The organism is Massilia haematophila, assembly GCF_042647645.1.
Classification (GTDB): Bacteria; Pseudomonadota; Gammaproteobacteria; order Burkholderiales; family Burkholderiaceae_D; genus Telluria; species Telluria haematophila.
Map to the genome: position 1 here is coordinate 1,468,334 of NZ_JBHRVV010000001.1, position 54,875 is coordinate 1,523,208.

56 protein-coding genes (2 of these 56 running past the window's edge) are annotated in these 54,875 nt (G+C 68.6%); 37 read left to right on the top strand and 19 right to left on the bottom strand.

What is annotated here, in order from left to right:
• From ACFOPH_RS06570 to ACFOPH_RS06600, 7 genes are all read left to right on the top strand, one after another.
• Positions 1–246: the 3' end of a LysR family transcriptional regulator ArgP gene (locus tag ACFOPH_RS06570; protein ID WP_379734289.1), read on the top strand. The gene continues 648 nt to the left of window position 1, outside the view; the window shows 246 of its 894 coding nt (coding positions 649–894); the start codon falls outside the window, past its left edge; its stop codon occupies positions 244–246.
• A gap of 58 nt (positions 247–304) precedes the next feature.
• Positions 305–1,255 carry an alpha/beta hydrolase gene (locus ACFOPH_RS06575; protein ID WP_379734291.1) on the top strand — a complete coding sequence of 317 codons (951 nt, stop codon included), beginning with the start codon at positions 305–307 and terminating at the stop codon, positions 1,253–1,255.
• A gap of 82 nt (positions 1,256–1,337) precedes the next feature.
• Positions 1,338–2,141: a prolipoprotein diacylglyceryl transferase family protein gene (locus tag ACFOPH_RS06580; protein WP_379734293.1), complete on the top strand. Its 804-nt coding sequence runs from the start codon at positions 1,338–1,340 to the stop codon at positions 2,139–2,141.
• Positions 2,142–2,229: 88 nt separating this feature from the next.
• Entirely contained in the window at positions 2,230–2,562 is a 333-nt protein-coding gene (locus tag ACFOPH_RS06585) for an ArsR/SmtB family transcription factor (protein WP_312552522.1), read from the top strand.
• Positions 2,559–2,990, top strand: a complete 432-nt coding sequence (locus ACFOPH_RS06590) for a YeeE/YedE family protein (protein WP_312552511.1) — start codon at positions 2,559–2,561, stop codon at positions 2,988–2,990. The genes ACFOPH_RS06585 and ACFOPH_RS06590 overlap by 4 nt, the downstream gene beginning before the upstream one ends.
• A gap of 10 nt (positions 2,991–3,000) precedes the next feature.
• Complete coding sequence (locus ACFOPH_RS06595; RefSeq protein ID WP_379734295.1) at positions 3,001–3,435, top strand: DUF6691 family protein; 435 nt, start codon at positions 3,001–3,003, stop codon at positions 3,433–3,435.
• A 56-nt stretch (positions 3,436–3,491) separates the two neighbouring features.
• Positions 3,492–4,193, top strand: a complete 702-nt coding sequence (locus tag ACFOPH_RS06600; RefSeq protein WP_312552515.1) for an MBL fold metallo-hydrolase — start codon at positions 3,492–3,494, stop codon at positions 4,191–4,193.
• A gap of 8 nt (positions 4,194–4,201) precedes the next feature.
• Here ACFOPH_RS06600 and ACFOPH_RS06605 read toward each other — a convergent pair whose 3' ends face one another.
• Entirely contained in the window at positions 4,202–5,602 is a 1,401-nt protein-coding gene (locus tag ACFOPH_RS06605; RefSeq protein ID WP_379734297.1) for an aminotransferase-like domain-containing protein, read from the bottom strand.
• Between the two features lie 185 nt (positions 5,603–5,787).
• Here ACFOPH_RS06605 and ACFOPH_RS06610 point away from each other — a divergent pair, with 185 nt between their 5' ends.
• The 12 genes from ACFOPH_RS06610 (at position 5,788) to ACFOPH_RS06665 (ending at position 21,096) form a co-directional block, all read left to right on the top strand.
• Positions 5,788–6,036, top strand: a complete 249-nt coding sequence (locus tag ACFOPH_RS06610) for a hypothetical protein (RefSeq protein WP_312552517.1) — start codon at positions 5,788–5,790, stop codon at positions 6,034–6,036.
• Between the two features lie 92 nt (positions 6,037–6,128).
• Positions 6,129–7,472, top strand: a complete 1,344-nt coding sequence (locus ACFOPH_RS06615; RefSeq protein WP_312552518.1) for an amino acid permease — start codon at positions 6,129–6,131, stop codon at positions 7,470–7,472.
• A gap of 95 nt (positions 7,473–7,567) precedes the next feature.
• Positions 7,568–9,943 carry a putative bifunctional diguanylate cyclase/phosphodiesterase gene (locus ACFOPH_RS06620; protein ID WP_379734300.1) on the top strand — a complete coding sequence of 792 codons (2,376 nt, stop codon included), beginning with the start codon at positions 7,568–7,570 and terminating at the stop codon, positions 9,941–9,943.
• A gap of 135 nt (positions 9,944–10,078) precedes the next feature.
• Positions 10,079–10,627 (top strand): TetR/AcrR family transcriptional regulator, encoded by a 549-nt coding sequence (locus ACFOPH_RS06625; RefSeq protein ID WP_379734302.1) that lies wholly within the window; start codon positions 10,079–10,081, stop codon positions 10,625–10,627.
• Position 10,628: 1 nt separating this feature from the next.
• The gene (locus ACFOPH_RS06630; protein WP_379734304.1) at positions 10,629–12,302 is read left to right on the top strand and encodes an MFS transporter; all 1,674 of its coding nucleotides are present in this window, start codon (positions 10,629–10,631) and stop codon (positions 12,300–12,302) included.
• 26 nt (positions 12,303–12,328) lie between these two features.
• Entirely contained in the window at positions 12,329–13,576 is a 1,248-nt protein-coding gene (locus ACFOPH_RS06635) for an HlyD family secretion protein (RefSeq protein WP_379734306.1), read from the top strand.
• Positions 13,573–14,961 carry an efflux transporter outer membrane subunit gene (locus ACFOPH_RS06640; RefSeq protein WP_379734308.1) on the top strand — a complete coding sequence of 463 codons (1,389 nt, stop codon included), beginning with the start codon at positions 13,573–13,575 and terminating at the stop codon, positions 14,959–14,961. The genes ACFOPH_RS06635 and ACFOPH_RS06640 overlap by 4 nt, the downstream gene beginning before the upstream one ends.
• Before the next feature lie 281 nt (positions 14,962–15,242).
• Entirely contained in the window at positions 15,243–16,475 is a 1,233-nt protein-coding gene (locus tag ACFOPH_RS06645) for a 3-methyl-2-oxobutanoate dehydrogenase (2-methylpropanoyl-transferring) subunit alpha (protein ID WP_312552774.1), read from the top strand.
• A gap of 70 nt (positions 16,476–16,545) precedes the next feature.
• Positions 16,546–17,553 (top strand): alpha-ketoacid dehydrogenase subunit beta, encoded by a 1,008-nt coding sequence (locus tag ACFOPH_RS06650; RefSeq protein WP_379737872.1) that lies wholly within the window; start codon positions 16,546–16,548, stop codon positions 17,551–17,553.
• Entirely contained in the window at positions 17,553–18,938 is a 1,386-nt protein-coding gene (locus tag ACFOPH_RS06655) for a dihydrolipoamide acetyltransferase family protein (RefSeq protein WP_379734310.1), read from the top strand. The genes ACFOPH_RS06650 and ACFOPH_RS06655 overlap by 1 nt, the downstream gene beginning before the upstream one ends.
• Before the next feature lie 4 nt (positions 18,939–18,942).
• Positions 18,943–20,340 (top strand): dihydrolipoyl dehydrogenase, encoded by a 1,398-nt coding sequence (gene lpdA / locus ACFOPH_RS06660; protein ID WP_312552776.1) that lies wholly within the window; start codon positions 18,943–18,945, stop codon positions 20,338–20,340.
• 240 nt (positions 20,341–20,580) lie between these two features.
• The gene (locus tag ACFOPH_RS06665) at positions 20,581–21,096 is read left to right on the top strand and encodes an outer membrane beta-barrel protein (RefSeq protein ID WP_312552777.1); all 516 of its coding nucleotides are present in this window, start codon (positions 20,581–20,583) and stop codon (positions 21,094–21,096) included.
• An 80-nt stretch (positions 21,097–21,176) separates the two neighbouring features.
• Here ACFOPH_RS06665 and ACFOPH_RS06670 read toward each other — a convergent pair whose 3' ends face one another.
• The gene (locus ACFOPH_RS06670) at positions 21,177–22,151 is read right to left on the bottom strand and encodes an IS1595 family transposase (protein ID WP_379734312.1); all 975 of its coding nucleotides are present in this window, start codon (positions 22,149–22,151) and stop codon (positions 21,177–21,179) included.
• Between the two features lie 210 nt (positions 22,152–22,361).
• Between ACFOPH_RS06670 and ACFOPH_RS06675 the strand changes: the two genes are divergently transcribed.
• From ACFOPH_RS06675 to ACFOPH_RS06690, 4 genes are all read left to right on the top strand, one after another.
• Positions 22,362–22,853 carry a porin family protein gene (locus ACFOPH_RS06675; protein ID WP_379734314.1) on the top strand — a complete coding sequence of 164 codons (492 nt, stop codon included), beginning with the start codon at positions 22,362–22,364 and terminating at the stop codon, positions 22,851–22,853.
• 186 nt (positions 22,854–23,039) lie between these two features.
• Positions 23,040–23,609, top strand: a complete 570-nt coding sequence (gene kefF, locus ACFOPH_RS06680; protein WP_379734316.1) for a glutathione-regulated potassium-efflux system oxidoreductase KefF — start codon at positions 23,040–23,042, stop codon at positions 23,607–23,609.
• Positions 23,599–25,413, top strand: coding sequence for a glutathione-regulated potassium-efflux system protein KefC (gene kefC, locus ACFOPH_RS06685; protein WP_312552258.1), 1,815 nt, complete (start codon positions 23,599–23,601; stop codon positions 25,411–25,413). The genes kefF and kefC overlap by 11 nt, the downstream gene beginning before the upstream one ends.
• 105 nt (positions 25,414–25,518) lie before the next feature.
• On the top strand, positions 25,519–28,368 hold the full coding sequence (locus ACFOPH_RS06690; RefSeq protein WP_379734318.1) for a PAS domain-containing protein: 2,850 nt from the start codon (positions 25,519–25,521) through the stop codon (positions 28,366–28,368).
• 137 nt (positions 28,369–28,505) lie between these two features.
• Here ACFOPH_RS06690 and ACFOPH_RS06695 read toward each other — a convergent pair whose 3' ends face one another.
• A complete protein-coding gene (locus tag ACFOPH_RS06695) occupies positions 28,506–29,156 on the bottom strand; it encodes a TetR/AcrR family transcriptional regulator (RefSeq protein WP_312552255.1) in 651 nt (216 codons plus the stop codon).
• Positions 29,157–29,290: 134 nt separating this feature from the next.
• Here ACFOPH_RS06695 and ACFOPH_RS06700 point away from each other — a divergent pair, with 134 nt between their 5' ends.
• From ACFOPH_RS06700 to ACFOPH_RS06715, 4 genes are all read left to right on the top strand, one after another.
• The gene (locus ACFOPH_RS06700; RefSeq protein ID WP_379734320.1) at positions 29,291–30,781 is read left to right on the top strand and encodes a flavin-containing monooxygenase; all 1,491 of its coding nucleotides are present in this window, start codon (positions 29,291–29,293) and stop codon (positions 30,779–30,781) included.
• Positions 30,778–31,587 (top strand): SDR family NAD(P)-dependent oxidoreductase, encoded by an 810-nt coding sequence (locus tag ACFOPH_RS06705; RefSeq protein ID WP_379734322.1) that lies wholly within the window; start codon positions 30,778–30,780, stop codon positions 31,585–31,587. The genes ACFOPH_RS06700 and ACFOPH_RS06705 overlap by 4 nt, the downstream gene beginning before the upstream one ends.
• The gene (locus ACFOPH_RS06710; protein WP_379734324.1) at positions 31,584–32,555 is read left to right on the top strand and encodes an alpha/beta fold hydrolase; all 972 of its coding nucleotides are present in this window, start codon (positions 31,584–31,586) and stop codon (positions 32,553–32,555) included. The genes ACFOPH_RS06705 and ACFOPH_RS06710 overlap by 4 nt, the downstream gene beginning before the upstream one ends.
• A gap of 129 nt (positions 32,556–32,684) precedes the next feature.
• Positions 32,685–33,803, top strand: coding sequence for a metallophosphoesterase (locus ACFOPH_RS06715; RefSeq protein ID WP_379734326.1), 1,119 nt, complete (start codon positions 32,685–32,687; stop codon positions 33,801–33,803).
• On the opposite strand, the gene ACFOPH_RS06720 is transcribed toward ACFOPH_RS06715, so the two are convergent.
• From ACFOPH_RS06720 to ACFOPH_RS06730, 3 genes are all read right to left on the bottom strand, one after another.
• Positions 33,804–34,502 (bottom strand): aspartate/glutamate racemase family protein, encoded by a 699-nt coding sequence (locus ACFOPH_RS06720; RefSeq protein WP_379734328.1) that lies wholly within the window; start codon positions 34,500–34,502, stop codon positions 33,804–33,806. It abuts the gene before it with no gap.
• Positions 34,503–34,634: 132 nt separating this feature from the next.
• A complete protein-coding gene (locus ACFOPH_RS06725) occupies positions 34,635–35,030 on the bottom strand; it encodes a hypothetical protein (RefSeq protein WP_379734330.1) in 396 nt (131 codons plus the stop codon).
• A gap of 103 nt (positions 35,031–35,133) precedes the next feature.
• On the bottom strand, positions 35,134–36,531 hold the full coding sequence (locus ACFOPH_RS06730) for a chloride channel protein (protein WP_312550378.1): 1,398 nt from the start codon (positions 36,529–36,531) through the stop codon (positions 35,134–35,136).
• A gap of 310 nt (positions 36,532–36,841) precedes the next feature.
• Here ACFOPH_RS06730 and ACFOPH_RS06735 point away from each other — a divergent pair, with 310 nt between their 5' ends.
• On the top strand, positions 36,842–38,242 hold the full coding sequence (locus ACFOPH_RS06735) for a TIGR00341 family protein (protein ID WP_312550379.1): 1,401 nt from the start codon (positions 36,842–36,844) through the stop codon (positions 38,240–38,242).
• A 35-nt stretch (positions 38,243–38,277) separates the two neighbouring features.
• On the opposite strand, the gene ACFOPH_RS06740 is transcribed toward ACFOPH_RS06735, so the two are convergent.
• Positions 38,278–38,775, bottom strand: a complete 498-nt coding sequence (locus tag ACFOPH_RS06740; protein ID WP_312550380.1) for a hypothetical protein — start codon at positions 38,773–38,775, stop codon at positions 38,278–38,280.
• Positions 38,776–38,961: 186 nt separating this feature from the next.
• On the opposite strand from ACFOPH_RS06740, the gene xth reads away from it, so the two are divergent.
• Positions 38,962–39,750, top strand: coding sequence for an exodeoxyribonuclease III (gene xth / locus ACFOPH_RS06745; RefSeq protein ID WP_312550381.1), 789 nt, complete (start codon positions 38,962–38,964; stop codon positions 39,748–39,750).
• Between the two features lie 224 nt (positions 39,751–39,974).
• Here xth and ACFOPH_RS06750 read toward each other — a convergent pair whose 3' ends face one another.
• From ACFOPH_RS06750 to ACFOPH_RS06765, 4 genes are read right to left on the bottom strand one after another with little or no spacing between them, the layout of a single operon-like run.
• On the bottom strand, positions 39,975–40,703 hold the full coding sequence (locus ACFOPH_RS06750) for an amino acid ABC transporter ATP-binding protein (protein WP_312550382.1): 729 nt from the start codon (positions 40,701–40,703) through the stop codon (positions 39,975–39,977).
• Positions 40,704–40,728: 25 nt separating this feature from the next.
• Positions 40,729–41,421: an amino acid ABC transporter permease gene (locus ACFOPH_RS06755; RefSeq protein ID WP_312550383.1), complete on the bottom strand. Its 693-nt coding sequence runs from the start codon at positions 41,419–41,421 to the stop codon at positions 40,729–40,731.
• A 16-nt stretch (positions 41,422–41,437) separates the two neighbouring features.
• Positions 41,438–42,133 carry an amino acid ABC transporter permease gene (locus tag ACFOPH_RS06760; protein ID WP_312550384.1) on the bottom strand — a complete coding sequence of 232 codons (696 nt, stop codon included), beginning with the start codon at positions 42,131–42,133 and terminating at the stop codon, positions 41,438–41,440.
• Between the two features lie 10 nt (positions 42,134–42,143).
• Entirely contained in the window at positions 42,144–42,977 is an 834-nt protein-coding gene (locus ACFOPH_RS06765; protein ID WP_379734334.1) for an ABC transporter substrate-binding protein, read from the bottom strand.
• A 240-nt stretch (positions 42,978–43,217) separates the two neighbouring features.
• On the opposite strand from ACFOPH_RS06765, the gene ACFOPH_RS06770 reads away from it, so the two are divergent.
• Positions 43,218–43,607, top strand: a complete 390-nt coding sequence (locus ACFOPH_RS06770; protein ID WP_312550385.1) for a cupin domain-containing protein — start codon at positions 43,218–43,220, stop codon at positions 43,605–43,607.
• Positions 43,608–43,704: 97 nt separating this feature from the next.
• Here the strand turns inward: ACFOPH_RS06770 and ACFOPH_RS06775 are convergent, their stop codons facing one another.
• The 5 genes from ACFOPH_RS06775 to ACFOPH_RS06795 form a co-directional block, all read right to left on the bottom strand.
• Entirely contained in the window at positions 43,705–44,964 is a 1,260-nt protein-coding gene (locus tag ACFOPH_RS06775) for an RNA polymerase sigma factor (protein ID WP_379734336.1), read from the bottom strand.
• Entirely contained in the window at positions 44,964–45,374 is a 411-nt protein-coding gene (locus ACFOPH_RS06780; protein ID WP_312550386.1) for a VOC family protein, read from the bottom strand. Before ACFOPH_RS06780 ends, ACFOPH_RS06775 begins: the two co-directional genes overlap by 1 nt.
• Before the next feature lie 40 nt (positions 45,375–45,414).
• Positions 45,415–45,837, bottom strand: coding sequence for a YciI family protein (locus tag ACFOPH_RS06785; RefSeq protein WP_312550387.1), 423 nt, complete (start codon positions 45,835–45,837; stop codon positions 45,415–45,417).
• 115 nt (positions 45,838–45,952) lie between these two features.
• A complete protein-coding gene (locus ACFOPH_RS06790) occupies positions 45,953–46,309 on the bottom strand; it encodes a YciI family protein (protein WP_379734339.1) in 357 nt (118 codons plus the stop codon).
• Between the two features lie 128 nt (positions 46,310–46,437).
• Positions 46,438–47,316, bottom strand: a complete 879-nt coding sequence (locus tag ACFOPH_RS06795) for a PLP-dependent cysteine synthase family protein (protein WP_312550399.1) — start codon at positions 47,314–47,316, stop codon at positions 46,438–46,440.
• Between the two features lie 206 nt (positions 47,317–47,522).
• Between ACFOPH_RS06795 and ACFOPH_RS06800 the strand changes: the two genes are divergently transcribed.
• From ACFOPH_RS06800 to ACFOPH_RS06810, 3 genes are all read left to right on the top strand, one after another.
• On the top strand, positions 47,523–47,945 hold the full coding sequence (locus ACFOPH_RS06800; RefSeq protein ID WP_379734341.1) for a hypothetical protein: 423 nt from the start codon (positions 47,523–47,525) through the stop codon (positions 47,943–47,945).
• A 120-nt stretch (positions 47,946–48,065) separates the two neighbouring features.
• Positions 48,066–48,620, top strand: coding sequence for a M23 family metallopeptidase (locus ACFOPH_RS06805; RefSeq protein WP_379734343.1), 555 nt, complete (start codon positions 48,066–48,068; stop codon positions 48,618–48,620).
• Positions 48,621–48,703: 83 nt separating this feature from the next.
• Positions 48,704–49,246, top strand: a complete 543-nt coding sequence (locus ACFOPH_RS06810) for an ankyrin repeat domain-containing protein (RefSeq protein WP_312550391.1) — start codon at positions 48,704–48,706, stop codon at positions 49,244–49,246.
• A 125-nt stretch (positions 49,247–49,371) separates the two neighbouring features.
• On the opposite strand, the gene ACFOPH_RS06815 is transcribed toward ACFOPH_RS06810, so the two are convergent.
• Positions 49,372–50,550 (bottom strand): 4-hydroxybenzoate 3-monooxygenase, encoded by a 1,179-nt coding sequence (locus ACFOPH_RS06815; RefSeq protein ID WP_312550392.1) that lies wholly within the window; start codon positions 50,548–50,550, stop codon positions 49,372–49,374.
• 126 nt (positions 50,551–50,676) lie between these two features.
• Between ACFOPH_RS06815 and ACFOPH_RS06820 the strand changes: the two genes are divergently transcribed.
• The 4 genes from ACFOPH_RS06820 (at position 50,677) to map (ending at position 52,996) form a co-directional block, all read left to right on the top strand.
• Positions 50,677–51,612, top strand: a complete 936-nt coding sequence (locus ACFOPH_RS06820) for a helix-turn-helix domain-containing protein (protein ID WP_312550393.1) — start codon at positions 50,677–50,679, stop codon at positions 51,610–51,612.
• A gap of 12 nt (positions 51,613–51,624) precedes the next feature.
• Positions 51,625–51,927: a hypothetical protein gene (locus tag ACFOPH_RS06825; protein WP_312550394.1), complete on the top strand. Its 303-nt coding sequence runs from the start codon at positions 51,625–51,627 to the stop codon at positions 51,925–51,927.
• A gap of 86 nt (positions 51,928–52,013) precedes the next feature.
• Entirely contained in the window at positions 52,014–52,226 is a 213-nt protein-coding gene (locus ACFOPH_RS06830) for a ParD-like family protein (RefSeq protein WP_312550395.1), read from the top strand.
• A complete protein-coding gene (map, locus tag ACFOPH_RS06835) occupies positions 52,223–52,996 on the top strand; it encodes a type I methionyl aminopeptidase (protein WP_312550396.1) in 774 nt (257 codons plus the stop codon). The genes ACFOPH_RS06830 and map overlap by 4 nt, the downstream gene beginning before the upstream one ends.
• 53 nt (positions 52,997–53,049) lie before the next feature.
• On the opposite strand, the gene ACFOPH_RS06840 is transcribed toward map, so the two are convergent.
• The gene (locus tag ACFOPH_RS06840) at positions 53,050–54,486 is read right to left on the bottom strand and encodes a hypothetical protein (protein WP_379734347.1); all 1,437 of its coding nucleotides are present in this window, start codon (positions 54,484–54,486) and stop codon (positions 53,050–53,052) included.
• Between the two features lie 115 nt (positions 54,487–54,601).
• A protein-coding gene (locus ACFOPH_RS06845) for an IclR family transcriptional regulator domain-containing protein (RefSeq protein WP_312553157.1) crosses the window boundary here: on the bottom strand, positions 54,602–54,875 show its 3' end. 500 nt of this gene lie beyond the right edge of the window; only the last 274 of its 774 coding nucleotides appear in the window; its start codon lies beyond the right edge, outside the window; it ends in the stop codon at positions 54,602–54,604.

A 54,875-nucleotide genomic window follows, 5' to 3' on the forward strand; every position in this document is an offset into this window, starting at 1 on the left:
TTCCACTACGTGCCGGCCAGCGATCCCTACGTGCAGGCGATCCGCCTCGGCCTGGGCTACGGCATGCTGCCGCTGGAGCAATGTGCGGACCTGCTCGCCGCCGGCGCCCTGGTCGACCTGGCGCCCGACCTGCATGTCGACGTGCCGCTGTACTGGCATGCCTGGCGCATCCAGCCGGCGCGGCTGGAGCGCATGGGCGCGGCGCTGGTCGAGGCGGCCCGGGGGCAGCTGCTGCCGATCGCATGAACATGGACGGCTCGGCCGTGTAGAATGAGAAGCATTCTCATTTAAAACCAGAACACCCATGTCCGACTCCTTCCCGCCGATCCGTTTTTCCCGCCGCCGCCTGCTGGCCGCCGGCGCCGCCGGCTGCGTCCTGCCGCTCTCCTTCGCAAGCGCAGCCGCTCCTGCCGCTCCTGCCGCTCCTGCCGATCCTGCCGGCGCCTGGCAGGCCGCCACCCTGCCCCAGGGCCTGCAGCGCGACATCGCCTCGACCATCACCGGCCAGCGCTACCGCATCTACCTCAACGTCCCGGCCACGCCGCCGCCCGCCGCCGGCCACCCGGTGCTGTATGCCCTGGACGGCAACGCCAGCTTCCCGGCCCTGGCCCTGATGGCGCGCACCGCCGCCAGCCGCAGCCGCGAAACGGGCCAGGCGGCGCCGGTGGTGGTCGGCATCGGCTATCCGAGCGGCCAGGATTTCGGCGGCGGGCGCACGCGCGACTACACCCCGCCCACCGCCGACGCGCCCGCGGGCGAAGGCGGCGCCGAACGCTTCCTCGACTTCATCGAGCGCGAACTCAAGCCGCTGGTGGCGGCGCTGGCGCCGCTCGACCTGTCGCGCCAGGCCCTGTTCGGCCATTCCTACGGCGGCCTGTGCACCCTGCACGCGCTGTTTACCCGTCCGGCGATGTTCCAGGCCTACCTGGCGTCCAGTCCCTCGATCTGGTACCGTGAACGCGCCGTGCTCGGCGGCCTGGCCGGCCTGTCGCAGCGGCTCGCCGCCCTGCCGGCGCGCCCTGGCCTGATGCTGGCGGCGGGCGAGCACGAACAGCCCGCCGCCGGCGCGGCCCTGAGCGACCGCCAGGCGCTCGCCGCCCGGCGCCGCATGGTCGACGAGGCGCGCGAGCTGGCCGCCAGCCTGCAGTCCGGCGACCAGCTGGCGCGCGTGCGTTTCCACCTGCTGGCCGGGGAAAACCACGGTTCGGCCATGTTCCCGGCGATGGCGCGCGGGTTCGAATTTTTCCTCGCTTGAAAATCGTCGTTCTTTACCCGTCTTAATTAACCGTTAATATTGATGAGTTAGTATCCGCGCAAACAACCCGCAGGAGAAGCGCTTGGATGCAGTCAGCCTCGGGCCCCTGGCCCTCCCGGTGCGCGTGCTCGCGCCGCTCGCCGGCGTCGTCGCCGCCACCCTGGTCGTGCTCTGGTGGCGCCGCCGCCACGGCGTCGACGCCGACCCGGCCCTGTGGCGCATGCTGCTGTGGGGCTTCCTGGCGGCCCGCGCCGCCTTCGTCCTGAAGCACTTCGACGCTTATTCGGCGGCGCCGCTTTCCATCCTGGACATCCGCGACGGCGGCTTCGTCGCTTTCGCCGGCCTGCTGGTGGCCTTTGCCGTCGGCTTCGAGCGCGTGCACCGCGATGGCGCGCTGCGCCGGCCGCTGCTGGCCGCCGCGCTGGCCGGCGTCGCGGTCTGGACCGGGGCGAACTTCGCCGCGGTGGCCGGTGCGCCGGTAGCGCCGCCGCTGCCCGAACTCGCCCTGAAACGCCTGGACGGCGGCAGCGTCGACCTGCGCTCACTGGCCGGCAAGCCGATGGTGGTCAACCTGTGGGCGACCTGGTGCCCGCCCTGCCGGCGCGAGATGCCCGCCCTCGGCGCGGCCCAGGCCGCCCACCCCGAAGTCGAGTTCGTGTTCGTCAACCAGGCCGAGGACGCCGCCACCGTCGCGCGTTACCTCGACGGCGCCAGGCTGACGCTGGCCAACGTGCTGATCGATCCGATCCGTGCGCTGGCGCGCGCGACCGACGTCAAGGGTTACCCGACCACCCTGTTCTACGACCGCCACGGCAGGCTGGCGGCGCGCCACATGGGCGAGCTGTCGCCGGCCCAGTTGCGCGAACGGCTCGAGGCACTGCGTTAGCCGTCGGCCAGATCAAGCTTTTGCCTCAATCTATTGATCGATAAAATATTAAACTGTAGAATAACGATCCTGAAGGAAAACGACCATGATGGAACACACCGCCCCGCTCGACCTGCAAGCCATGCGCGAAGCCGCCGGCCGCGCCCGTGGATTGCTGAAAGTGTTGTCCAACCCCGACCGCATGCTGCTCTTGTGCAAGCTGGCCGAGGGCGAACACAGCGTGGGCGCGCTCGAGGCGGCCATCGGGATCGCCCAGCCGACCCTGTCGCAGCAGCTCGCGGTCCTGCGCGACGAAGGCCTGGTGCAGACCCGGCGCGCGGGCAAGCAGATCCATTATTCGATTTCCAGCCCCGAGGCGCTGGCGGTGATGCGCACCCTCTACGCCCTCTATTGTCCAAGGCAGGAAGGAAGTCCCCCATGAACATCGACTGGCAGCATTTCACCCCCTGGATGTCGCTCTCCGGCGGCATGCTGATCGGCCTCGCGGCCACCCTTTTCATCCTGCTCGAAGGCAGGATCGCCGGCATCAGCGGCATCCTCGGCGGCCTGCTGGCGCCAAAGCGCGGCGACATCGCCTGGCGCCTGCTGTTCCTCGGCGGCCTGGTGGCCGCGCCGCTGGCCTGGACCCTGTTCGCGCGAGCGCCCGAGGTCCGCATCGACGCCGACCTGTCCACCCTGGTCGTCGCCGGCCTGCTGGTCGGCATCGGCACCCGCTACGGCGCCGGCTGCACCAGCGGCCACGGCGTGTGCGGGGTCTCGCGCCTGTCGCCGCGTTCGCTGGTGGCCACCACGGTGTTCGTCGCGGCGGGTTTCGTCACCGTGTGGCTGCTGCGCCACGCATTCTCTTGAGGAGGCTGCCATGCAACTCATCGTCTCCTTCGGCATCGGCCTGCTGTTCGGCCTGGGCCTGATCGTCTCCGGCATGACCAACCCGGCCAAGGTGCTGGGCTTTCTCGACCTGGCCGGCCGCTGGGATCCGTCGCTGCTGTTCGTGATGGGCGGCGCGATCGCGGTCGCCGCGATCGGCTTCGCGTTCGCCGGGCGCCGCCGCCAGGCCGTGCTGGGCGGCCCGATCCGCATGCCGACCGCCACCGCCATCGACCGCCGCCTGGTGCTGGGCAGCGTCGCCTTCGGCATCGGCTGGGGCCTGGCCGGCTTCTGCCCGGGTCCGGCGATCGCCTCGCTGGCGGCCGGCGCGATCGAGCCGCTGATCTTTACCGCCGCGATGGTGGCGGGCATGGGCCTGTTCGCGCTGCTCGAATCGCCGCGCGGCCGGAGCCCGAAGGCCGCCTGAAGCGCAACGTGAAGCGCGGCGTCGCTTAGAATACTCGTACTTGACGAGGAGAAACCATGCAAGTGAACCCGATCCAGCTGTTCGACGTCGAGTCGTCGACCTTCACCTACATCCTGGCCGCACCGGGGTCCATGGAGGCCGTCATCGTCGACCCGGTCGACCGCCACTGCGAGCGCGACCTGGCCCACCTGGCGCGCCTCGGCCTGAAGCTGGCCTACGTGCTCGAGACCCACGCCCACGCCGACCACGTCACCTCGGCCGGACGCCTGCGCGAGCGCACCGGCGCCCAGGCCTGCGTGCCGAGCGGCTGCGGCATCGCCCCGGCCGAGGTCCAGCTGGACGACGGCGACGTGATCCGCTTCGGCGCGAACGAGGAGATCGTCGTGCTGCACACCCCCGGCCACACCGCCGGCAGCGTCAGCTTCCTCTGGCGCGGCAACGTGTTTACCGGCGACACCCTGCTGATCGACGGCTGCGGCCGCACCGATTTCCAGAGCGGCAGCGCTGGCGACCTGTACGACAGCGTGACGGAAAAGCTGTTCCGCCTGCCGGACGCGATCCGGGTCTGGCCCGGCCATGACTACAAGGGCCAGAGCGTGTCGACCATCGGCTGGGAAAAGCGCCATAACGCGCGCCTGGCCAAGCGTTCGCGCGAAGACTTCATCGCCCTGATGGACAACCTGAACCTGCCGCGCCCGAAGCTGATGGACATCGCGGTCCCGGCCAACCGCCAGCTCGGCCTGCCGCACGCGGCCTGAATACCCGGCTAGACCACCGCAGCACCGCAGGACTCAGGTCGTCGCGCCAGCAGTCCGGACAAGCGCTGCAGGCCCGCCTGCAGGCGGCCGCGCTCCTTGATGCTGCCCAGGCAGATCCGGATCGCATTCACGGAAGCGCCGTCCATGGCGAAGGCCTCGGCCGGCGTGACCGCGATGCCCTCGCCGTCCGCCGCCCGCGCAAACTGGAAAGCGTTCCAGTAGCCCGGCAGCGCGAGCCATACATGCAGCCCGTCCCCGCTCCCGCTGTAGCGTCCGGCAAGCATATCGGCCGCCATCCGCTGGCGCAGGCGCGCCTCGCTGCGCACGCCTGCCATCAGGGCGGCGGCCGAACCGTCGCCTATCCATTGCGTGGCCAGCGCCGCCGTCAGCGGCGCGGCCATCAGCGCGAACGACCGCAGCGCGGCCAGGAAGCGTTCCCGCTCCCGCGAATCGTGTATCCGCACGAACGCGATACGCAAGCCGGGCGTCAGGCATTTCGACAGGGTCGAGATGTAGGCGACATGTTCGGGGGCGAATGCGGCAATCGGCGGCGGCGCGGCGTCGGCAAGCAGCCAGTACGGATCGTCCTCGACGATGCGCACCTTGCAGCGCTGCGCGATGGCGGCGAGCTCCTTGCGCCGGCGTTCCGGAATGGTGACGGCGGTCGGGTTCTGCAAGGTGGGATTCAGGTAGACCAGCCCAGGCCGGTGCCGCTGGCAGGCTTCCTCGAGCATCCGGGGGACCATCCCGTCCCGGTCCGCTTCCACCGCCACGATACGCCGCCCGGTCTGGGTCGCCGCCGCGCGCAGGCCGGGATACGCCGTCGGCTCGGCCAGGATGACGGCGCCGGGCTCGGTCAACGCCAGGATCAATGCCGCGAGCGCCGCCTGCGCCCCCGGGCAGACCAGGACCTGCGCCGGATCGACCTGCCCGAACATCGGCGCGAGCCAACCGGCGCCGGCCCTGCGCTGCGCATCGCTGCCCCCGCCCAGGTGGTAGGTCATCAGCGACGCGTTGTCCGCCCGCATCAGTACCTGGGACAAGCCCTGTTTCAACAGGTCGTCGAAGTCCACGCCCGCCGGCGGCGGCGGGGTATTCATGCTCAGGTCGAGCACCGGGGCCAGTTCGACTTGCGGCGCGGCGACATACGTGCCGCGCGCGCCGCGGCCCTCGAGCAGCTTGCGGCGCCTGGCTTCGTCGTAGGCGCGGGTGACCGTCGTCAGGTCGACGCCGAGTTGCGCCGCCAGCCGGCGCTGCGGCGGCAAGCGCTCGCCCGGTGTCAGCGATCCCTCCGCCACCGCCGCCTGCAGGGCATCCGCAATTTGCAGGAAACGCGGCCCCTTGTTCCCGGCCAGGTGCGGCAGCCAGCTTGGCGCATCGTCATCTTGTATGGTATTCAACTGGGACATTTTGTCTCGATGTATGGATCTTGCTTTTAAGTAGAATGCCTGGGAACGGGGAGCAAGACCACCCCTGCATGGAAGCCGCCGACGTTTTCTCTCCCTCATCCACTCGCGGCATCGGCGCGGCAGCGCCGCGCACGATGGGGAGGGCCACGTAGTAGCCTGGAAATAACCTGGAAATATTCAACATCATGGATTGGTTCCCGATAGTCGCCGTTGCCTTCAAGTTTATCGTGCTGGGCACCGGCATGTTCTTCGCCGTCAAATGGCATTACGATCAGGGGAAGAAGGGCAAGCAACTGGAGAAGGTGGCCGAGAAGCGCGCGGTACTGCGCGCGGCCCTCAAGGTGACGGCGCTGTTCCTGGTGTCGCTCGTGATCCTGGTGTTCCTCACCTTCACCCTGGCCAGCCGGCTCGGCCTGGATTTGGGCTTCCCATGACGCCTGGCCGTCGGCCGCGCGCGCCGCAATTGCACGCCGGCATCGCCAACATGCATTAGAATCCTTTACTTTTGCATACTGGCTCAGCGGCAATGGCAGAAGCGACGCAACAACTCAAACGGGGCCTGAAGGGCCGCCACATCCAGCTCATCGCCCTTGGCGGCGCGATCGGCACCGGTCTTTTCCTCGGAATCGCCCAGACCATCCAGATGGCCGGTCCCTCGGTGCTGCTCGGCTACGCCGTGGCCGGCCTGATCGCCTTTCTGATCATGCGCCAGCTGGGCGAAATGGTGGTGGCCGAGCCGGTGGCCGGCTCGGTCAGCTACTTTGCCGACAAGTACGGCGGCCACATGGCCGGCTTCGTTACCGGCTGGAACTACTGGATGATGTACATCCTGGTCAGCATGGCCGAGCTGTCGGCGGTCGGCGTCTACGTCCAGTACTGGTGGCCGGAAATCCCGACCTGGGTCTCGGCGCTGGCCTGCTTCCTCGTCATTAATTCCTTCAGCCTGCTCAACGTGCGCGCCTTCGGCGAGCTCGAATTCTGGTTCGCGGTGATCAAGGTGGTGGCCGTGATCGGCATGATCCTGTTCGGCGGCTGGCTGCTGGCCTCGGACAGTGCCGGCCCCGAAGCCGGCGTGGCCAACCTGTGGCGCCACGGCGGCTTCTTCCCGAACGGCGTTGGCGGGCTGGTGATGGCGATGGCCGTCATCATGTTCTCGTTCGGCGGCCTGGAGCTGATCGGCATCACCGCCGCCGAGGCCGACAATCCGGAGAAGACCATCCCGCGCGCCACCAACCAGGCCCTGTACCGGGTGCTGATCTTCTACGTCGGCGCCCTGTTCATCCTGCTCTCGCTGTTCCCGTGGCAGAAAGTCGTCAGCGGCGGCAGTCCCTTCGTGCTGATCTTCGCCGCCCTGAACAGCAACGCCGTGGCGACCGTCCTGAACGTGGTGGTGCTGACCGCGGCCCTGTCGGTGTACAACAGCGGCGTCTACGCCAACACGCGCATGCTGTACGGCCTGGCCAGCCAGGGTAATGCGCCGGCCTTCCTCAAGCGCCTGACCAACAGCGGGGTGCCGCTGCCGGCCCTGGGCGTGTCGGCCGCGGCCACCCTCGCCTGCGTGCTGGTCAACTACGTGATGCCGGCCGAAGCCTTCGGGATGATGATGGGCCTGGCCGTGTCCGGCCTGATCATCAACTGGGCCACGATCTCGCTGGTGCACCTGCGCTTTCGCGCCAGCCACGCGGGCAAGCCGACGATCTTCCCGAGCCCGGTCCATCCGCTCTCGAACTGGCTGTGCCTGGTGTTCCTGGCAGGCATCCTGGTGATCATGTACCTGACGCCGGGCATGCGCGTCTCGGTCTACCTGATTCCGGCCTGGCTGTTGCTGCTCGCCATCGGCTACCTGCTGCGCCGGCGCCGCATGAAGTAAGCGCCGCAGGCCGGGCGCGGGCAGGCACGGCTTGCTTGCGCCATGCCTGCCGCGAAGCGGTTACCATGCCGGCTGGAGACTCCAGCAGCCCAGGCATGAATATTCTCGAACAGCGATTGGGGCGCGGCCACGCCGCCGGCGCCGATCCCGGCGCCACCGTCATCGCCGACGGCGGCCAGCGCGTGCTCGGCGCCAGCCCGGAATTCCTGGCGCGCACCGGGCTCGCGCTGGCCGACGTCGCCGGGCGCAGCCTGGCCGAACTCGGCGCCATGCTCGAACGCAGCCGCGTCCTGGCACAGCCGGCCGGCCTGCACGTCGTTCCGGTCGGCGCGGCAGGCGGCGTCGCCTACCATGCCGCAACCCTGTTCGAGGCGCCCCCGGCGCAGTCCGGCGACCGGCCGCGCAACTTCGACGAGCTGCTCGACCACATCCCGGCCGGCGTGGTGGTCTGCGCGGCCGACTCGCGTGCCCTCTTCGCCAATCGCCACGCGCTCGAGCTGCTCGGGCCGGCGCTCGACAAGATGCGCGCCTACCCGGCCGACTCCGGCACCTGGGCAATCCTGCGCGCCGACGGCAGCGTCCTGCCGCCCTCGCACTATCCGGTCAACTGCGTGCTGCGCACCGGCGAGATGGTCAGCGACGTGGTGGTCGGCCTGCCCGGCCCCAGCGTGCGCTGGCTGATCGTGAATGCCTATCCGGTGTTCGGCGCCGGCGGCCAGGTCGGGGAAGTGGTGGTCTGCTTCACCGACTGCACCGAATTGAAACGGGTGGAACGCTCGCTGCACAAGTCGGAGGAGCGCCTGCGCCTGGTGCTGCGGGGGTCGACCGACGGCTCCTGGGACTGGGACCTGGTCCAGCACCAGCTCTATTATTCGGAACGCTGGTGGGAAATGATCGGCTATGCGCCCTCCGAGCAGGAAGCGGACGAGCGCACCTGGCGCACGTTCGTGCATCCGGACGACCTGCCGCGCGTGCACGAATATCTCGAGCGCGTCATGCTATCGACGGAGCGCAGCTATCACATCGAGATGCGCCTGCGCCACCGCGACGGCCACTACGTGCCGGTGCTGGCGCGCGGCTTCGTGCTGCGCGACGAGGATGGACGCGCGGTGCGGCTGTCCGGCACCAACACCGACCTGACCGAGGCCAAGCGCGCCGAGCAGCGCATCTACGAGCTGGCCTATTTCGACTACCTGACCGGGCTGCCGAACCGGCGCCTGCTGATCGAACAGCTGGGCAAGATCCTGACCCGCGCCGCGCGCACGCGCCAGTACGGCGCCCTGCTCTTCATCGACCTGGACAACTTCAAGCTGCTCAACGACACCCTCGGCCACGACGTCGGCGACCATCTGCTGCGCCAGGTGGCCGAGCGCCTGCGCCACACGGTGCGCGAGAGCGACCACCTGTCGCGCCTGGGCGGGGACGAATTCGTGGTGGTGCTCGAGAACCTGGGCGAATCCGAGGCCGCGGCCGTGCACGAGTCCCAGCTCATCGGCGGCAAGCTGCTGGCGGCGCTGGCCCAACCCTATTTCCTGGCCGGGCGACGCAGCATGAGTACCCCCAGCGTCGGCGTGGCCGTGTTCGGGGCCGGCGCCACCAGCGTCGAGCTGCTGCTGCGCCAGGCCGACCTGGCGATGTACCGCGCCAAGGCCGAGGGGCGCAACACGGTGCGTTTCTTCGACCCCAGCATGCAGGCCGCGGCCGACCGCCAGATCGAACTGGAGAACGACCTGCGCGACGGCATCCGGCGCGGCCACTTCGAGCTGCATTGCCAGCCCCAGTTCGACATCGACGGCGCGCTGGCCGGCGGCGAGGTCCTGGTGCGCTGGCGCCACGCGCTGCGCGGCCTGGTGATGCCGGGCGAATTCATCGGCCTGGCCGAAGCCTGCGGTCTGATCGTACCGCTCGGGAAGCTGGTGCTGGCCGAGTCCTGCCGCGTGCTGGCGCGCTGGGCCCGGGACGAGCGCCTGCGCGAGCTGACGCTCGCGGTCAACGTCAGCGCCCAGCAGCTGCGCGAGGCCGACTTCGTGGGCAGCGTGATGGACGCGCTGCACGACAGCGGCGCCGACCCGCGCCGCCTGTGCCTGGAGCTGACCGAAAGCGTGTTCGCCGAGAACGTCGAGGACGTCAGCGCGAAGATGAACGCACTGCGCGCCCACGGCATCCGCTTCGCGCTCGACGACTTCGGCACCGGTTACTCGTCGCTGAGCTACCTGCGGCGCTTCCCGCTGGCGGAACTGAAGGTCGACCGCAGCTTCGTCAAGGACCTGCCGGGCGACGCCCACGCCGGGGCGATCGTCGAGGCCATCCTGGCGCTCGCGCGCACGCTCGACCTGACGGTGGTGGCCGAAGGCGTCGAGACGCGCGAGCAGCGCGACTTCCTGGCCGGCCACGGCTGCCAGGTGCTGCAGGGCTACCTGCTGGGGCGGCCGATTCCCATCGAGGACTTCGAACGCCGCTACGGCAGCTGAGCGCGCACTATCCTCGCGTGCGCTAGGCACTGCCGCAACGCAGTATTCTAGTAGCAAAGCGACAAGCGGCGCCCCGGCACGGACGGCAGGTTTCCCCTTATCCGCTTCCGACCAACCGGACAAAGGTGTCCCCACTTGACGATCTTCAGATCCGACGCCGCGCTGCGGCGCGACCAGATCCTCGACGCGGCCGACGCCGTGTTCTCCAGCCACGGCGTGACCGCGCCGCTCGACCTGGTCGTCGCGCGCGCCGGGGTCGGGCGCGCCACCCTGTACCGCAATTTTCCCGACCGCGCGGCCCTGGTCGACGCCCTGCTCGCCCGCGCCCTCGCCGGACTGGAGGACGAGGCCGGCGAACTCGGCCTGTTCGACCTGCTCGAACGGGTGGCGCTGCGCATCGCCGCCTCGCCGGCCGTGACCGACTACTGGCGCGCGGTGGAACCCGGCCACCCGATGGCGAAGACCGGGCGCGAGCGCCTGGCCCGCCTGTTCCGTGCGCCGCTGGCGGCCGCCGTCGACGACGGCGCCTGCCGCGCCGACCTGCGGCCGGCCGACGTCGTCCTGCTGTGCGGCATGCTGGGCGCGGCGCTGCGCGGCGCGACCCCGGCCACGCGCCGGACCCAGGCGCGGCGCGCGCTGGAACTGCTCACCGCCGGCATCGCCGCCCCCGGACGGAGCGGCTAGCATGGTGCAACTGCTGAAACCGACGCCGCACTGGGAGGAACACGAAAAACCCACCCTGCCCGGCTCGCCGGCCATGCCCTACCACACCCCGGCGGTGCGCGCCGCCTACGCCTGCGTGGCGCTGCTGGTCGGGATCACGGGCGGGCTGGGCAACGCACTGGTCACGGCCAACCTGCCGACCATCCAGGGCCAGCTCGGTTTGACGCCCTCGGAAGGGGCCTGGCTGCCGGCCGCCTTCGTGATGGTCAACATCACGGCAAACATGCTGGTCTTCAAGTTCCGCCAGCAGTACGGCATGCGCCTGTTCACCGAGATCGGGCTCGGCCTGTACGCGGCCGTCACCGTGCTGCACCTGTTCGTCGGCGGCTTCGCGCTGGCGGTCGCGGTACGCGCCGCCAGCGGCTTCGCCGGCGCTGCCGCCACCACGCTGTCGATGCTCTACATGTTGCAGGCGGCGCCGCGCGCCTATACCGGCAAGATGGTGGTGCTCGGGGTCGGCATCCCGCAGCTGGCCACGCCGCTGGCCTGGTTGCTGTCGCCGACGCTGCTGGTGTTCGGCCAGTGGCACAACCTCTACCTGTTCGAGGCCGGGCTGGCCCTGTGCTCGCTGGCGGCGGTGGTGGTCCTGAAGCTGCCGCCGGGGATGCACATCAAGGTCTTCGAAAAACGCGACTTCCTGACCTTCGCCCTGATGGCCCCCGGCGCCGCGATGCTGGTCGCGGTGCTGGCCCAGGGCTATTCGCACTGGTGGTTCGACGAGCCCTGGCTGGCTTACCTGTTGATGGGCGCACTGGTCCTGATCCTCGCCGCGCTCTACCTCGAGCACCACCGCGCCAATCCGCTGCTGCAGACGCGCTGGCTGGTCACGCCCAACATCCTGCGTTTCGTCGTCGGCGCCTTCCTGATCCGCTTCCTCACCTCCGAGCAGACCTACGGCGCGGTCGGCCTGCTGCGCACCCTGGGCATGGGCCCGGACCAGATGCAGCCGCTGTTCGGGGTGATCCTGCTCGGCACCATCGCCGGCATGCTGGCCAGCGCGCTGACCTTCAGCCCGAAGACCCTGATCCCCCAGCTGATCGCGGCGATCGTGCTGTTCGGGCTGGCGGCGATGCTCGACTACGGCCGCACCAGCATGGACCGGCCGCAGGACTTCTACGTCAGCCAGTTCCTGGTGGCCCTCGGCAGCGGCATGTTCATGGGGCCGCTGGTCCTGCTCGGCATCACCCAGGCGCTGAAGTTCGGCCCCAACTACGTCGTCACCTTCACCGTCGTGCTGTCGATGACCCAGACCCTGGGCGCGATGACCGGCTCGGCCATGCTGAGCACCTACCAGCTGCACCGCGAGCAGGTGTATTCGACCGAGCTGGTGGCCGACGTCAACCCGACCGACCCGCAGGTGGCCCGGCGCCTGCAGCTGCAGCAGGGCATCTACAGCCCGCTGGTGCTCGACCCGGTGCAGCGCGCCGCCCAGAGCGCGGCCCTGCTGTCCCAGATCACCCGGCGCGAAGCGAACGTACGCGCCTTTAACGACGTGTTCGCCCTTTCCGGCATCCTGGCGCTGCTGTTCCTGTCCTGGTCGCTGTTCGTGGCGGTGCGCGCCGCGATCCGCAACCGCAGGGCGGAAGCGGCAGCCGCCTCCGACAACCCGGCGCCGGCTGGCGCCGCCAACCGCTGACGCACGAAGCACGAAAGACACGACGCATGAACGACCCGAGGCATCCCATCCGCGAAGAAACCGAAGAAGCCGCCGCCAACCCGCCGGTGCCGGGCGATTCGGACGATGGCACGGCCGTGCCGGCGCAGTCCGCATCCCCTGCGGCCGGGCCGGCGTCGTCCTCCTTCTCTTCTTCACCTGCCCCCGCTCCCGCTCCAGCGCCCGCGCCGCCGCCCAAGAAGATCCGCGCCACGCCGGCCACGATCGGCATCATGCTGGTGGTGGCCGCGGTCGGCATCGCCCTGATCATGTGGGCCTGGCACATCGGCCCCTTCAACAGCACGCGCATGAGCACCGACAACGCCTACGTGCGCGGCGCGATCACGGTGCTCTCGCCGCAGGTGAACGGCTACGTCGACGAAGTGCTGGTCAAGGATTTCCAGTACGTGAAGGCAGGCCAGGAACTGCTGCGCATCGACAACCGCATCTACGCCGAGCGGGTGCGCCAGGCCGAGGGCCAGCTCGCCAACGCCGTGGCCCAGCTGGAAAACGCGGCCCAGACCCAGGCCCAGAACCAGGCGACGCTGGGCGCGGCGCGCGCCAACCTGGCCGCGACCCAGGCCGAGCAGGCGCGCGCCCGCGCCGAACAGGGCCGGGTCGACGAGCTGGCCGAACGCGGCTCGGTGTCGCTGAGCGAACGCGACCGCGTGCGCACCTCGGCGCGCCTGGCCGGGGCCAACGTCCTGAAGAACCAGGCCGACATCGACATCGCCCAGCAGCGCATCAAGGCCACCGAGGTCGCGCGCGGCGGCCTGGAAGCCCAGGTGAAGATCGCCGAGGCCCAGCTGGCGCTGGCGAAGATCGACCTCGCGAACACCGTGATCCGGGCGCCGCGCGACGGCCAAGTCAGCGAAGCCTCGGTACGGCGCGGCCAGTACGTGACGGCCGGCTCGCAACTGCTGTTCCTGGTGCCCGACCAGCTGTGGGTGGTGGCCAACTTCAAGGAAGGCCAGACCTGGCGCATGCGCATCGGCCAACCGGCGCGCTTCTCGGTCGACGCGTTCGAAGGCGCGACCCTCACCGGCCACGTCGAGCAGATCGCGCCGGCCACCGGCTCGGAGTTCTCGGTGCTGCGGCCGGACAATGCATCGGGCAACTTCACCAAGGTGGTGCAGCGCCTGCCGGTGCGCATCGCGATCGACGCCAACCAGGAGCTGGCACGGCGCCTGCGTCCCGGCATGTCGGTGACGGCCGAAGTCGACACCGGCGCCCAGCCGCGCGAGGGTGCACGATGAGGCGGCGTCGCTTCGCCGGCCTGCTCGGCGCCCTCGGGGCGGGAACGCTGGCCGGCTGCATGCCGGCCGTGAAGCCGGCGCCGGCGCTGACGCGGGTGACGCCGCCCGCCGGCTGGCGCGAGCCGCAGGAAGCCACGGTGACGGTCGATGCGCAATGGTGGCGCAGCTTCGGCGACCCGGTCCTGGCGCGCGTGGTCGAAGCGGCGCTGGCGCGCAACAGCGACGTCCTGCTCGCCGTGGCCCGGGTCGAGCAGGCGCGCGCCGAGGCCGAGGTGGCGGAGGCGGCGCGCCTGCCCGCGCTCGACCTGGCGGTGGGAGTGCGCGCCGGGCGTACGCTCGAATCGATCGGCATCAACCATAGCCGGGCGCTGCAGCCGTCGCTGCAGGCGAGCTGGGAACCCGACATCTTCGGCCGCATCCGCACCCAGGCCGAGGCCGCCACGCTGCAATACCGCGCCACCCAGGCCGAGCGCGACGCCGCGGCGCTGGGCGTGGCCTCCGGCGCCGCCCAGAACTACGTCGCCCTGCTGGCCCTGGATGCGCAGTTGCGGATCACGCGCGACACCGTGGCCTCGCGCGCCGAAGCCCTGCGCCTGGCGAGCGACCAGGCGCGGGTCGGCTACATCTCGCAGCTGCAACTGACCCAGGCCCAGTCGGAGTACCAGTCCGTCGTGCAGTCCGTGCCGGAACTGGAACTGGCGGTGCGGCGCCAGGAGAACGCGGTGCGCCTGCTGGCCGGCGAACTGCCGGGCGACGTCGCACGCGGCAGGGCCTTCGAGGACCTGGAGCTGCCGCCGGTGCCCGCGGCCCTGCCCTCGGAACTGCTGGCGCGTCGGCCCGACGTCGCCCAGCGCGAACTGCTGCTGGCCGCCAGCGATGCCGCCCTGGCCCTGCGGCGCCAGGCCTTCCTGCCGCGCATCACCCTCAGCGCCCAGCTCGGCGCCGTGCTGGTGAGCGCGCTCGACTACGATCCGGTCAAGATCTGGAGTATCGGCGGCAGTGTGCTGGCGCCCCTGTTCGAAGGCGGGCGGCTCACGGCGCAAGTCGAGGCGGCGGCCTCGCAGCGCGACCAGGCGGCCTTTGCCTACCGGCGCACGGTGCTGACCGCCTTTTCCGAGGTCGAAAATGCCCTGGCCGGCGTGCCGCGCCTGCGCGACCAGGTCGGCCACGCCCTGCAGCGCCGCGAGATCCTCACCCGTTCGCTCGGCTATGCGCGCGACCGTTACCAGGCCGGTTACGCCTCTTATCTCGAGGAATTGGACGCCCAGCGCAATCTCTACCAGGTGGAGTTGAACCTGGTTACGCTGCGGCGCACACAGATCGATAACCTGATCGGGCTATACCGGGCGCTCGGTGGCGGATGGACGGCGTCTGCGGTGTCGTGAGGCAATTCTAGTGAGCAGACGTTTGGCCGGGCTCCGGTTTGCGTTGGGTGCCGCGTGCTACTGTCGCGGCGGATGTGGGTACGGGACCCTGCGCGACAGGCTGAGGGTAACGATAACCGCGTGACCTTGACTGACACGCAAATGCCCCGGCACCCACCGATTTTTCCTGCTTCCATGCTGCACAGCAGCACGAAAATACTTCGATGCAATGCCCGTGCGCGGCCTTGCAGGACTTATCATTTCTGCTTGCCGCACATCACCTCACAAAGGGAAAGCGAATTATGAGCCAGGGTAATCCTCTGTCGCTGCACGTCCCGGAGCCAACCGGCCGTCCGGGTTGCAAGACTGATTTTTCGTATCTGCAGTTGTCGAAAGCCGGAGAAGTCCGCCGGCCCGACGTGAACGTCCAGTTCGGCGAGACCGCCGACCTGGTGTCCTCCCTGATCCGCGTGCTCGACGAAGACGGCAATGCCGTCGGACCGTGGGCGCCCGAGATCGCCCCCGAGCAGCTGCGTTTCGGGCTGCGCACCATGATGAAGACCCGCATCTTCGACGCCCGCATGGTCATCGGCCAGCGCCAGAAGAAGATGTCCTTCTACATGACCTCGCTCGGCGAGGAAGCCATCGGCACCGCGCATTCGATGGCGCTGAAGGACGGCGACATGTGCTTCCCGACCTACCGCCAGCAAAGCCTCTTGATGGCGCGCGAGTACCCGATGGTCGACATGATCTGCCAGCTGCTCTCGAACGAGCGCGACCCGATGAAGGGCCGCCAGCTGCCGGTCATGTACTCGGTCAAGGACAAGGGCTTCTTCTCGATCTCCGGCAACCTGGCGACCCAGGTGCCGCAGGCGGTCGGCTGGGCCATGGCATCCGCGATCAAGGGCGACACGAAAATCGCCTCGGCCTGGATCGGCGACGGCGCCACCGCCGAAAGCGACTTCCACACCGCGCTCACCTTCGCCCACGTGTACCGGGCGCCCTGCATCGTCAACGTCGTCAACAACCAGTGGGCGATCTCGACCTTCCAGGCGATCGCCGGCGGCGAGAGCGTGACCTTCGCCGCGCGCGGCGTCGGCGCCGGCATCGCCTCGCTGCGGGTCGACGGCAACGACTTCCTGGCCGTCTACGCGGCATCCTGCTGGGCCGCCGAGCGCGCCCGCAACAATCTCGGCCCGACCCTGATCGAATGGGTGACCTACCGCGCCGGCCCGCACTCCACCTCCGACGACCCGTCGCGCTACCGCCCCGCGGACGACTGGTCGCGCTTCCCGCTGGGCGACCCGATCGCCCGCCTGCGCCAGCACCTCACAAAAATCGGCGCCTGGTCCGACGACGAGCACGAACGCGTCCAGGCCGAACTCGAGGCCGAGGTCCTGGCCGCGCAGAAGGAAGCGGAACAATACGGCACGCTGGCCGATGGCCGGGTGCCGAGCGCGGCCTCGATGTTCGAGGATGTCTACAAGGACATGCCCGAGCACCTGCGCCGCCAACGTCAACAACTGGGGGTGTGAGATGGCACGCGACGATAACGATAGCAATTCGGCCGGCAACGAGCCGGTCGCCGAAGTGAAGACCAGCCAGATGACCATGATCCAGGCCCTGCGCTCGGCCATGGACGTGATGCTCGGCAAGGACGACAACGTCGTCATCTATGGCCAGGACGTCGGCTACTTCGGCGGCGTGTTCCGCGCCACCGACGGCCTGCAGGCGAAATACGGCAAGCCGCGCGTGTTCGACGCGCCGATTTCCGAAGGCGGCATCGTCGGCACCGCGGTCGGCATGGCGGCCTACGGGCTGCGCCCGGTGGTCGAGATCCAGTTCGCCGACTACTTTTATCCGGCGACCGACCAGATCGTGTCGGAAGCGGCGCGCCTGCGCTACCGCTCGGCCGGCGACTTCACCGCCCCGCTGACCATCCGCATGCCATGCGGCGGCGGCATCTACGGTGGCCAGACCCACAGCCAGAGCCCGGAGGCGATGTTCACCCACGTCTGCGGCCTGCGCACCGTGATGCCCTCGAACCCCTACGACGCCAAAGGCCTGCTGATCGCCTCGATCGAGAACGACGATCCGGTGATCTTCCTCGAGCCCAAGCGCCTCTACAACGGCCCCTTCGACGGCCACCACGACCGCCCGGTCGTCTCCTGGGGTAAGCACCCGATGGGCGAAGTCCCGGAAGGCTATTACACCGTCCCGCTCGACAAGGCGGCCGTGTTCCGTCCCGGCGCCGACCTGACCGTGATCACCTACGGCACCATGGTCTGGGTCTCGGAAGCGGCGGCGCTGGAGACCGGCATCGATGCCGAGATCATCGACCTGCGCACCCTCTGGCCGCTGGATCTCGACACCATCGTCGAGTCGGTGAAGAAGACCGGCCGCTGCGTGGTCGTGCACGAGGCGACGCGCACCAGCGGCTTCGGCGCGGAACTCGCCTCGCTGGTGCAGGAACACTGCTTCTATCACCTGGAAGCCCCGATCGAGCGCGTCGCCGGCTGGGACACGCCCTATCCGCACGCGCAGGAATGGGCGTACTTCCCCGGCCCCGACCGTGTCGGCGCCGCGTTCAAACGTGCGATGGAGGCGAAATAATGGGTATTCACGTCATCAAGATGCCTGACCTCGGCGAAGGCATCGCGGAAGTCGAAGTCGTCGCCTGGCACGTCAAGCCCGGCGACACGGTCAAGGAAGACCAGGTGCTGGCCGACGTCATGACCGACAAGGCGACCGTCGAGATCCCCTCGCCGGTGAACGGCGTCGTCACCGCGCTCGGCGGCAAGCTGGGCGAAGCGATGGCCGTCGGCGCGGAACTGATCCGCCTCGAGGTCGAGGGCGCCGGCAACTATAGCGGCGACAAGAACGGAAACACTACGGCAGCGCGCCGGCAGACGGAACCCGCCGTTTCGGCGCAGGCGGCGACGGTCGACGAATTCCCGCCGATCACGGTGGCCCAGCCGGAGACGGTCGTCACGACCGTGACCAGCGAGGAAACCGCGGCGCCGGCCCATGCTGCTGCGCCGCCGGCATCGAAGCCGCCGGCACCCTCCTATACCCAGAGCGGCGGTCACGGCGCTTCCCCGGCCCACCACGGCCGCGCCGCCGGCGAAAAGCCGCTGGCCGCGCCCGCCGTGCGCCAGCGCGCCTGGGACATGGGGATCGAGCTGCAGTACGTGACCGGTTCCGGTCCCGCCGGCCGCATCACGCACGCCGACCTCGACGCCTATGTGGCGCGCGGCCAGAAGAAAGCGGCCGAAGGCGACCGCCGCTATGCCGTGCTGGAAGGCGAGCAGGCGATGCCGGTGATCGGCATGCGCCGCAAGATCGCCGAGAAGATGCAGGAAACGAAACGCCGCATCCCGCACTTCACCTATGTCGAGGAAATCGACGTCACCGAACTGGAAGCGCTGCGCGTGCAGCTCAATGCCCGCTATGCCGGCCAGCGTCCGAAGCTGACGCTGCTGCCGCTGATCATGCGCGCCGTGGTGCTGGCGATCCGCAAATACCCGTCGGTGAATGCCCGCTTCGACGACGACGCCAACATCGTCACCACCTACAATCCGGTCCATCTCGGCATCGCGGCCCAGACCGACGCCGGCCTGATGGTGCCGGTGGTGAGGAATGCCGAGGCGCGCGACCCGTGGTCGGCGGCCGCCGAGGTGGCGCGCCTGGCGGAAGCGGCGCGCAGCGGCAAGGCCCTGCGCGAGGAACTGAGCGGCTCGACCATCACCATCACCAGTCTCGGCGCCCTCGGCGGGATCGTCACCACGCCGGTCATCAACCGTCCGGAAGTGGCGATCGTCGGCGTCAACCGCATCATCGACAAGCCGGTGATCCTGGATGGCGCCATGGTCGCGCGCAAGATCATGAACCTCTCGTCCTCGTTCGACCACCGGGTGATCGACGGCATGGTGGCCGCCGAGTTCATCCAGACCATCCGCGGCTACCTCGAGTGCCCGGCAACCCTGTTCGTGGAGTGAGCCGATGAACCAAGTCAGTACCACCCTGCTCGTCATCGGCGGCGGCCCCGGCGGCTACGTGGCCGCGATCCGCGCCGGCCAGCTCGGCATCAAGACCGTGCTGGTCGAAGCGGCCACGCCCGGCGGCACCTGCCTGAACATCGGCTGCATCCCCTCGAAAGCCCTGATCCACGCGGCCGAGGAATTCGACAAGGCGAAGCACTACGCCGACGGCTCGGCGCTGGGCATCATGGCGGGCGCCCCGGCGATCGACGTCGGCCGCACGGTCCAGTGGAAGGACGGCATCGTCAAGCGCCTGACCAGCGGCGTCGGCGCCCTGCTCAAGAAGAACGACGTCCAGGTCATCAATGGCTTCGCCCGCATCCTCGACGGCAAGACGGTCGAGGTGAAGGGAGGCGACGGCGAACTGCTGCGCGTGCGCTGCGAACACCTGCTGCTGGCCAGCGGCTCGGAGCCAAGCGAGCTGCCGTTCATGCCGTTCGGCGGCATGGTGGTCTCCTCGACCGAGGCGCTGTCGCCGGCCGACGTGCCGCGGCGCCTGGTCGTGGTCGGCGCCGGCTACATCGGCCTGGAGCTGGGCACGGCCTACCGCAAGCTGGGCGCCGAGGTCACGGTGGTCGAGGCAGCGGAGCGCATCCTGCCGGCCTATGACGCCGAGCTGACCAAGCCGGTGGGCGCGGCGCTCAAGCGCCTCGGCGTCGAATTGCGCCTGGGTTCGAGCGTGCTCGGCCTAAACGCGGACGGCGACGGCGTACGCGTCAAGGATGCGAACGGCCAGGAAACCGTGCTGGCGGCCGACCGCGTGCTGGTGGCCGTGGGCCGCCGTCCGCGCAGTGCCGGCTTCGGGCTGGAAAGCCTGCAGCTCGACATGAACGGGCGCGCCGTGAAGATCGACGACCAATGCCGCACCTCGATGCGCAACGTCTGGGCGATCGGCGACCTGACCGGCGAGCCGATGCTGGCGCACCGCGCCATGGCCCAGGGCGAGATGGTGGCCGAGATCATCTCGGGCAAGCGCCGTCATTTCACGCCGAACGCGATCGCCGCCGTCTGCTACACCGATCCGGAAGTGGTCGTGGTCGGCCTGTCGCCGCTTGATGCCGAAAAGGCCGGGCTGGACGTCATCAGCGCCAACTTCCCGTTCGCGGCGAATGGGCGGGCGATGACGATCGAGTCGACGGACGGTTTCGTCCGCGTCGTGGCGCGGCGCGACAATCACCTGATCCTGGGTTGGCAGGCGGTCGGGCGCGGCGTGTCGGAACTGTCCACCGCGTTCGGGCAATCGATCGAACTGGGCGCCACCCTGGAAGACATCGCCGGCACCATCCATGCCCACCCGACGCTGGGCGAAGCGGTGCAGGAAGCGGCGCTGCGCGCGCTGGGCCACGCGTTGCATATCTGACCGTAGCGGCATCGCTTCGCGGTGCATTCCGGAAAACGGGGAAGCCATCTCCCCGTTTTCCCCTTCCCTCGCTGTTCCGCACAGCGTTCTTCTGCGGTTTTACCCTCCCGATCCGCTAGCGAAGCCTGAAACCGATATGTGAACTGCCGCCTATCGGTTTGCAACAATTACATGCCCATGAGATAATTTTTCAAGACAGCAATATGCATGTCACCCGTTATCAATGGAAGAAAGTTTGTAATGTTCAAGAAAATCGCAGTTGCAGCAGCCTTGGCGATCGCTTCGTCGGCAGCGTTTGCCCAGCAAGCCAGCCAGTTCTACGTCGGCGCCGATGTCGCCTCGACCAAGGTCGACGGTTTCGAGCGCGACGAAGGCGCAGGCCTCTTCGTCGGCTACAAGTTCAACCAGAACATCGCCGTGGAAGCCGGCTGGCACCAACTGGCCGACATGAACGAACGTGGCTTCGGCGGCAACGTCAACGTCAAGTTCGAACAGACCGACATCTCGCTGATCGGCACCCTGCCGCTGAGCAGCGGCTTCAGCGTCTATGGCCGCCTGGGCTACAACGAAGTGAAGGCCAAGCTGCGCGGCAGCATCGACGGCGTGCGCGCATCGGAATCGGGCACCGAAGACAAGGTCGTCTACGGCGCCGGCCTGTCCTACGCCTTCGCCCCGGCGATCGAAGGCCGCCTGGAAGTGCAAAAGCCGCACAGCGACATCACCAAGATCGCCGCCGGCGTCGCTTACCACTTCTAAGCGCGCTGCCGGCATTGCCGGATTGACGTAAAGGACGCAAGGCCTGGGACGATGTCCCGGGCCTTTTTTCGTTGGCGCTGTCACCGTTCGCTGTGGATAAGCCCGATGGCAAGGCGGAACAACTGATCGGCAGAAGTGACCTTGCCGCCATCGAGCATCCGGCGCCATCCCAGGTAGTTCGGCAGGTAGCGCGATGCGACCCCATGGAAGGGCGCCAGCCATGCGCGCAGGCGCTGGTGATAGGCGTTGACGTTCTGTATGTGGATGGCGCCCTTCGGGCCTGGCCGGACACGCTCGCCGGCGGCCACATTGATGGCCTGGTGCGCAATACCGTGGGCACGGGCGAGAGCACGATAGGCGGCGTTCGCGTCCGTCACGAGCAAGACATCTTTGTCCAGGAAAGGCAGCAGGTGGCGCTCGAGCTGGAGCTTGCTGACGGGGCCGCGGCCGGTAACGGCATCGATGGTCTGCCTGTTGCGGTCACGCGCCACGAGAATGCAGTCGAGTTCGCGTGAAATGCCGCGCCTGCTGGCCGCGCCACCCCGCTTGCGCGCCGGCCGATCGAGCGTGCGCGAACCTTTCTGGGATTCCAGGATGAACATTTCGTCGGCCTCGGCGATACCGTTCAGTCGGGCTGGCCGGTCCGCCTTTAACCGGTCCAGGAAGCGGTGACGCCAGCGGAAAGCGGTGTTACGGTGTACCTTGACGCCGTCGGCCGCCGCCCGCACGGGGCGCGATGCCCGCAGCGCATCGAGATAATCTAGCCATTTTCCACGCAGCCGCAAACCTGCCAATGGCGTGCCGGTCAAATCATTGAAAGTACGCCGGCACGCGCGGCAGCGGTAGCGCTGCAGGTCGTTGGCATGGCCATGCCGGTGCCACCGTTCGCACCGGCAATGGGGGCAGCAGCGTCCGGCCGACCTGACTTGTGCGATCAGCGCGAGCACCTGGTGCAGCCCGGCAGCCGGTCGCAAGGCGTCGAGAACGCGCAGCCGCTGGGGCCCGTTCAGTGCGGGCAAGGCCGCAAACCACTTCGTGAAGCGAGGCGCTTTCATGCTCGACCCGTATCGATGGCGATGCGGGTTGGACCGTGAATGAGCTCGACAGTTCACTGCTCATCCATAGCTAACGGTGACAGCGCCTTTCGTTTCCGAACACCCGATTTGCTGCACGACAGCAAGAAAAGGACGTTCGTGCGATAATTCGGCCCCGGCCGAAACATGGCGTTTCGGCCCTTTCGTATCATCGCAAGAAAAGGCAACAACATGTTCAAGAAAATCGCAATCGCAACCGCCCTGGTCGCCGCATCGTCGGCCGTCTTCGCCGCCGAGCCAACCCCGTTCTACGCTGGTGTCGACGTCGCGTCGACCAAGGTCTCGGGCTTCGACGACAAGCTGGGCGGCGGCGTCTTCGTCGGCTACAAAGTGAACCAGAGCGTCGCCATCGAAGGCGGCTACCACCGCCTGGTCGACAGCACTGTCGACGGCGCCGACGTCATCATGGACCAGTTCGACGTGTCGGTCCTGGGCACCGTGCCGCTGACCAACGGCTTCAGCATGTACGGCCGCCTCGGCTTCAACCGCGTCGAAGGCGAAGCCAAGTTCAACGGCTTCAAGCAGAAGGACCACACCACCAACGCCCTGTACGGCCTCGGCATGGGCTACGCCTTCTCGCCGGTCGTCAACGCCCGCCTGGAAGTGCAAAAGCCTGACAGCGACATCACCAAGATCGTCGCCGGCGTCGCTTACTCGTTCTAAGCACCCCTTGGTGACCGGCCCTCGGCCGGTCTGACCGATCGAACCGGACTGCCCGCGCAGTCCGGTTTTTTTTCACCTGCCGGCGTGCGCGGCCATGCGAGACAAGCGGAAAGAGCAAAACAAACGGCGACCCACGCGCCGCCCGACGTGCCTGTACAATTGTGCAATACAACACGTCTGGCTCGCATGTCCCATCCACGCATCCTGGTGCTGTACGCCCACCCGGCGCCGCACCGCTCCCGCATCAACCGCCGGCTGGCCGACGCTGCCCGCTCGCTCGACGGCGTGCTGCTGCACGACCTCTACGAAACCTATCCCGATTTCTTCATCGACGTCGCCCGCGAACAGGCCCTGGCCGCGCAGGCCGAGCTGCTCGTCTTCCTGCACCCCTTGCGCTGGTACAGCATGCCGGCCCTGCTCAAGGAATGGGTCGACTCGGTCCTGGCACCCGGCTGGGCCTACGGTCCGGACGCGACTGCCCTGAAGGGCAAGGGCTACCTGCTGGCGGCAACCACCGGCAGCCCGCTGGCAAGCTACCGCGAAGGCGAGCCCAACGGCCGCCCGTTCGCCGACTTCCTGCCGCCCTTCGAGCAGACCGCCGCGCGCTGCGGCATGCAGTGGATGGCGCCGCACATCCTGCATGGCGCGAACAGCGCCTCCGATGCGCAAGTCGAGGCCCACGTCGCCGCTTTCCGTGCGCGTCTCGCGCAGTTCCTGCAATCACCCGCCAACGAAACGACGCGCCATGGATCATAGCCTCCTGACCAACGCCCTGATCTACCTGGCCGCCGCCGTCGTCGCGGTGCCGCTTGCCAAGCGCCTGGGACTGGGCGCCGTGCTCGGCTACCTGCTGGCGGGGATGGCGATCGGGCCCTGGGGCTTTGGCCTCATCCGCGAGGTCGAGGACATCCTGCATTTCTCCGAATTCGGCGTGGTCCTGCTGCTGTTCCTGATCGGCCTGGAACTCGAGCCCGAGCGCCTGTGGTCGCTGCGGCGCCAGATCTTCGGCTGGGGCACGGCCCAGGTGCTGCTGGTTGCCGGCGCCCTGTTCGGCGCCGCCCTGCTGGCCGGGATCGACTGGCGCGTCGCGCTGATCGCGGCGCTCGGCCTGTCGCTCTCGTCGACCGCGATCGCCCTGTCCACCCTGGGCGAGCGCAACCTGATGGCGACCCCGGCCGGCCAGGCCGGCTTCGCCCTGCTGCTGTTCCAGGACATCGCCGCGATCCCGATGATCGCCCTGGTGCCGGTGCTGGGCGTCGCCGTCGGCGACGTGGCCGGCGGCGCGCATGCGGGCGGCTGGCAGAACGCGGCGCGCCTGGCGGCGGTCATCGCCGGCGTCGTGGTCGGCGGACGTTACCTGGTGCGGCCGGCGCTGCGCGTCATCGCCAAGTCCGGCATGCGCGAGATCTTCACCGCCTTTGCCCTGCTGCTGGTGATCGCCATCTCGCTGCTGATGCAATGGGTCGGCATGTCGATGGCGCTCGGCGCCTTCATGGCCGGCGTGCTGCTGGCCGATTCCGAATACCGCCACGCGCTCGAGACCGACCTCGAACCCTTCAAGGGCCTGCTGCTCGGCCTGTTCTTCATCGCGGTCGGGATGTCGGTCGACTTCGGCGTCTTCCTGTCGAAACCCTGGCTGATCCTGGGCCTGGTGCTGGGCTTCCTGGCGATCAAGCTGGCGGTGCTGTTCGCGCTCTCGTTCTGGTTCCGGATCGCGCGCGGCCAGCGCTGGCTGTTCGCCTTCCTGCTCTCGCAGGGCGGCGAGTTTGCCTTCGTCGTGTTCGGCGCGGCCGCGACCGCGCGCGTGTTCGCCCCCGAAACCGGCTCGATCCTGGTGGCGGTGGTCGCGCTGTCGATGGTCACCACGCCGCTGCTGCTGGTCCTGTACGATAAGCTGCTGGAACCGCGCTACCGCGGCCAGAACCGGCGCGAACCGGACGCCATCGACGCCAACGAAGGCCACGTGATCATCGCCGGCTTCGGCCGCTTCGGCCAGATCATCGGGCGCCTGCTGATCGCCAACCGCGTCAAGCTGACCGTGCTCGACCACGACCCCGACCAGATCGAGCTGCTGCGCCGCTTCGGCTTGAAAGTGTTCTACGGCGACGCCACCCGGGTCGACCTGCTGCACGCGGCCGGCGCAGCCAAAGCGCGCGCCCTGGTGCTGGCGATCGACGACATCGACGACAGCCTGGCGCTGGCCGACGCGGTGCGCGCGGATTTTCCCGACCTGCCGATCCTGGCGCGGGCGCGCAACGTCACCCACTACTACCAGCTGATGGACCGCGGCGTCACCGTGATCGAGCGCGAGACCTTCGAATCGGCGCTGCAGCTCGGGCGGCGCGTCCTGTGCCAGCTCGGCTACGGCGCCTACCGCGCGCGCCAGGCGACGTTGAAATTCCGCGAGCACAACAAGGCCAGCGTGGACGCCGTCTACCCCTACTACAAGGACCGCGAGCAGTACGTTTCGATGGCCAAGCGTGCCCGCGACGAACTGAACGAGATGTTCGCGCGCGACCTGAAGAACTACGACAGCGAGACCGACAAGGGCTGGGACTGAGGGCTGGGCTGTCTCCAGGACTTCCGCCGCGCGGATTGGCTGGCAGCGCGTGGGCATCGCTTGCCGCGCCTGTGTACAATGCAAGTTTTATCACACAAGGCAGCCGTGGACAGCAGCACCAACCCGCATGCGTTCCTCGACCAGGGTGGCGCGATGGGCGAGCGCATCGGCCGCCGCGACTGGTCGGGCCATCCGCTCGGCCCGGTTTCCGGTTGGGCTCCTTCGCTGCGCACCGGGCTCGGCATCGTGCTCGGCTCGGCCTTCCCGACCTTTCTCGCCTGGGGCGAGGAGCAGATCATGCTCTTCAACGATGCCTACGTGCCGATGCTCGGGCGGAAAGCCGAGGCTGCGCTGGGCGAGCCGTATGCCGCGGTCTGGCCCGAGGCCTGGCCCGCGCTCGCGCCCTACGTCAGCCGCGTGCTGCGAGGAGAATCGTTCTTCTTCGAGGACTACGCGGTCACGCTCGAGCGCCACGGCTACCCCGAGCAGGCCTGGTTCACCTTTTCCTTCAGCCCGCTGCGCGACGAAACCGGCCTGATACGGGGCCTGATCTGCACTGTGGTCGAGATGACCGACAAGATGGCGGCCGTCGCGCGCCACAAGGAAGCCGAGGATCGGCTGGCGCTCTCGCTCGAAGCCTCGGGCAACATCGGCACCTGGAGCTATGACCTCGCCAGCGGCGCCACCTACGTCGACGAGCGCTTCGGGCGGCTGTTCCAGGTCGATGCCGCACTGGCGCGCGAGGGCGCCGAACTGGCGCGCTTCACCGACATGATCCATCCCGACGACCGTCCCAGGGTGCTGGCGGCGATCGAGCACGCGATCCGCACCGAGACCCTGTACGACATCGAGTACCGGATTCCCCAACGCTCCGGCCACGAAGCCTGGGTCAACGCGCGCGGCAAGGTGTTCGTCGACCCGGCCGGCGGCGGACGCCGCTTCGCCGGCATCGCGGTCGACATCAGCGAGCGCAAGGCCCAGGCCCAGGCGCTGCGCGCGAGCGAACAGCTGGCCACGGCCGCTTCGCTGCGCGCCGAGCACGACCGGCGCCGCCTCGACGCCCTGCTGGCGGCGGCGCCGGTCGGCATCTTCTACCTCGACCCCGACGGGCGCCTCCTGATCGGCAATGCGGCCAACGCGGCGATCTGGGGCGATTATCCCCAGCCCGGCTCGGTCGACGAGTACGTCGACTGGAAGGGCTGGCACACCGACGGCCCCAGGGCCGGCGTGCCGCTGGCGCCCCGGGACTGGCCGGTGGCGCGCGTGCTGGCCGGGCGCGACAGCGACGCCGGGGTGTTCGAGATCGAGCCCTTCGGCCAGCCCGGGATACGGCGCACGGTGCTGGTGCGCGCGGCGGCGATGCGCAATGCGCGCGGCGAGCTGACCGGCGCGGTGGCGGCGCACATGGACATCAGCGCCCAGGTGGCGGCGGAAAAGGCGTTGAAGGACAGCGAACGGCGCTTCCGCGCGATCGCCAACGTGATCCCGCCGATGGTCTGGTCGAGCAACCTCGAGAACGGCGTCTACTTCTTCAACGAGCGCTGGAGCGACTTCACCGGCATCCCGGCCGCGCAGCTGCAGGACGACGGCTGGCATGCCGCGGTCCACCCGGACGACCTGGCGCCCCTGCTCGCGCACTGGGAGCGCAGCCGCGCCGCCGGCATCCACTTCGAATTCGAACACCGCCTGCGCCACCATGCGGACGGCTACCGCTGGGTGCTCAGCCGCGCCCTGCCCTTCGCCGCCGAGGACGGCAGGATCACCGACTGGATGGGCACCCTGACCGATATCCACGGCCAGAAGACGGGCGAGGCCGAACTGCGCGCGGCCGCGCGGCGCAAGGACGAGTTCCTGGCGATGCTGGCGCACGAGCTGCGCAATCCCCTGGCGCCGATCAGCAACGCGGCGCAACTGCTGGCGATGCCGGGCCTGGACCAGCGCCGCCTGCGTTACTCCAGCGAGATCATCGGGCGCCAGGTGCGCCACATGACCGAACTGGTCGACGACCTGCTCGACGTCTCGCGCGTCACGCGCGGGCTGGTCCAGCTCGACCGTACCCTGGTCGACATCGGCGCCGCCGTGGCCGGCGCGGTCGAACAGGCGCGCCCGCTGATCGAGGCACGCGGCCACGTCTTCGAGCTGCAGGTCGAGGGCGGCGCCTGGGTCGACGGCGACCGCACGCGCCTGGTCCAGGTGTTCGCCAACCTGCTGAACAACGCTGCCAAGTACACGCCCCAGGGCGGACGCATCAGGCTGTCGGTACAGCGCGCACCGGGCAGCGTGTCCGTGGCGGTGCGCGACTCCGGCATCGGCATCGCGCCCGACATGCTGCCCCATATATTCGACCTGTTCACCCAGGCCGAGCGCACCCCGGACCGCTCGCAGGGCGGCCTGGGGCTGGGCCTGGCGCTGGTCAAGAGCCTGGTGCAGCTGCATGGCGGCAGCGTGGAGGCGCGTAGCGCAGGTCTCGGCCAGGGCAGCACCTTCAGCGTGACCCTGCGGCTGGCCGAGGCCGGCCACGAAGGTGCAGGGGGAGCGGACGGCACGGGAGCCGCGGCCGCCGCGCTTCCCACGCCGCAGGCCGGCCGGGCGCGCATCCTGATCGTCGACGACAACCTGGACGCCGCCAATTCGCTGGCCGAGGTGCTGCGCGCCTTCGGCCATCTGGTGACGACCGCCGCCTCCTCGCGCGACGCCCTGGACATGACGGGCAGCGACTGGCCCCAGGTCTTCATCCTCGACATCGGCCTGCCCGATATCGACGGCTATGCCCTGGTGCGGCGCCTGCGCGCGCTGCAGGGCACGCGCCCGGCGCTCTACCTGGCGCTGACCGGCTACGGCCAGGCGCACGACCGCGTACTCTCGCGCAGCGCGGGTTTCGACCACCATTTCGTCAAGCCGGTCGACCTGCGCGCGCTGGTTTCCGTCATCGACGGCATCGGCGCCGCGCCCTGAGGCAACACCGATCTATTCTGACGGATGGATTGGCCGTGGAAGAAAGCGGCCGGCAAGGCGCAAACCGCAGCCATACCGCGTGGCATGGCGAGGATTTGCAACGTAGCAGGGCGTTTTTATCCAGGCCAGGACCGCCGTCATGAATCAATCAGTGCTTCCCTGGAGAGCGCCCGGCGCGCCGGCGCGGCCAGCACCATTCCCAGGCGCAGCGCGGTCTCGGTGACGGTCTCCAGCGGCGGCTGGTAGCCCTGGTCGATCCAGCGCAGCGCGATGTGCATGACGCCGCCGACGATCCCTGCATGCAGCAGTTCGTCGGCCAGGGCGCCGGGCGCGGCGACCTGGCGCGCCACCTCGGCGCCGATCGCGCGCAGCGCCGCGTCGAAGGCCTTGTCCACCGCGCGGTTGACGCCGCGAATCTCGACCAGGAACACGCGCGCCGAGAGCGGGTCGCGCTGCAGGGCGCCGAAATAGGCTGCCAGCATGGCGCGCGCCCTGGCCTTGCGCGAGCGGCCGGCGGCCCGGGCGGCCGCCACGAGTTCGCCGAACACCGCATAGGTCACGGCATTGAACGAGGTGACCAGCAGGTCCTCGCTGTTCTCGAACGACTCGTAGAAATAGCGCTCGGTGAGGCCGGCGGCTTCGCACACGGCCTTCACGGTGGCCTGGCGGTAGCCGCGTTCGCCGTAGACCGCGATCGCGGCCTCGATCAGCCTGGTGCGCCGCTGCGCGCGGCGTTCGTCGGGAGACACGCCGCGGTAAGCGCGCGCCGGAGTGGATGCTTGCGTCATCCCGCTATTCTGACATACCGGAGAGCCGCCCCGGCAGCTTCCCGCCTGTCACCTTCCGCTTGTTACCGTCCCGCTTGTCACGACAATGTTGACAATGTAGAGTGTCAGTTTATTAGAACGATAAACGAGACACCATGCACAACCCTCCCGAGACGGACGGCGTGCCGCACATGCTGGATGTGCTGATCGTCGGCGCCGGCCTGTCCGGCATCGGCGCCGCCGCCATGCTGCAGGCGCGCTGCCCGGACAAGCGCTACGCCATCCTCGAAGCGCGCGACGCCATCGGCGGCACCTGGGACCTGTTCCGCTACCCCGGCATCCGCTCCGACTCCGACATGTACACGCTGGGCTATGCCTTCAAGCCCTGGCTGGCGTCGAAGGCCATCGCCGACGGCGCGCAGATCCGCGAGTACATCCGCGAGACCGCGCGCAGCCACGGCATCGAGCGCCACATCCGCTTCGGCCACAAGGTGGTGCGCGCCGAGTGGTCGAGCGTCGAGGCCTGCTGGACCGTGCATGCGGAGCACAAGGACAGCGGTGAAACGCGTACCCTGCGCACCCGCTTCCTGTACATGTGCAGCGGCTACTACAGCTACGATCACGCCTACCGCCCCCGCTTCGAGGGCGAGGACGCCTACCGCGGGCGCATCGTCCAGCCCCAGTTCTGGCCCCAGGACCTGGACTACGCCGGCAAGCGGGTGGTCGTGATCGGCAGCGGCGCCACCGCCGTGACCCTGGTGCCGGCCATGGCGAAGCAGGCCGCCCACGTCACCATGCTGCAGCGCTCGCCCACCTACGTGGTCGCACGCCCGTCCGAATACAAGTTCGCGCACCGCCTGCAGAAGCTGTTGCCGGCGAAGGCTGCCTACTGGGCCACGCGCTGGCGCGTGATCGCCGAATCGATGGTGCTGTACCGGCTGGCGCGCGCCAAGCCCGACCTGGTCAAGAGCAGGATCGTGCAGATGGCCTCCCACCAGCTCGGGCCCTCGTTCGACGTCGCCGCCCATTTCACTCCCGGCTACAAGCCCTGGGACCAGCGCGTCTGCGTGGTCCCCGACGGCGACCTGTTCCGCGCCATCCGCAAGGGCCGGGCCGACGTCGTCACCGATCACATCGAACGCTTCACCGACACCGGCATCCTGCTGAAGTCGGGCCACGCGCTGGAAGCCGACGTGGTCGTGATGGCCACCGGCCTGTCGCTGTCGGTACTGGGCGGCGCCGCGATCGTGGTCGACGGCCGGCCTTTCGATCCGAGCCAGGCGATGTCGTACAAGGGCATGATGCTGTCCGATATGCCGAACAGCATCATGACCTTCGGCTACACCAACGCTTCGTGGACGCTGAAGGCCGATCTCACCGCCGCCTACGCCTGCCGCCTGCTGCGCCACATGGAGCGGAGCAGCCAGGAGATCGCCGTGGTGCGGCGCGAACCGGACGTGCAGCCCGAGCCCTTCCTCAGCTTCACCTCGGGCTATGTGCAGCGCGCCGCCGCGATCCTGCCGAAACAGGGCTCGCGCCGGCCCTGGCAGGTCTACCAGAACTATTTGCAGGACATGATGACGATCCGCTTCGGGCGCATCGCCGACGGCGTCATCCGCTTCGGACCGAAAGGAGCCATGCCGTGAATTTGTCGAATCGCGTCGCCGTCATCACCGGCGCCGGCAGCGGCATCGGCCGCGCCACCGCCTTTGCCTTCGCGCGCCGCCGCTGCCACCTGGCCCTGGCCGACATCGATCACGCCAGCCTGAAGGAAACCGCCTGGCTGCTCGACAAGCAGGGCGTGCGCATCACCACCCACGTGCTCGACGTCGCCGACCGCGAAGCCGTGCGCGCCCTGCCGGACGAGGTGCAGGCCGCCCACGGGCGGGTCGACGTCCTGGTCAACAACGCGGGAGTCGCGCTCGGCGGCAGCTTCGAACAGGTGTCCGAGGACGATTTCGACTGGCTGATGGAGATCAACTTCCACGGCGTGGTCCGCATGACGCGCGCCTTCCTGCCGCACCTGCGCCGCAGCGACGAAGCCCGCATCGTGAACGTGTCCAGCATCTACGGCATCGTCGCGCCGCCGGGCCAGGCCGCCTACTCGGCCAGCAAGTTCGCGGTGCGCGGCTTCTCCAACGCGCTGCGCCACGAACTCGAAGGCAGCAGCGTCGGCGTCAGCGTGGTCCATCCCGGCGGCGTGGCGACCGCGATCGCGCACAAGGCCCGGGTGCCGCTCGACGCGCCGCCCGACGAAATCGAACGCGGGCGACAAATCGCCGAGAAGCTGCTGCGCCTGGCGCCCGAGACCGCCGGCGAGATCATCGCGCGCGGCATCGAACGCGGCGACGCGCGCATCCTGGTCGGCAGCGACGCCAAGGCCGTCTCCATCCTCGAACGCATCGCGCCGGTCAGCTACTGGCGCTACCTGAAGAAAGCGACTTCCCGATGAACGCATTCCTTTTCGTCCTGGCCATGCTGGCCGTGCTGCTGCTTGGCCTGGCCTGGTTCACCCACCGCACCGCGCGCCGCATCGAACAATTCCTGCCCGCGAAGGGCCGGTTCGTCGACGTGCCCGGCGGCCGCCTGCACGTGCGCCTGCACGACAGCGCCGGCCCGGCGGCGCCCGCCGTGCTGCTGGTGCACGGCCTGGGCGGCCAGATGGGCCACTTCGACTACGGGCTGGCCGAGCGCCTGGCGCGCAGCTACCGCGTGGCCGTGGTCGACCGCCCGGGCGCCGGCCACTCGCTGCGCGACGCGCTGCACGCGGCCGACATCTGCACCCAGGCCGCGGCCCTGGCCGTGCTGATCCGCAAGCTCGAGCTCGGCCGCCCGACCGTGGTCGGCCACTCGCTGGGCGGCGCGATCGCGCTCGCCCTGGCGCTCGACCACCCCGACGAGGTCGGCGCCCTGGCCCTGGTGGCACCGCTGACCCACACCCAGGAAACCGCACCCGCGGTGTTCAAGGCCCTGACCATCGAGACGCGCTGGGTGCGCAAGCTGTTCGCCTGGACCCTGGCGACGCCGGGCGCGATCGCCGGCAGCAAGAAGGTGCTGGAGCGCGTGTTCGCGCCGGAGCCGGTGCCGGCCGATTTCGCCGTCAAGGGCGGCGGCCTGCTCAGCCTGCGCCCGAAGCAGTTCCTGGAAGCCTCGAACGACCTGCAGGCACTCCCGGCCTGCATGCCGGCGGTCGAGGCGCGCTATGGCGAACTGCGCCTGCCGGTCGCCGTCCTCTACGGCCGCCAGGACGCCATCCTCGACTGGAAGCAGAACGGCCAGGGCCTGGTCGACCGGGTGGCGGGCGCACGGCTGGAACTGGTCGACGGCGGCCACATGCTGCCGGTCACCCAGCCGGAGGTCACGGCCGACTTCGTCGAGCGCGTCGCCGGCGAACACGCGCTCCAGGCCGCGACCGGTTAGGCGCGCTGGCGGTACCGGCGGCACGCGCGCCGCGGATGGGTTAAGATCGTCGATCTCCGGCGCGCAGGAGTCGAACGCGCGCGCCGCCGCCCACCCGTGAAGGCCGGACTTTGCCGGCAACGCTTGCGCATGTTTTCGATCATCCTGAACGTCATCGGTTCCCTCTTCCACTTCTACGTCGCCCACCGCCTGCACCGGGTCCCGCTGGTCAGGAAGAGCGTGCCGGCGCGCGCCTGGTGGATCGGCGCCGTCGCGCTCTGGCTGTTCTACCTGTGGGGCGTGCACCTGGGCGACGAGGCAATCGACTGGCGCTGGTATCCCGGCCAGTTCGCCATGACCTGGCTCGGCATCCTGTTCCTGATGACCCTGTGCCTGCTGGCGGCCGATCTGCTCACCGGCTTCGGTTTCTGGTGGCGCGCGCGGGCGCCGCGCTTCCTGGCCGTGGGCGCCGTCGCGGGCGCGCTGGTGAGCGGCTTCGCCATCTTCCAGGCGGTGCGCGCGCCGGCGGTCAGCGAATACGAGGTGGCGCTGAAGAACCTGCCGGCCAACCTGGACGGCATGGTGCTGGTCGCCGTCACCGACCTGCATCTGGGCGCCCAGCGCAGGTCGGGCTGGATGGCCGGACGGGTCGGCCAGATCAATGCTCTGAAACCGGACGCGGTGCTGATGGTCGGCGACCAGGTCGAGAACGAACCGCTGGGCGAGCCGGAGCTGGCGGACGTGCTGCGCGGCCTGCAGGCGCCGCGCGGCGTCTGGGCCGTGACCGGCAACCACGAGTTCTACGGCGACGCCGACACGACCATCGCCGAATTCGCCGCCGGCGGCGTGCGCTGGCTGCGCAACGAACAGGTCGAACTGGCGCCCGGCCTGGTGCTGGCCGGGATCGACGACATCGGCCGCGACATGCGCGGCGGCAGCGACTATCTGGGCGGCCTGGAGACGGTCGCGCCTGGCGCGAACACCGCGAACGCCGCGGCCACCATCCTCCTGTGTCACATTCCGGCCACCCGCATCGTCGAGGGCGCGGCCGCACGCGGCGTCGGCCTGATGCTGTCCGGGCATACCCACGGCGGCCAGATCTGGCCCTTCAATTTCCTGGTCGAGCGGCGCTTCCCGCGCTACATGGGCGAATACCGGGTCGGCGACATGGCACTGGTGGTCAGCCGCGGCGCCGGCGGCTGGGGCCCGCGCATGCGCCTGTGGCAGCCGGGCGAGATCGTCAAGCTGACGCTGCGCGCGGCGCGCTGATTATTGGCCGTCCCCGATCGCGCGGGCCAAGGCCGCGCGCGCCAGCAGGCGGGTCGAATCGAGGGTCGGCAGGCGCGAGTTCTCGTGGCTGATGAAGAGCGGGATCTCGGTGCAGCCGAGGACCACGGCGTCGCAGCCTTCCGCCGCCAGGGTCTGGATCACGGCCTGGAAGCGCGGCACCGTTTCGGCATTCACCACGCCGGCGACCAGCTCGTCCATGATGAGGCGGTTGATGTCTTCGCGCTGGTCAGGCGTCGGGCGCACGCTCTCGATGCCGAGCGCGGAGAGTTTCGCGGGATAGACTTCGCTCTCGACCAGCCAGCGCGTGCCGAGCAGGCCGAGCTTGCGGTAGCCGCGCGCCAGCGCCTGCTCGCCGACCGCGTCGACGATGTGCAGCCAGGGCAGCGGAGAGCGCGCCTCGATCAGGGGCAGCGCCTGGTGGATGGTGTTGTCGGGGCAGACCAGGAAATCGGCGCCGCCGCGGGCCAGCTTCTCGGCCGAGGACAGCATCAACGCCCCGACGCCTTCCCAGTCGCCGCGTTCGATGCGCTCGACGTAATCGGCCAGCGAATGCGTGTGCATGCCAACTTCGGGGTGCGCATGCGGACCGAGCCGCTTTGCGCCTTCGAGACAGATGGTGCGATAGCACAGGGCGGCGCCTTCGGCCGAACAGCCGACGATGCCGATGTGTTGGATCATGGTGGCGGGTCTCCTCGCTGGTTTCCGACATCGTGTCGAACACGTGCTGGCCGCGGGCGCTCACGCCCGCCGCCTGTGTCGACGAAGAAGCTGCAAACAAGCTGCGAACAGCCTGCGGTCCCTGCATCCGCCTCAGCGGCTCTGCTGGTCTCCGCGCGCCGCGTTGCCCTGGTCACGCCCGCTCTCGTTGCCGCCCGCGCCCTCCTGCTCACCCGACTGCCGGTTGCCGGCGCCGTTGCCGGTGCGGTTGCGGATCCCTTCCATGCCGGTCTGCAGCTCGCCTTTCCCATGCGGGTTCTGGAAGCCCTCGGCGCCGCCGCCGCCATCCGAATCCGAGGCCAGCAGGTCGTCGGTACGGACGTCCTGCTGCTGGCCGCCGCCTTCGGCCTGGCCGGACATGCTGCCGCTATCGCCAATGTTGTCGCCGGTCGCGCCGGCGCCCATGCTGCCGGCGCTGGTGGTGCCATTCTTGGTGATCTGGTCCCAGGAACGGCCTTGTACGTCCTTCTTGTCGGTTGACGTAGACATGATGATCTCCGGTGTCGTTGCAGTTCCGTCCATCATAGCCACGCGGACAGGCCTTGCAATAGGCACACGGCCGTCCGTCCTGTAGGACTCGCCGCACGCCTCATCAGCGCGGCGCCTGCTCAAGGGGCGGCGCTGGGATCCGTTCCAGCTGCAGCCGGGCCAGGGTCGGGTAGAGCGGCGGGCTGATCAGGCGCGAGACGAAGCTGGCGACCAGGGCGCAGCTCATCAGGCTGAGCACCATGGCGTGGCCATTGACCATTTCCATCACGATGATGAAAGCGGTCAGCGGCGCCTGGGTGGCGGCCGCCAGGAAACCAACCATGCCCAGCGCGATCAGGGCCGGCACCTGGGTATGGAACACCAGCAGCGCGACGTCGTTGCCGAGCGCGGCGCCGATCGCCAGCGAGGGCGCGAAGATCCCGGCCGGCACTCCGGACCAGGTCGACAGCCAGGTGGCCAGGAATTTGAAGGGCGCGTAGGCGACGTGCATCACCCCGCTGCCCTCGACCATGGCGCGGGTCGATTCGTAGCCGGAGCCGAAGGTGGCGCCGCCGGTGACCAGGCCGATCGCGGCGACCAGCAACCCGCAGACGCCCGCGAACACGATGGGCCGCCGCGTGCGCAGGCGGCTCAACGGGTCCTGGCCCTGCCCGCGCAGCGAGGCGATCAGGAGGCGCGAGAACAGGCCGCCGGCAACGCCCGCCAGCAGGGTCAGCACCAGGCCGGGCAGCAGCAGCGCCAGATCCAGGTGTGCGACCCGGATCACGCCGAAGTAGGTGGCGTTGCCGTAGATCGAGACCGCGACCAGGCCGGCAAGCACGATCGCGGTAATGATCAGGCCGCTGTTGCGCTGCTCGGGCGCGCGCGCCAGCTCCTCGATGGCGAACATGACGCCGGCCAGCGGCGTGTTGAAGGCGGCGGCGATGCCGGCCGCGCCGCCCGCCACCAGCAGGCCGTGGACGTGGATGCGGCGCTGGTCCTTCACCAGGCGCCGCGCCTGCAGCATCACGCCGGCGGCGATCTGCACCGAAGGTCCTTCGCGCCCCAGCGACAGGCCGCCGAGCAGGCCGCCCGCGGTCAGCAGGATCTTCGCGAAGCTCAAGCGCAGGGAAACGAACAGGCTGCGCGCGGCCGGCCGTTCGCCGACCTCGAGCGCCGCCATCACCTGAGGAATGCCGGAACCGGCGGCGCCCGGCGCGAAGCGCCGCGTGCACCAGACCACGGCGCAGGCCACCAGCGGCGTCCACAGCAGCGGACTCCACCACCAGCGGGCGTGCAGCTGCGCGAACAGGTCGTAAGTGTATTCGGCCAGCGCGGTGAAGCCGACGATCACCAGGCCCGAGATCACCGCCAGTGCGACCATCACGGCCCGGGCCCACCACAGTTGCCAGTCGGAGAACTCGCTGCGCATCGCATGGCGCCAATCATGCCCGCGCGCGCTCTTGCGTGGGACCGGTTCGCCGTTTTCCGGTGGCTGGTTGCCCGGATCTGTGCTGCTCATCGACTGCTTTCGACTACGTGAGGAAGGTGGGAGGCGGGCCGCACGGGCCCATCCGCAAGACTAACCCGCGCTTCATGAATTAGCAATTCCATTTGTGCAAATGTACGTAATAAAGTTGTCGTCACGCGTGCCAAGAGGAACGTCACGCTTACACTATGGCAACAAACCCAAATAGATTTGTACAAACAAGAGACTTTGGGCAACAATCCGAGCTTTGAATCAGCGCGCGCCAGGACGGTTCGCGCACGCAAGGAGCACCCATGACCGGCGCTGTACGAACTTTTCCGCTCACCGCGGCACGGAACCAGGCATGAGCCTGACCGAACCGGGCCTGAAACCCGAGCCTTCCACCCTGGCGCCCCACGTCGAGCCGCCGAAGGTCCAGCACCGCTTCAGCCTGCTGCACGACAAGGCCGACGACGACGTCATCGACACCAGCATCCGCGCCGGGGTCGAACTGAGCGGCGCCACGCCGTGGATCCTGATGTTCGCGATCCTGGTGGCGTCGATCGGCCTGAACACGAACTCGACGGCGGTGATCATCGGGGCGATGCTGATCTCGCCGCTGATGGGCCCGATCGTCGGCATCGGCTACGGCATCGGTATCTTCGACTTCCCGCTGATCCGGCGCTCGCTGCTGAACCTCGGCATCGCGGCCGGCATCAGCCTGGCGACCTCGACCCTGTACTTCCTGCTGACGCCGCTGCAGGAAGCCCAGTCCGAACTGCTGGCGCGCACCACGCCCACCCTGTGGGACGTGCTGATCGCCCTGGCCGGCGGCCTGGCCGGCATCATCGGCATCACCCGCCGCGAAAAGTCGAACGTGATCCCGGGCGTGGCGATCGCCACCGCCCTGATGCCGCCGCTGTGCACCGCCGGCTACGGCCTGGCCAACGGCGACTGGACCATGTTCGGCGGCGCCTTCTACCTGTTCTCGATCAACTGCGTCTTCATCGCGGCCTCGACCGTGATCGTGATCGAGTACCTGCGCCTGCCGCACCGCAAGTTCGTCGACCCGCGCGTCGAGCGCCGCGTCAAGCGCACCCTGATCGCGGTGGTGACCCTGACCGCCCTGCCCAGCATCTACCTGGCGATCCAGCTGGTCGACAACGAAGTCTTCGACAGCCGCGCCCGCCAGTTCGTGCGACAGGAATTCCATGGCGCCCAGACCCACGTGGTCGACACCAACCTGTCCGCGCTGGAGCGCAAGATCGAGCTGACCCTGGTCGGCGCGCGCATGCCGGCCGAAGCCATCGCCACGATCGAGAAACGGCTGGCCGGCGCCGGCCTGGCGGGGGCGCAGCTGGTGGTGCACCAGGCCGAAGACAGCCGGGTCGACGTGACCAGCCTGAAGGCGGATATCCTGGCCGAGATCTTCCGCGACACCCAGAACGGGCTGCGCGAACGCGACGCCACCATCGCCGAGCTGCGCGAACAGCTGGCGCGGCGCGCTGCCTGGGACAAGACCGCGACCGACATTGCCGCCGAGCTGACCGCCCAGTATCCGGACTGTACCGACGTGCTGGTGGGGAACGTGGTGGTCACCGCCGCCGAGGACGGCAGCGCGCAGCAGGTGCCGATCCTCAGCGCCCGCTGCAAGCGCGCGCTCAAGCCCGAGGAACTGCAGCGCGCCCAGGAATGGCTGAAGGCGCGCACCAAGTCGCCTGGCGCGCGCCTGATGCTGGTGACGCCGACGCGGGGACGGCGCTAGCATGCCGCCGCGCCGCTACGCCGCTACGCCGCCTGTTACTTCTGGAGGTAGAGCACGCGGCCGGACAGCTTGATGTTGCCGGCGCCGGTCGCCATGTCTTCGCCGCCGCTCAAGACGCCGCCGCCGGTGATCTTGGCGTACTTGCCGGTGCCGCCGGTGACCTGGAAGGTCGCGCCGGAGAACACGTAGTTGGTGCCTTCGCCGGTCGGCACGAACTGGCCGCTGTAGTTGGCGAAGATCTGGTCGCCCGAAGTCGTCATGACGATGAACTTGCCGTTGCTGAAATTAAACAGCGGGCCGATCGGGGTGATGCAGTCGGTCGCGATGAAGACCACCTTGCCCATCAGTGCGCTCTCGCCGTGGCCGCTGATGGTGCCGCCGAATTTCGACAGGCAGCGATTCGCAGGACCGACAGCCTCGACCAGCACGCCCTCGATTTCCAGGGGTTTGGTGACCCAGCCGCCTGCCGACGCCTGGGCCGTCGCGGCCAGCAGCAGGGAAGCGGTGAGGGCGCGCAGGGTGTTTTTGTACATGAGCATCTCCGATGGGTGGTGTGTAAAATCGAATAATATCTTTTTTGTAATTTTTCGGTCGCACGCTCAGCAGGAACGTGCGCGCCCTGCCCGCTTCACCCGCGCCGCATGAACGCGGCGACTGCCGTGCGCCGGCCGGGGACGCCCTGCGTTACAACTACGTCAACCCATCACATCGGAGAAACCATGCGTGTCGCCACTTTCAACGTCAACGGCATCGGCGCCCGCCTCGGCGCCCTGCTCCAGTGGCTGGAAGAAACCAAACCGGACGTCGCCTGCCTGCAGGAACTGAAGGCGCCCCAGGAACGCTTCCCGCTGGCGGAAATCAATGCCGCCGGCTATGGTGCGATCTGGCAGGGACAGAAGAGCTGGAACGGCGTCGCGATCCTGGCGCGCGGCACGGACCCGGTCGAGGTCACGCGCGGACTGCCGGGCGACCCCAGCGACGAGCAGAGCCGTTACCTGGAGGCAGTGGTGAACGATATCGTGATCTGCGGCCTGTATCTGCCGAACGGCAACCCGGCGCCGGGGCCGAAGTTCGATTACAAGCTGGCCTGGTTCGAGCGCCTGATCGCGCGCGCCCAGCAGTTGATCGACACCGGCGCGCCGGTCGTGATCGCCGGCGACTACAACGTCATGCCGACCGAGCTCGACGTCTACAAGCCCGAACGCTGGGTCGACGACGCGCTGTTCCGGCCGGAAACCCGGGCGGCCTTCCAGCGCCTGGTCAACCAGGGCTGGCTGGACGCATTGCGCGCCATCCACCCGGACGAGGTGATCTACACCTTCTACGATTACTTCCGCAATGCCTACGGCCGCAACGCCGGGCTGCGCATCGACCATCTGCTGCTCAGCCCGACCCTGGCGCCGGCCCTGCGCGCCGCGGGCACCGACCACGCCGTGCGCGGGCGCGAGAAGCCGAGCGACCACGTGCCGACCTGGGTCGAGCTGGATTTGTCGGCGTTGAAGGCGTAATTCGAACCCTGGACTGCGACCGTAGGGTGGGCACCCCGTGCCCACGCGGAAGCCAGCACGTGGTTGGCGCGATTTAAGGCGCGGCGCAAGACTGTCGAAACGGTCCCACTGATCATTTGGAAGCGCTGGCGATGGTCCGGCGTCCGGGTCGCAAGTCCGCCAACACCGTGCTTCGTTTCGCGTGGCCACGGGGTGCCCACCCTACGAAAAACGCCGTGTATCAATCAGCGCTTGCTGCGGTCCGCCAGGAACTGCTGTGCGCGCGGATGCGTCGGGTTGGTAAAGAATGCTTCCGGCGTCCCCTGCTCCAGGATCCGCCCCTCGCTCATGAACCAGACGCGGTCCGCTACGTCGCGCGCGAAGCCCATCTCGTGGGTCACGCAGACCATGGTCATGCCCTGCCCTGCGAGCTTGCGCATCACCTGCAGCACCTCGCCCACCATTTCCGGGTCGAGCGCGCTGGTCGGCTCGTCGAACAGCATGATCGGCGGGCGCATCGCCAGCGCGCGGGCGATCGCCACGCGCTGCTGCTGGCCGCCCGAGAGCTGGTGCGGGTAGGCGTCGGCCTTGTGCGCCAGCCCGACCTGCTCGAGCAGGTCGAGCGCATAGGCCTTGGCTTCCGCCTTGGTAGCGCGCTTCAGGTTGACCGGCGCCAGCATGCAGTTCTCCAGAGCCGTCAGGTGCGGGAACAGGTTGAAGTGCTGGAACACGAAGCCGATCCCGGCGCGCAGGGCGTTGACGTCGAGGCCGCGCGCATGGATGTCGCGCCCGTCGATGGCGATGCGGCCGCCGTCGATTTCCTCGAGCCGGTTCAGGGTGCGGATCAGGGTCGACTTGCCCGAGCCCGAAGGGCCGCAGACGACCACGACCTCGTTCTTCGCGACGGTTTCGGTCACGTCGACCAGGGCGTGGTAGTCGCCGTACCACTTGTTGACTTGATCGAGAACGATCATCGTTCGAACTTTCTTGACGAGATTTTCACGAAACGGCACCCGAGCCACGGCCGAGACGCCGCTCGAGCAGGAAGGCCAGCCGCGACAGGCCGAAGCACAGGACGAAATAGGTCAGCGCGAGGACGATATAGACCTCGACCGCCTTGGTGAAGACCAGGGTGTTGACCTGGGTGGCGATGAAGGAGACCTCCGACAGGCCGATGATGTAGCCGAGCGAGGTCGCCTTGATGGTCGCCACCAATTGGTTGACCAGCGAGGGCAGCACGTGGCGCAGCGCCTGCGGCAGCGCCACCAGCCGCAGCGACTGGATGTAGCTCAGGCCTAGCGAGCGAGCGCTTTCCATCTGCCCTTTGGGCAGCGCCTTGAGGCCGGCGGCGACGATCTCGGCCAGGTAGACCGCGTCGAACAGCACCAGCGTCATCAGCATGGTGGTGGCCTGGCCGGTCTTCACGCCAGTCACCGCCGGCAGGAAGAAGTAGGCCCAGAACACCACCAGCAGCAGCGGCACCGCGCGCACTACCTGCACCAGCACGGCGGTCGGCCAGCGCAGCGCGCGCCAGGGGCTCACGCGCGCGATGCCGAGCAGCAGGCCGAGCGGCATCGCCAGCAGCAGCGCGGCGCCGGACAGCAGCACGGTCAGGGCCAGGCCGCCGAGCGGCCCGTTCGGGTATTGGCCGACAAGGAAGTACAGCCAGTAATCCTGGATCAGTTCGATCATTCTCCGCTCTCCCCTTTCACGCGGTACGCACCGGGAAGCGGCGCTGGTAGAGCTGGGCGGCCAGGGAGATCAGCAGCGACACCGTCAGGTAGGCCAGCGTGGCAAACGTGAAGGCCTCGACGCTGCGGAAGGTCGCGGTTTCCACGCGCGCCGCCTGGTACATGATCTCGGCCGCGCCGATCACGGTGGCCACGCTGGTGTCCTTCCACAGGTTGACCGTCTGCGACAGCAGCGGCGGCACGGCGATGCGGATCGCCTGCGGCATCAGCACCAGGCGCACGGCGGCGAGGCGCCCCAGGCCGAGCGAACGCGCGGCCTCGAGCTGGGATGCGGGGACGGCGCGGATGCCGCTGCGGATGTCCTCGGCCATGTGCACGCCGCTGTAGAGACTTAAGGCGATCACGGCGCAGATGGCTTCCGGATTGCTGTCGTAGAGCGCCATCTTCAGCGATTCGGGCAGCAGCTCGGGAAAGGCGAAGTACCAGAACAGCAGGTGCGCCAGCAGCGGCACGTTGCGGATGCCCTCGACGATGGTGGCGCCGATGCCCTGCAGCACGCGGTTCGGCGAACTGCGCATCAGGGCGACCAGCGCGCCGAACGGCAGCGCCAGCACGAAGCTGGCGGCCGTCAGTTGCAGGGAAAGGATGAGGCCCTGCACCAGCCAGTCATGGTACTGGCCGGACTGCAGGATGCCGGGATCGAAAAATTGCAACGCGAACCGCTCAGATCTTGTCGGTATGGATGGTGAAGGCGCGCTTGGCGATGTTCGGGCGGGTGCCCGGGCCGTACCACTTGTTGAACAGCTGATTGGCCGCGCCGCTGCTTTCCAGCTCGCGCAGGGTGGCGTCGACCACGCCCTTCAGGTTCTTCTCGCCCTTGCGCAGGCCGAGCGCGATCGACTCGACGCCGATGCTGGTCGGCAGGATGGTGAAATTCTTCGCCGCCGGGCCCAGCTTGCCGTAGTCGGCCAGCAGCGAGGACTCGTCGTTGACGTAGGCGATGCCCTTGCCCTGCTGCAGCGCCTGGAAGGCCTGCTGGGTGTTCTCGAAGGTGACGATGTTCGCCGTCGGCACCGCCGCGCGCAGGTTCGTTTCCTGGGTGCCGCCGCGCACCGTGACGACCTTCTTGCCGGCCAGTTGCGGCAGCGCGCTCACGCCGCTGGCGGCGCGCACCATGACTTTCGAGCCGGTGACGAAATGGGTCAGGGCGAAGTCGACCTGCGACTCGCGTTCCTTGTTGTGGGTCAGCGTGGCCGCCAGCACGTCGACGTGGCCCTGCTGCAGCTCGGGGATGCGGGCCGAGACCGACAGCTGCTTGAACACCGGCTTGACGCCGATCTTCCTGGCGACCGCCTTGGCGATGTCGATTTCATAACCGACCAGTTCGCGCGTCTTCGGATCGATGAAGCTGTTCGGCTCGTCGGTGCCGAGCACGCCGAAGACGATCTCGCCCTTCTTCCTGATATCGGCCAGCTGGTCGGCATGGGCGCTCGCGGCGAACGACAGTTGCGCGGTCAGCGCGATGGCGCAGGCGATGAATGTACGGCGGGTTTTCAAGGATTTCTCCAACGGCTGAATGGTCGAACCATGGAGTATATGACATGTGCATGCGAGCAAGAACAATCAATTTTCCATATAGACATGCGAGAGTGGTATAAGCGAAACAGCACCCCGGAGCGGCACGTCCAACCGAAAAGGCGGCTGGCGGCGGCGTTGCCGACGCTTTCGCGTCCATGCTATACAATCAAGTCGGCGCGGCGCCCACGGAAGCGCCGCCAACTTATTTTTGGAGAAATCATGTCGGGCTATAGCATCAACATCGAAGAAAAAACGCTCGCGGGCAATAACTTCCGCGAAGTCCTGTACACCACCCAACGCAGCCAGCTGGTCATCATGACCCTGCAGCCGGGCGAAGAGATCGGCCTGGAGCACCATACCGGCCACGACCAGTTCATCCGCGTCGAAGCCGGCACGGGCGTCGCCATCCTGGATGGCGAAGAGCATGCGCTGGAAGACGGCGTCGCCGTCGTGATCCCGGCCGGCACCGAGCACAACGTCATCAATACCTCGCAGAGCGAACCGATGCGCCTGTACACCCTGTACACCCCGCCCGAGCATCCGGACGGCATCGTGCACGCGACCAAGGCCGAAGCGGACGAGTACGAGAAGCAGCACCACGCTGAGTAAAACAACCTTGGGTGGGGTCGTTGGCGAGATCGTCGTATCCGGTACGCGAACCATAACGATCCCCGCGTGGGCGGCCGCGCAGCGGCCGCCGCCCACGCTAGGCCCTGGCCCGCGCTTCCAGCAGCGCGCGTTCCTGCGCATTCGCCGTCATCGCCGCCGCCCGCAAGAATTCGGCGCGGGCCTCTTCCCGCCGCCCCAGTTTTTCCAGCAGATCACCGCGCACGCTCGGCAGCCATTGGTAGCCGCGCAGCGCCTCGCTGCCCGCCAGCGCATCGACCAGCGCCAGGCCGGCCGCCGGCCCCTCGGCCATGCCGACCGCCACCGCCCGGTTCAGTTCGACCACGGGCGAAGGCATCACCCGCGCCAGTTCCGCGTACAGGGCGGCGATGCGCGCCCAATCCGTTTCCGCGGCCGTGCGCGCCCGCGCGTGGCAGGCGGCGATCGCGGCCTGCAGCTCATAGGGACCGGCATCCATGCCGAGCCGCTGCGCCCGCTCCAGGGCCGCCAGCCCGCGCCTGACCAGGATGCCGTCCCAGCGCGAACGGTCCTGGTCCAGCAGCAGCACTGGACGGCCGGCGGCATCGACCCGCGCCCCGGCGCGCGAGGCCTGCAGCTCCATCAGCGCGACGAGGCCATGGGCTTCGGGCTCGCGTGGCGCGAGCGCCGCCAGCATGCGGCCCAGGCGCAACGCTTCCTCGATCAGGGCCGGGCGCATCCAGTCCGCGCCCGCAGTCGCGGTATACCCCTCGTTGAAGACGAGGTAGACCACATCGAGCACCGAGCCGAGGCGCGCCGCCAACTCCCCGGCCGGCGGCAGCTCGAAGGGGATCCCGGCCTGCCCGAGGGTACGCTTGGCGCGCACGATGCGCTGGGCAATGGTCGGCTCGGGCGCCAGGAAAGCGCGCGCGATCTCGTGGGTGGAGAGGCCGCCGACCAGCTTCAGGGTCAGGGCCAGCCGCGCGTCCCGCGAAAGGATCGGGTGGCAGGCAATGAACATCAGGCGCAGCATGTCGTCGCCGACGTCGTTGCGGGCGTCGTCCAGGCTGTCGACGAAATCGGGCACGCTCGCTGCCTCCTGTGCTTCCAGGTCGAGCCCGATCTGGCGCAGCTTTTCCTGGAACAATTTATCTCGGCGCAGGCGATCGAGCGCGGCGTTCTTCGCCGTGCGCATCAGCCAGGCGCCGGGATTGTCGGGAATGCCGGATGCCGGCCAGGTTTCCAGCGCGGCGACCAGGGCGTCGCCGGCCAGTTCCTCGGCCAGGCCGACGTCGCGCACCAGGCGCGCGACGCCGGCCACGATCTTCGCCGACTCGATGCGCCAGACCGCACCGATCGCATCAACCGTACTGGAACGCATCAGGCCTGCGGCGGCACCGCGCTCGGGTCCATGTACATCAGCTCCCAGACGTGGCCGTCGAGATCCTCGAAGCCGTGGTAATACATGAAGCCGTAGTCCTTGCGCTCGTTCGGCGCCCGGCCGCCCGCGGCCAGGGCTTTGGCGACCAGGGCGTCGACTTCCTCGCGGCTGTCGCAGGACAGGCAGGTCAGCACCTCGGTGCTGGTCCTGGCGTCGGCCACCGGCTTCGTCGTGAAGGTCTGAAAATAACTTTCCTGCAGCAGCATCGCGTAGATGTGGTCGCTGATGACCATGCACAGCGCCTTGTCGTCGCTGAACTGGGAGTTGAAGGTGAAGCCGAGGCTGCCGAAGAAGGCGCGCGTCCGGTCGATGTCCCTGACCGGCAGGTTGACGAAGATCTGCTTGTGCATGTCTTTCCCTTTCTGGACCGTGATTGTCGAAAATGGGTCTTCAGGCTTGTGCCTGTGCGCCCGCCTCCAGCGCGCGGAAGCGCTCGAGCGCCTCGGTCTGGGCGAAGTCGTCGAGCTCGAACACCTGGCGCACCTCGATCTCGGCGTCCAGGCCTTCGCCGCGCGGGTTCGGGAAGCGGCGCGCCCATTCCAGGGCTTCCTCGCGCGAGCGCACCTGGATCATCGTGTAGCCGCCGATCATTTCCTTGGTTTCGGCGAACGGGCCGTCGACCACGCTACGTTCCTTGCCGCTGTAGCGGATACGCCAGCCGCGGCTGCTCGGGTGCAGGCCGTTGGCGTCGAGCAGCACGCCGGCGCGCGCCAGTTCCTGGTGGTAGTCGGCCATGGCGTTGAGCAATTCTTCTCCCGGCATGACGCCGGCTTCGGACTCGGGACTGGCCTTGACGATGATCATGAAGCGCATGTCGTTCTCCTGTGCGTGAAAGAAGCCGGCCCGGAACGGCTGTCCCGTGCAAACCGGCCTACATCACCACGACGAACGGGCGCGCCGGAAATCGACACGCCATGCAAAAAAATTTTCAGCTCTCGAAACAAGGCGCGAGGGCGCGCACCTCGACGGTCGCCCACTCGGCCGCCGGACAGCGGGCAGCGAGTGCCAGCGCTTCCTCGCGGGTGGCGACGTCCACATGATAGAAGCCGCCGATCATTTCCTTGGCCTCGGCGAAGGGACCGTCCACTACCCGCGCCTGGCCGTCCTCGAGGGTCACGCGCGCCGCCTTCGACAGCGGCGCCAGCGACTGGGCGCCCAGCAGCACGCCTTCCTCGCGCAGGGCGTCGCCGAAACGCAGCATGCGCTCGTACAGGGCGCGGCCCTCCGGCTCGCTGCGCGTGGCGCGCTGGCCGACGGGTTCCTGGATCAGCAACATATACGACATGGGTATGTCCTTTTGGGAAGTAGACAAGGAGTCAAGCGGCATTCTACGGCCACGCGCGACATTCGAGCACGCTGCGGCGCGCAAAATATCCGGCGCGCACTATCGTGCCCCGTGTCTCCGCCCCGCCATCAGAAATACTTGGACAGGTAAAAGGCGCCAGAATCCGGAAACACCGTCGCCACCCGCGCGCCCTTCAGGCGCGGCAGCAGCCGGGCGATCCCGGCGCTCACGCAGCCGCTCGAGCCGCCGGCCAGGATGCCCTCCTCGCGCGCCAGGCGCTGGACCCAGGCCAGGGCTTCTTCGTCGGGCACCTGGACCACGTCGTCGACGACGGCCGGATCGAAGCTGCAGGCGGGCTGGCGCTTGCCGACGCCCTCGACCAGGGTGGCGAACTGTCCGTCCGCCCTGTCGTCCGTGACCAGCTGGCGGTAGGCGGAATGCAGGGGTTCGACGCCGATCACGCGCACGCCGGGCGCCTGCTCCTTCAGGTAGCGGCCGATGCCGGAAATGGTGCCGCCGGAGCCGATGCCGCACACGAAGACGTCGATCTCGCCGGCCAGCTGGCGCCACAGCTCGGGGCCGGTATCGCGGTAATGCGCCTCGCGGTTCAGCGCCGAGCGGTACTGATCGAGCTGGAAGGCGCCGGTCTCGCGCGCGATCTCCTCGGCCGCGGCGTGGTAGTCGGGACCATCGTCGACGCTGCAGGGGTGGACCCGGGCGCCATAGGCGGCAATGCGCTTCTTCTTCTCGCAGCTGGTGGCGGCCGGCACGGTCACGTCGCAGTCCAGCCCGTAGACGGCGCTGGCCATCGCCAGCGCGGCGCCGGTATTGCCCGACGAACTCTCGACCACGCGTCGGGTGCCGGCCGGCAGCGCGCCCAGCATGTGGCGCACCATCCTGTCCTTGATGCTGCCGCCCGGGTTCATGTATTCGAGCTTGGCGACAACCTGGGCGTCGGGAAAGACGCGCCCGAGCCGGACCACCGGGGTGTTGCCAATCGCGTCCATCACGGAATTCCTGACCTGGCTTTGCACGTTTCCCTCCCTAAAAAGTTGCCAAAAGGAAAGGCTAACACACGTCGGCCAATCGTGGCGTCAGATTGAATCCGCACTCCGTCCGACAGTTCCTACAGGCGCATCGCACTCTCTCCTATTGTCCGTCATGCCACGGCGGTTACCATCGACCCATCGACACGTGAACGCAGGAGGCGACAATGGGCGAGAACAAAGGTCATGGCATGAAAGGCAACAACTACGACGAACTGAGCGGGGTCGGCACCAGCAGCGCCGGCATCACCGGCACCACCGGCAACCTGAACAACGGCGTGCGCGACGGCGGTATCGGCAAGCCTTCGGCGCGCGACGCGGGCAACCGCGCCGGCAACCGGCAATCGGCCGAGCTGGACGACGGCGACGTGACGCCGGCGCTCGGCACCGGCACCCGCGGTTCGGCCGGCAACAAGCAGGGTGGACAGCCGCGGCAATCCGGTTCCCTGCAGTCCGGTTCGCAGCAGTCGGGCTCGCAGCAATCCGGATCCCAGCAGGGCCAGCCGCAGCAGGGCCAATCGCAGCAGTCCGGCGCGCAGGAGGGATTGGGACGCAGCCTCGACCAGGACGTGATGGGCAAGGAGCAGTAAGCCCGCCGGCGGCGCAGCGCCGCCGCTTGCCACTTCCAGGCGCGGGCGCCGGGCATGTGCCGGCGCCCGCTCATTCACGCGCCCTGCGCACCGGCACGGGCGCACCGACAAAGCTCAACGATGCGAATACTGCTGCGCAGCCTGGTCCTGATCGCCCTGTTCGTCGGCGCCTATGCCCTGGTCGGCCCTTACGCGAAGAACATGCTGTACGCGATGCGCCTGGCTTCCCTGCCCGCGCCGATCAGCCTGCCGGTGCCGGTGCGCGGGGTGCAGGAACGCGCCCTGCGCGACACCTGGGGCGGCGCCCGCAGCGGCGGCCGCAGGCACGAAGGCATCGACATCTTCGCGAAGCGCGGCACGGCCGTGATCTCGAGCACCGAAGGCGTGGTGCTCCGCGTCGGCACCAACCGGCTCGGCGGACAGGTGGTCTGGGTGCTCGGCCCGGGCGGCCAGCGCCACTACTATGCCCACCTGGACCGCTACGCCGACATCGAGAGCGGCCAGCGCGTGCGTCCGGGGACCATCCTCGGCTACGTCGGCACCACCGGCAACGCGGCCGGCACGCCGCCTCACCTGCACTATGGCATCTACGAGGCCGGCGGCGCCATCAATCCGTATCCGCTGCTGCGCGGGCAGGCAGGGGCGCCGGCGCGCCAGGCCACGCCGGCACGCTGAAGGCCGCTACGCCCCAGCAGGCGGCGACAGCGATTCTGCTGCTGTGATGTAATGAGGCCGTGACCACCGAACAGGAGAAACCGATGCAAGCGCAGGAACCGCCCCGCCCCGCCAACCCCGGGGAGCTCGACGAAGACACCCTGGCCTTCGTGCGCCGGGTGTTCCAGCACGCGCGCACCGGCGAGGCCGGCGAACTGGCGACCCTGCTCGGCCAGGGCCTGCCGCCGAACCTGCGCAACGAACGCGGCGACAGCCTGCTGATGCTGGCCTGCTACCACGGCCACCAGGACGCGGCCCGGGTGCTGCTCGAGCACGGCGCCGATCCGGAACTGCTGAACGACGCCGGCCAGACCCCGCTCGCCGGCGCCGCCTTCAAGGGCGACCTGGCGGTCGCGACCCTGTTGCTCGACAACGGCGCCCAGGTCGACGCCGCCGGCCCGAACGGCAAGACGGCCCTGATGATCGCCGCCATGTTCAACCGCGTCGACATCGCCCGCCTGCTGCTGGCGCGCGGCGCCGATCCGCTGGCCGTGGACGCGGCCGGGATCTCGGCCAGGGAGGCCGCGGCGAAGATGGGGGCGCACGACGCGGTCGCGCTGCTGACGGCAACCGTCGAAGAGCGCTGACCCGGCCATACAGAAACGCTCGTGCTTGCGACGTAGGGTGGGCGCCCCGTGCCCACGCGTGAAGCCTGCGTCATGTTGGCCTTAACAAAGCCCTGCGCCTGCACCAACGTCGCCCGGCCAAACGCCTAGAACGCCCCCACATAATTCTCCGCCAGCGCCGTGCTCATCGCCCGCGACGCCACCACGTTCTCCAGCTCCGCCCGCTGCACCTGCCGCTCGAACGGCGAGGCATCTGCGAAGGTATGCAGCATGCGCGTCATCCACCACGAGAAGTATTCGGCGCGCCAGATGCGCTTCAGGGCCTCGTCCGAATAGCGCTCCAGCCCGTCCTCGCTGCCCTGCTTGTAGAAGCGCTCCAGCGCCTGCGACAGCAACTTGACGTCCGAGATCGCCAGGTTCATGCCCTTGGCCCCGGTCGGCGGCACGATGTGGGCGGCGTCGCCGGCCAGGAACAGGCGCTTGTGGCGCATCGGCGCGCACACGAAACTGCGCATGCCGATGATCCCCTTCTGGAAGATGCGTCCTTCGTTGAGCTTCCAGCCGTCGTCGTGCTCGAGCCGGGCGTGCAGCTCGGCCCAGATGCGGTCGTCCGACCAGTTGTCGACGTGGTCCTTGGGATCGCACTGGAAGTAAAGCCGCTGCACGGTCGGCGAGCGGGTCGACACCAGGGCGAAGCCGCGCTCGTGCTGGGCGTAGATCAGCTCATCGGAGGATGGCGCCGACTCGACCAGGATGCCGAACCAGCCGAAGGGATAGGTGCGCTGGAAGTCCTGGCGCAGGTTTGCAGGAATCGCCGGGCGCGAGACGCCGTGGAAGCCGTCGCAGCCGATCACGAAGTCGGCCTCGATGCGCCGCGCCTCGCCCTGGTGCACGAAGGAGACGGCGGGACGCTCGGTGTCCCGCTGTGCATCGATATTGTGCAGCGCGACCTCGCCCGTTTCGAACAGGATCTGCCCGCCGGCCGCCAGGCGCGCCGCGACCAGGTCGATGATCACTTCGTGCTGCGGATAGACCGTGATCGCCTTGCCGGTCAGCTCAAGCAGATCGATGCGGTGGCGGCGCCCGCCGAAGGCGAACTCGACGCCGTGGTGCAGCGCGCCTTCCTTGCGCATGCGTTCGCCGACGCCTGCATCGTTGAGGATGTCCATGCTGCCCTGTTCCAGCACGCCGGCGCGGATCGTCGCCTCGATGTCAAGACGGCTGCGCGTTTCGAGCACGATCGATTCGATCCCGTTCAGGTGCAGCAGGTGGGAAAGCAGAAGGCCGGCCGGGCCGGCGCCGACGATGGCGACCTGGGTGCGCATGGTATGTCTCCGTGTTTTGTTCGATATGCCCTCATCGTAGTCGGCGCGCGATGCGATATGAATGGATCAAACCGGAAAAAACTTGTACTATTTTTGCACTTCTTCTCGTCCATATCGTGAGTCGCCATGCCGACGCAGCACGCTGCCCTCCCCGCCCGCATCCCCCAGTTCGCCCTGTACGGCGAGCTGACGCGGGGCACGGATGCCGAAGGTGTCCACGTCGAGCTGATCGAAACGCGCAGCCGCAAATACGACTGGCATATCGACACCCACACCCATGCCGGCCTGTTTCAGGTACTTTTTTTACTCGGCGGACAGGTTCGCGCCAACATCGACGGTGCCCTCTGGGAATGCGCGGCGCCGGTGGCGCTGACCATCCATCCCGGGCTGCCGCACGGCTTCGATTTCTCGGAGGAGGCGCACGGCTACGTCCTGACCATCGACCAGAACATGCTGTTCGCCGCCGCCGGCCACGAGGGCGACCTGTTCTCGCCGCTGTTCGTGCAGCCGCTGGCCATCGGCCTGGGCCCGGTGCCGGAGATGCGCGAGCGCATCGAGGCCCTGCTGCGGAACCTGATCCAGGAAGCCGCCTGGCCGCGCCAGGGCCACACCCTGATGCTCGAGTGGCTGGCGCGCAGCACGCTCCTGATGCTGGTGCGTGCGCACGCCGAACGGCGCCTCGCCGACACCTCGGGGCGCGGCGACTTCGCGCTGTTCAGCCGCTTCCGGGTCGAGGTCGAGCGCCACTACAAGGAGCAGTGGCAGGTCGGGCAGTATTGCGCGCTGCTGCGCGTGGCGCCGACCCGGCTGAACCGGCTGTGCCTGAAGCTGTCGGGCAAGTCCGCCTTCGAGATCACCCAGGACCGCCTGATGCTGGAAGCCTGCCGCAAGCTGACCTACGTGCCGGCGGCGATCGCCAGCATCGCCTATGAACTGGGGTTCCAGGACCCGGCCTATTTCAGCCGCCTGTTCAAGAAGCTGGTCGGGGTGACGCCGAAGGAATTCCGTCAGCAGACCCAGGCGGCGGCCGAGACGGGCGCCCGCACCGACCACCAACCGTAAAGGGTGCACGACATGCCCAACATCTTCGCGGTCTTCGCCCTGCTCTTTACCGGCATCGCCGCCCTGCTGTTCTTCGCTCCGGAGCGGCGCCTGCTGAACTTCGTCGACTACGGCGACGCCGCGGCGGTTCGGCGCCTGAACCGCCATGCCGCACCGCGCATGCTGGTCCCGGCCGCGGTCAACGTCGGCTGCGCCATCGCCGCCCACCTGCATCCGACCTTGTCGGTGCCGCTCGTCTTCCTGACACCGCTGTCGGTCCTGGGCGTCGTGGCATGGATCGGGATCGGCGCGAGCCGCATGGGTCGCCCGGGCTAAGCAGCCGTCCGGGCTGACAAAACGCATTGCATTGCCGTACGCTCGGAATATATACTCCATATATGGATCATATATAGGAGACAGTCATGGGCATCGTGAACATCGACGACGAACTGCACGACCAAGTGCGCAAGGCCAGCACGGTGAGCAACCGCTCCATCAACGCCCAGGCCGCGTTCTGGATCAGGATCGGCATGCTGTGCGAACTGCACCCGACACTGAGCTTTAACGAGATCGTGGTGCGCGAACTGCGTGCCGCCGGGGTCGAGGCGCCGGTACTGGCGCGGGCGGCCGCATGATCAAGCAGCCCGAGGAAATCGCGCTGATGGCGGAGTCGGGCCGGCTGCTGGCCAGCGTGTTCGGCCATCTCGACGGCCTGGACCTGGCCGGCATGTCGACCATGCAGGTGAACGACCTGGTCGAGCGCTACATCGTCGACGAACTGCATGCACGCCCGGCGAGCAAGGGCCAGTACGGCTTCGCCTACGTGCTCAATTCCTCGCGCAACAACGTGGTCTGCCACGGCGTGCCCTCCACCACCGAATTCCTGCGGGACGGCGACATCGTCAACCTCGACATCACCCTGGAGAAGAACGGCTACATCGCCGACTCCAGCAAGACCTACCTGGTGGGCGAGGTGTCGGCGGCGGCGCGGCGCCTGGTGCGGGTGACCTACGAGGCGATGTGGGCCGGCATCCGGGCGGTGCGTCCCGGCGCCACGCTGGGCGACGTCGGCCATGCGATCGCGCGCCACGCCCGCGAGCACGGCTATTCGGTGGTGCGCGAATACTGCGGCCACGGCATCGGCCGCGAGATGCACGAGCCGCCCCAGGTGCTGCACTGGGGCCGGCCGCGCACCGGACTGCCGCTACGCGAAGGGATGGTGTTCACCATCGAGCCGATGCTGAACCAGGGCCGGCCCGAAGTGCGCGACGAAGACGATGGCTGGACGGTCGTCACGCGCGACGGCGGCCTGTCCGCCCAGTTCGAGCACACGGTGGCGGTGACGCAGGGCGGCGTGCGCGTGCTGACGCTGCGCGCGGACGAGCGCGACCCGGGCGCCGCCTGAGGGGAACGGGCCGGGACGCAGGATATTGCGCAGGCCGCTAGCCGGCGGCCAGCCTAGCGTCCACGGCAGACGAAGCCGTATTTGGTCATGCTGCAGCCCTGCTTGATGCACTGGGTCGCGTGATAGCCGTGCGCCCGGCATGCCTTCAGGGTTTCCGACAGCGAGTCTTCCGCGTCCAGGGGCGCTTCGTTCGCCGCGGCCGGTGCGCGTGCGACCTGGCGCACCGGCTCGCGCTGGCGCGTTTGCTTCGCCGGCGCGGCTGCCGCGCCAGGCGCCTTCGGTGCAGTCTGCGCCTTCGCTTTCGGTGCCGTCTGCGCCTTCGGCTTCGCTGGCGTCTCGGCATTCGGCTTCGCTGGCGTCTGCGCCTTCGGCTTCGGCGCCGCCTGCGTTTTCGGCGTTGGCGGCGTCTGGGCCTTCGGCTTCGGCGCCGGCGTTACCGGTGCTTCTTGCACGGCGGCGGCCGGCTTCCCGGCAGCGACAGGTGCCGGCGCCGGTGCCGGCGCTTGGCCGCCGACCGCCGCCTGGGCCGGCTGTTCGCGTTTGACGGGAACGCCCGGCTGCTCTTCCAGCATCACGAGGGGCGGCACGGCCGCCGATGGACGGCGCGCGGCCGCGGGTGCCGGCGCGGCAGCGTCGACGCCGGCTTCCTGGGCGCCCTGCGGCACGGCGGGCGCCGCTGCGGCCAGGCCCTGGATCGGGCGCGGATCCTCCTTTGCCGCACCGGCGATGAGCGCGAGCGCGCCGGCATCGCGGCGCTCCTGGTACCACCAACGCCCACCCAGGACCAGCAGCACAGCCGCGAGCAGGCAGGCGGCCCAGGCCAGGTAACGCGGCCCGGAACGCGAGAAACCGCGCGCGGCGGGCGTGAACGGGTCGGCCCCAGGCGCTTCGGCCACGGCCGGCCCGGCGGCGACGGGGTCGGCAACCGTGGGGTCGGCGATCACGGGGTCGGCGATGAACGGTTCGGCCGCTTGCCGCGCCGGCGCGGGCGGCGTGAAGTCGAAGCTGGGCTCACGCGGCGCGCCGGCGCCGCGCATCGGAACGGGAATCGGGTCCGGCTCGGCCTCCGAGGCGGGGATGGCGGACTGGGACGGCGCCGCCACCGGGTGAAGGCTCGGCGCGGGGGCGGCATCGGCCGGCGCCAGCGCCGGTTCCTGGCGTTCGCCTAGCGGCACGAGCTGCGCTTCGAGGGCGGCCAGTTCCTCCACCAGCCTGTCCAGCTCCTGGGCGGTCGATTCTTCGGGCAGCGCCGGTGCTTCCGCCAGTGCCGCCGGTTGCTGTATCGTCTGTGGTGCTGCGTCGCCGGGCGCCTGCCCTGCCGGGTTCTGGCGCCATACGCCGCGCGCGGCGCGCGACCTGGCGGCCGGGGCATCCACCGCAGGTGCGACCTGGGCCGCATCTTGTTCCGCCTTCGGCGTGCCGCCTGCCTTGGGCGGCGTAAAGGAAAAATTGGCGTTCTGACCTATGTCTTCAAGCAATTGCGTCTTCATGATGTGCTACCCACTTCGCGTTCCAAGGGTAGAGCTTAGCGCTTTTCCAAGATCCGGCTGGCGCGGTTTGTAAGCAGATGTGAGCCGGGGCTTGAAAGCCTGCCCCCGGCGCCTCTCACAGCAAGGCGCCCAGCTCCACCTGGATCTTGATCATTGCCGGCAGGCAGCGCTCCACCATCTGCTCCACCGGCAGCCGGGCCGCATGCACGCTGACGTTCATCGCCGCCACCACCTCGCCGCGAAAGTTGCGCAAAGGAACGGCCACCGTGCGCAGGCCCAGCTCCAGTTCCTGGTCGACCAGGGCATAGCCTTGCGTCCGCGCCCGCGCGATCTCCAGCGCCAGGCGTTCCTTGTTGACGATGGTATGGAGGGTGATCTGCTCCGGCGCG

What these genes read in the sequence shown, in the direction of transcription:
- ACFOPH_RS06575 (WP_379734291.1), top strand. Translation starts at nt 305, where the DNA reads ATGTCCGACTCCTTCCCGCCGATCCGTTTTTCCCGCCGCCGCCTGCTG.
- ACFOPH_RS06585 (WP_312552522.1), top strand. Translation starts at nt 2,230, where the DNA reads ATGGAACACACCGCCCCGCTCGACCTGCAAGCCATGCGCGAAGCCGCC.
- ACFOPH_RS06590 (WP_312552511.1), top strand. Translation starts at nt 2,559, where the DNA reads ATGAACATCGACTGGCAGCATTTCACCCCCTGGATGTCGCTCTCCGGC.
- ACFOPH_RS06595 (WP_379734295.1), top strand. Translation starts at nt 3,001, where the DNA reads ATGCAACTCATCGTCTCCTTCGGCATCGGCCTGCTGTTCGGCCTGGGC.
- ACFOPH_RS06600 (WP_312552515.1), top strand. Translation starts at nt 3,492, where the DNA reads ATGCAAGTGAACCCGATCCAGCTGTTCGACGTCGAGTCGTCGACCTTC.
- ACFOPH_RS06605 (WP_379734297.1), bottom strand. Translation starts at nt 5,602, where the DNA reads ATGTCCCAGTTGAATACCATACAAGATGACGATGCGCCAAGCTGGCTG.
- ACFOPH_RS06610 (WP_312552517.1), top strand. Translation starts at nt 5,788, where the DNA reads ATGGATTGGTTCCCGATAGTCGCCGTTGCCTTCAAGTTTATCGTGCTG.
- ACFOPH_RS06615 (WP_312552518.1), top strand. Translation starts at nt 6,129, where the DNA reads ATGGCAGAAGCGACGCAACAACTCAAACGGGGCCTGAAGGGCCGCCAC.
- ACFOPH_RS06620 (WP_379734300.1), top strand. Translation starts at nt 7,568, where the DNA reads ATGAATATTCTCGAACAGCGATTGGGGCGCGGCCACGCCGCCGGCGCC.
- ACFOPH_RS06630 (WP_379734304.1), top strand. Translation starts at nt 10,629, where the DNA reads ATGGTGCAACTGCTGAAACCGACGCCGCACTGGGAGGAACACGAAAAA.
- ACFOPH_RS06635 (WP_379734306.1), top strand. Translation starts at nt 12,329, where the DNA reads ATGAACGACCCGAGGCATCCCATCCGCGAAGAAACCGAAGAAGCCGCC.
- ACFOPH_RS06640 (WP_379734308.1), top strand. Translation starts at nt 13,573, where the DNA reads ATGAGGCGGCGTCGCTTCGCCGGCCTGCTCGGCGCCCTCGGGGCGGGA.
- ACFOPH_RS06645 (WP_312552774.1), top strand. Translation starts at nt 15,243, where the DNA reads ATGAGCCAGGGTAATCCTCTGTCGCTGCACGTCCCGGAGCCAACCGGC.
- ACFOPH_RS06650 (WP_379737872.1), top strand. Translation starts at nt 16,546, where the DNA reads ATGACCATGATCCAGGCCCTGCGCTCGGCCATGGACGTGATGCTCGGC.
- ACFOPH_RS06655 (WP_379734310.1), top strand. Translation starts at nt 17,553, where the DNA reads ATGGGTATTCACGTCATCAAGATGCCTGACCTCGGCGAAGGCATCGCG.
- lpdA (WP_312552776.1), top strand. Translation starts at nt 18,943, where the DNA reads ATGAACCAAGTCAGTACCACCCTGCTCGTCATCGGCGGCGGCCCCGGC.
- ACFOPH_RS06665 (WP_312552777.1), top strand. Translation starts at nt 20,581, where the DNA reads ATGTTCAAGAAAATCGCAGTTGCAGCAGCCTTGGCGATCGCTTCGTCG.
- ACFOPH_RS06670 (WP_379734312.1), bottom strand. Translation starts at nt 22,151, where the DNA reads ATGAAAGCGCCTCGCTTCACGAAGTGGTTTGCGGCCTTGCCCGCACTG.
- ACFOPH_RS06675 (WP_379734314.1), top strand. Translation starts at nt 22,362, where the DNA reads ATGTTCAAGAAAATCGCAATCGCAACCGCCCTGGTCGCCGCATCGTCG.
- kefF (WP_379734316.1), top strand. Translation starts at nt 23,040, where the DNA reads ATGTCCCATCCACGCATCCTGGTGCTGTACGCCCACCCGGCGCCGCAC.
- kefC (WP_312552258.1), top strand. Translation starts at nt 23,599, where the DNA reads ATGGATCATAGCCTCCTGACCAACGCCCTGATCTACCTGGCCGCCGCC.
- ACFOPH_RS06695 (WP_312552255.1), bottom strand. Translation starts at nt 29,156, where the DNA reads ATGACGCAAGCATCCACTCCGGCGCGCGCTTACCGCGGCGTGTCTCCC.
- ACFOPH_RS06700 (WP_379734320.1), top strand. Translation starts at nt 29,291, where the DNA reads ATGCACAACCCTCCCGAGACGGACGGCGTGCCGCACATGCTGGATGTG.
- ACFOPH_RS06710 (WP_379734324.1), top strand. Translation starts at nt 31,584, where the DNA reads ATGAACGCATTCCTTTTCGTCCTGGCCATGCTGGCCGTGCTGCTGCTT.
- ACFOPH_RS06715 (WP_379734326.1), top strand. Translation starts at nt 32,685, where the DNA reads ATGTTTTCGATCATCCTGAACGTCATCGGTTCCCTCTTCCACTTCTAC.
- ACFOPH_RS06720 (WP_379734328.1), bottom strand. Translation starts at nt 34,502, where the DNA reads ATGATCCAACACATCGGCATCGTCGGCTGTTCGGCCGAAGGCGCCGCC.
- ACFOPH_RS06725 (WP_379734330.1), bottom strand. Translation starts at nt 35,030, where the DNA reads ATGTCTACGTCAACCGACAAGAAGGACGTACAAGGCCGTTCCTGGGAC.
- ACFOPH_RS06730 (WP_312550378.1), bottom strand. Translation starts at nt 36,531, where the DNA reads ATGAGCAGCACAGATCCGGGCAACCAGCCACCGGAAAACGGCGAACCG.
- ACFOPH_RS06735 (WP_312550379.1), top strand. Translation starts at nt 36,842, where the DNA reads ATGAGCCTGACCGAACCGGGCCTGAAACCCGAGCCTTCCACCCTGGCG.
- ACFOPH_RS06740 (WP_312550380.1), bottom strand. Translation starts at nt 38,775, where the DNA reads ATGTACAAAAACACCCTGCGCGCCCTCACCGCTTCCCTGCTGCTGGCC.
- xth (WP_312550381.1), top strand. Translation starts at nt 38,962, where the DNA reads ATGCGTGTCGCCACTTTCAACGTCAACGGCATCGGCGCCCGCCTCGGC.
- ACFOPH_RS06750 (WP_312550382.1), bottom strand. Translation starts at nt 40,703, where the DNA reads ATGATCGTTCTCGATCAAGTCAACAAGTGGTACGGCGACTACCACGCC.
- ACFOPH_RS06755 (WP_312550383.1), bottom strand. Translation starts at nt 41,421, where the DNA reads ATGATCGAACTGATCCAGGATTACTGGCTGTACTTCCTTGTCGGCCAA.
- ACFOPH_RS06770 (WP_312550385.1), top strand. Translation starts at nt 43,218, where the DNA reads ATGTCGGGCTATAGCATCAACATCGAAGAAAAAACGCTCGCGGGCAAT.
- ACFOPH_RS06775 (WP_379734336.1), bottom strand. Translation starts at nt 44,964, where the DNA reads ATGCGTTCCAGTACGGTTGATGCGATCGGTGCGGTCTGGCGCATCGAG.
- ACFOPH_RS06780 (WP_312550386.1), bottom strand. Translation starts at nt 45,374, where the DNA reads ATGCACAAGCAGATCTTCGTCAACCTGCCGGTCAGGGACATCGACCGG.
- ACFOPH_RS06785 (WP_312550387.1), bottom strand. Translation starts at nt 45,837, where the DNA reads ATGCGCTTCATGATCATCGTCAAGGCCAGTCCCGAGTCCGAAGCCGGC.
- ACFOPH_RS06790 (WP_379734339.1), bottom strand. Translation starts at nt 46,309, where the DNA reads ATGTCGTATATGTTGCTGATCCAGGAACCCGTCGGCCAGCGCGCCACG.
- ACFOPH_RS06795 (WP_312550399.1), bottom strand. Translation starts at nt 47,316, where the DNA reads ATGGACGCGATTGGCAACACCCCGGTGGTCCGGCTCGGGCGCGTCTTT.
- ACFOPH_RS06800 (WP_379734341.1), top strand. Translation starts at nt 47,523, where the DNA reads ATGGGCGAGAACAAAGGTCATGGCATGAAAGGCAACAACTACGACGAA.
- ACFOPH_RS06805 (WP_379734343.1), top strand. Translation starts at nt 48,066, where the DNA reads ATGCGAATACTGCTGCGCAGCCTGGTCCTGATCGCCCTGTTCGTCGGC.
- ACFOPH_RS06810 (WP_312550391.1), top strand. Translation starts at nt 48,704, where the DNA reads ATGCAAGCGCAGGAACCGCCCCGCCCCGCCAACCCCGGGGAGCTCGAC.
- ACFOPH_RS06815 (WP_312550392.1), bottom strand. Translation starts at nt 50,550, where the DNA reads ATGCGCACCCAGGTCGCCATCGTCGGCGCCGGCCCGGCCGGCCTTCTG.
- ACFOPH_RS06820 (WP_312550393.1), top strand. Translation starts at nt 50,677, where the DNA reads ATGCCGACGCAGCACGCTGCCCTCCCCGCCCGCATCCCCCAGTTCGCC.
- ACFOPH_RS06825 (WP_312550394.1), top strand. Translation starts at nt 51,625, where the DNA reads ATGCCCAACATCTTCGCGGTCTTCGCCCTGCTCTTTACCGGCATCGCC.
- ACFOPH_RS06830 (WP_312550395.1), top strand. Translation starts at nt 52,014, where the DNA reads ATGGGCATCGTGAACATCGACGACGAACTGCACGACCAAGTGCGCAAG.
- map (WP_312550396.1), top strand. Translation starts at nt 52,223, where the DNA reads ATGATCAAGCAGCCCGAGGAAATCGCGCTGATGGCGGAGTCGGGCCGG.
- ACFOPH_RS06840 (WP_379734347.1), bottom strand. Translation starts at nt 54,486, where the DNA reads ATGAAGACGCAATTGCTTGAAGACATAGGTCAGAACGCCAATTTTTCC.